Origin of the sequence: Stenotrophomonas sp. LMG 10879, from assembly GCF_002750935.1 — a bacterium.
Classification (GTDB): Bacteria; Pseudomonadota; Gammaproteobacteria; order Xanthomonadales; family Xanthomonadaceae; genus Stenotrophomonas; species Stenotrophomonas lactitubi_B.
In genome coordinates this window covers 1-56,514 of the sequence record NZ_PEJT01000009.1, presented here as the reverse complement: position 1 = coordinate 56,514, position 56,514 = coordinate 1, and the positions used below count along the sequence as shown (strand labels likewise).

55 protein-coding genes and 2 pseudogenes (1 of these 57 only partly in view) are annotated in these 56,514 nt (G+C 63.0%); 33 read left to right on the top strand and 24 right to left on the bottom strand.

Features of this window, described 5'->3' with window-relative positions:
* A protein-coding gene (locus tag CR919_RS14970; RefSeq protein ID WP_099820689.1) for a hypothetical protein crosses the window boundary here: on the bottom strand, window positions 1-519 show its 5' portion. 93 nt of this gene lie to the left of the window's left edge; only the first 519 of its 612 coding nucleotides appear in the window; it begins with the start codon at window positions 517-519; its stop codon lies off the left edge, out of view.
* A 104-nt stretch (window positions 520-623) separates the two neighbouring features.
* Here CR919_RS14970 and CR919_RS21370 point away from each other — a divergent pair.
* Both CR919_RS21370 and CR919_RS14960 read left to right on the top strand, forming a co-directional pair.
* Window positions 624-1,003, top strand: a pseudogene (locus tag CR919_RS21370) (hypothetical protein); the annotation flags it as partial.
* A 324-nt stretch (window positions 1,004-1,327) separates the two neighbouring features.
* Window positions 1,328-2,539, top strand: coding sequence for a hypothetical protein (locus CR919_RS14960; protein ID WP_133119622.1), 1,212 nt, complete (start codon window positions 1,328-1,330; stop codon window positions 2,537-2,539).
* 53 nt (window positions 2,540-2,592) lie between these two features.
* On the opposite strand, the gene CR919_RS14955 is transcribed toward CR919_RS14960, so the two are convergent.
* Window positions 2,593-3,771 carry a site-specific integrase gene (locus CR919_RS14955; RefSeq protein ID WP_099820686.1) on the bottom strand — a complete coding sequence of 393 codons (1,179 nt, stop codon included), beginning with the start codon at window positions 3,769-3,771 and terminating at the stop codon, window positions 2,593-2,595.
* Between the two features lie 219 nt (window positions 3,772-3,990).
* Complete coding sequence (locus tag CR919_RS14950; protein WP_243380219.1) at window positions 3,991-4,461, bottom strand: hypothetical protein; 471 nt, start codon at window positions 4,459-4,461, stop codon at window positions 3,991-3,993.
* 496 nt (window positions 4,462-4,957) lie between these two features.
* Between CR919_RS14950 and CR919_RS14945 the strand changes: the two genes are divergently transcribed.
* Entirely contained in the window at window positions 4,958-5,365 is a 408-nt protein-coding gene (locus CR919_RS14945; protein WP_099820684.1) for a hypothetical protein, read from the top strand.
* Between the two features lie 73 nt (window positions 5,366-5,438).
* Here CR919_RS14945 and CR919_RS14940 read toward each other — a convergent pair whose 3' ends face one another.
* Window positions 5,439-5,798 carry a helix-turn-helix transcriptional regulator gene (locus CR919_RS14940; protein ID WP_099820683.1) on the bottom strand — a complete coding sequence of 120 codons (360 nt, stop codon included), beginning with the start codon at window positions 5,796-5,798 and terminating at the stop codon, window positions 5,439-5,441.
* Between the two features lie 175 nt (window positions 5,799-5,973).
* On the opposite strand from CR919_RS14940, the gene CR919_RS21080 reads away from it, so the two are divergent.
* From CR919_RS21080 to CR919_RS14930, 3 genes are all read left to right on the top strand, one after another.
* Window positions 5,974-6,189 carry a hypothetical protein gene (locus CR919_RS21080; protein WP_133119621.1) on the top strand — a complete coding sequence of 72 codons (216 nt, stop codon included), beginning with the start codon at window positions 5,974-5,976 and terminating at the stop codon, window positions 6,187-6,189.
* A 129-nt stretch (window positions 6,190-6,318) separates the two neighbouring features.
* Window positions 6,319-7,182 carry a hypothetical protein gene (locus CR919_RS14935; protein ID WP_099820682.1) on the top strand — a complete coding sequence of 288 codons (864 nt, stop codon included), beginning with the start codon at window positions 6,319-6,321 and terminating at the stop codon, window positions 7,180-7,182.
* Window positions 7,183-7,208: 26 nt separating this feature from the next.
* Window positions 7,209-8,534 carry an XVIPCD domain-containing protein gene (locus tag CR919_RS14930; protein ID WP_099820681.1) on the top strand — a complete coding sequence of 442 codons (1,326 nt, stop codon included), beginning with the start codon at window positions 7,209-7,211 and terminating at the stop codon, window positions 8,532-8,534.
* Window positions 8,535-8,581: 47 nt separating this feature from the next.
* On the opposite strand, the gene CR919_RS14925 is transcribed toward CR919_RS14930, so the two are convergent.
* The 7 genes from CR919_RS14925 to CR919_RS14895 form a co-directional block, all read right to left on the bottom strand.
* Complete coding sequence (locus CR919_RS14925) at window positions 8,582-8,959, bottom strand: EF-hand domain-containing protein (RefSeq protein WP_099820680.1); 378 nt, start codon at window positions 8,957-8,959, stop codon at window positions 8,582-8,584.
* A gap of 33 nt (window positions 8,960-8,992) precedes the next feature.
* Window positions 8,993-9,391 (bottom strand): hypothetical protein, encoded by a 399-nt coding sequence (locus CR919_RS14920; RefSeq protein ID WP_099820679.1) that lies wholly within the window; start codon window positions 9,389-9,391, stop codon window positions 8,993-8,995.
* Window positions 9,392-9,481: 90 nt separating this feature from the next.
* Complete coding sequence (locus CR919_RS14915) at window positions 9,482-11,446, bottom strand: MacB family efflux pump subunit (RefSeq protein ID WP_099820678.1); 1,965 nt, start codon at window positions 11,444-11,446, stop codon at window positions 9,482-9,484.
* Window positions 11,443-12,633 (bottom strand): efflux RND transporter periplasmic adaptor subunit, encoded by a 1,191-nt coding sequence (locus CR919_RS14910; RefSeq protein WP_099820677.1) that lies wholly within the window; start codon window positions 12,631-12,633, stop codon window positions 11,443-11,445. The genes CR919_RS14915 and CR919_RS14910 overlap by 4 nt, the downstream gene beginning before the upstream one ends.
* A gap of 136 nt (window positions 12,634-12,769) precedes the next feature.
* Window positions 12,770-13,369, bottom strand: a complete 600-nt coding sequence (locus tag CR919_RS14905; protein WP_243380214.1) for a hypothetical protein — start codon at window positions 13,367-13,369, stop codon at window positions 12,770-12,772.
* A gap of 152 nt (window positions 13,370-13,521) precedes the next feature.
* Entirely contained in the window at window positions 13,522-14,862 is a 1,341-nt protein-coding gene (locus CR919_RS14900; RefSeq protein WP_099820676.1) for a HAMP domain-containing sensor histidine kinase, read from the bottom strand.
* On the bottom strand, window positions 14,862-15,536 hold the full coding sequence (locus tag CR919_RS14895; protein ID WP_099820675.1) for a response regulator transcription factor: 675 nt from the start codon (window positions 15,534-15,536) through the stop codon (window positions 14,862-14,864). Before CR919_RS14895 ends, CR919_RS14900 begins: the two co-directional genes overlap by 1 nt.
* A gap of 212 nt (window positions 15,537-15,748) precedes the next feature.
* Between CR919_RS14895 and CR919_RS14890 the strand changes: the two genes are divergently transcribed.
* Window positions 15,749-16,030 carry a hypothetical protein gene (locus CR919_RS14890; RefSeq protein ID WP_033831436.1) on the top strand — a complete coding sequence of 94 codons (282 nt, stop codon included), beginning with the start codon at window positions 15,749-15,751 and terminating at the stop codon, window positions 16,028-16,030.
* A gap of 63 nt (window positions 16,031-16,093) precedes the next feature.
* Here CR919_RS14890 and CR919_RS14885 read toward each other — a convergent pair whose 3' ends face one another.
* A complete protein-coding gene (locus CR919_RS14885) occupies window positions 16,094-18,187 on the bottom strand; it encodes a TonB-dependent receptor (RefSeq protein ID WP_343124861.1) in 2,094 nt (697 codons plus the stop codon).
* 121 nt (window positions 18,188-18,308) lie between these two features.
* The gene (locus CR919_RS14880; RefSeq protein ID WP_099820673.1) at window positions 18,309-18,953 is read right to left on the bottom strand and encodes a TetR/AcrR family transcriptional regulator; all 645 of its coding nucleotides are present in this window, start codon (window positions 18,951-18,953) and stop codon (window positions 18,309-18,311) included.
* Between the two features lie 82 nt (window positions 18,954-19,035).
* On the opposite strand from CR919_RS14880, the gene CR919_RS14875 reads away from it, so the two are divergent.
* Window positions 19,036-20,571, top strand: a complete 1,536-nt coding sequence (locus CR919_RS14875) for an FAD-dependent monooxygenase (protein WP_099820672.1) — start codon at window positions 19,036-19,038, stop codon at window positions 20,569-20,571.
* A 38-nt stretch (window positions 20,572-20,609) separates the two neighbouring features.
* On the opposite strand, the gene CR919_RS14870 is transcribed toward CR919_RS14875, so the two are convergent.
* The 5 genes from CR919_RS14870 to CR919_RS14850 all read right to left on the bottom strand — a co-directional run bounded on the left by CR919_RS14870 (window position 20,610) and on the right by CR919_RS14850 (window position 23,674).
* Window positions 20,610-20,858 (bottom strand): hypothetical protein, encoded by a 249-nt coding sequence (locus CR919_RS14870; RefSeq protein ID WP_099820671.1) that lies wholly within the window; start codon window positions 20,856-20,858, stop codon window positions 20,610-20,612.
* Window positions 20,859-20,986: 128 nt separating this feature from the next.
* The gene (locus tag CR919_RS14865; protein WP_099820670.1) at window positions 20,987-21,256 is read right to left on the bottom strand and encodes a hypothetical protein; all 270 of its coding nucleotides are present in this window, start codon (window positions 21,254-21,256) and stop codon (window positions 20,987-20,989) included.
* Window positions 21,257-21,368: 112 nt separating this feature from the next.
* Window positions 21,369-21,842, bottom strand: a complete 474-nt coding sequence (locus CR919_RS14860) for a hypothetical protein (protein WP_099820669.1) — start codon at window positions 21,840-21,842, stop codon at window positions 21,369-21,371.
* A gap of 90 nt (window positions 21,843-21,932) precedes the next feature.
* A complete protein-coding gene (locus CR919_RS14855; protein ID WP_099820668.1) occupies window positions 21,933-23,144 on the bottom strand; it encodes an MFS transporter in 1,212 nt (403 codons plus the stop codon).
* 77 nt (window positions 23,145-23,221) lie between these two features.
* Window positions 23,222-23,674 carry a phosphohydrolase gene (locus CR919_RS14850; protein ID WP_099820667.1) on the bottom strand — a complete coding sequence of 151 codons (453 nt, stop codon included), beginning with the start codon at window positions 23,672-23,674 and terminating at the stop codon, window positions 23,222-23,224.
* Between the two features lie 122 nt (window positions 23,675-23,796).
* On the opposite strand from CR919_RS14850, the gene CR919_RS14845 reads away from it, so the two are divergent.
* The 19 genes and pseudogenes from CR919_RS14845 to CR919_RS14750 all read left to right on the top strand — a co-directional run bounded on the left by CR919_RS14845 (window position 23,797) and on the right by CR919_RS14750 (window position 43,862).
* Window positions 23,797-24,054 (top strand): hypothetical protein, encoded by a 258-nt coding sequence (locus CR919_RS14845; RefSeq protein ID WP_099820666.1) that lies wholly within the window; start codon window positions 23,797-23,799, stop codon window positions 24,052-24,054.
* 37 nt (window positions 24,055-24,091) lie between these two features.
* On the top strand, window positions 24,092-25,771 hold the full coding sequence (locus tag CR919_RS14840; RefSeq protein ID WP_099820665.1) for a type IV secretory system conjugative DNA transfer family protein: 1,680 nt from the start codon (window positions 24,092-24,094) through the stop codon (window positions 25,769-25,771).
* Between the two features lie 416 nt (window positions 25,772-26,187).
* A complete protein-coding gene (locus tag CR919_RS14835) occupies window positions 26,188-26,634 on the top strand; it encodes a hypothetical protein (protein WP_099820664.1) in 447 nt (148 codons plus the stop codon).
* Window positions 26,635-26,723: 89 nt separating this feature from the next.
* Entirely contained in the window at window positions 26,724-27,770 is a 1,047-nt protein-coding gene (locus CR919_RS14830) for a type IV secretion system protein (RefSeq protein WP_099820663.1), read from the top strand.
* Complete coding sequence (locus CR919_RS14825; protein WP_099820662.1) at window positions 27,767-28,546, top strand: TrbG/VirB9 family P-type conjugative transfer protein; 780 nt, start codon at window positions 27,767-27,769, stop codon at window positions 28,544-28,546. Before CR919_RS14830 ends, CR919_RS14825 begins: the two co-directional genes overlap by 4 nt.
* On the top strand, window positions 28,543-29,796 hold the full coding sequence (locus tag CR919_RS14820) for a TrbI/VirB10 family protein (protein WP_099820661.1): 1,254 nt from the start codon (window positions 28,543-28,545) through the stop codon (window positions 29,794-29,796). Before CR919_RS14825 ends, CR919_RS14820 begins: the two co-directional genes overlap by 4 nt.
* A gap of 13 nt (window positions 29,797-29,809) precedes the next feature.
* A complete protein-coding gene (gene virB11, locus CR919_RS14815) occupies window positions 29,810-30,853 on the top strand; it encodes a P-type DNA transfer ATPase VirB11 (protein WP_099820660.1) in 1,044 nt (347 codons plus the stop codon).
* A 15-nt stretch (window positions 30,854-30,868) separates the two neighbouring features.
* Window positions 30,869-31,396, top strand: a pseudogene (locus CR919_RS21475) (lytic transglycosylase domain-containing protein); the annotation flags it as partial.
* 505 nt (window positions 31,397-31,901) lie between these two features.
* Entirely contained in the window at window positions 31,902-32,318 is a 417-nt protein-coding gene (locus CR919_RS14805; protein ID WP_099820658.1) for a TrbC/VirB2 family protein, read from the top strand.
* Complete coding sequence (locus tag CR919_RS14800; RefSeq protein ID WP_099820657.1) at window positions 32,311-32,619, top strand: VirB3 family type IV secretion system protein; 309 nt, start codon at window positions 32,311-32,313, stop codon at window positions 32,617-32,619. Before CR919_RS14805 ends, CR919_RS14800 begins: the two co-directional genes overlap by 8 nt.
* An 84-nt stretch (window positions 32,620-32,703) precedes the next feature.
* Window positions 32,704-35,151: a VirB4 family type IV secretion/conjugal transfer ATPase gene (locus CR919_RS14795; protein ID WP_099820656.1), complete on the top strand. Its 2,448-nt coding sequence runs from the start codon at window positions 32,704-32,706 to the stop codon at window positions 35,149-35,151.
* A 49-nt stretch (window positions 35,152-35,200) separates the two neighbouring features.
* Window positions 35,201-36,001, top strand: coding sequence for a hypothetical protein (locus tag CR919_RS14790; protein WP_133119620.1), 801 nt, complete (start codon window positions 35,201-35,203; stop codon window positions 35,999-36,001).
* Between the two features lie 74 nt (window positions 36,002-36,075).
* A complete protein-coding gene (locus CR919_RS14785) occupies window positions 36,076-37,218 on the top strand; it encodes a type IV secretion system protein (protein ID WP_099820654.1) in 1,143 nt (380 codons plus the stop codon).
* On the top strand, window positions 37,157-37,795 hold the full coding sequence (locus CR919_RS14780; RefSeq protein ID WP_343124860.1) for a DUF4189 domain-containing protein: 639 nt from the start codon (window positions 37,157-37,159) through the stop codon (window positions 37,793-37,795). The genes CR919_RS14785 and CR919_RS14780 overlap by 62 nt, the downstream gene beginning before the upstream one ends.
* Window positions 37,796-38,458: 663 nt before the next feature.
* Window positions 38,459-38,977 (top strand): DUF4189 domain-containing protein, encoded by a 519-nt coding sequence (locus CR919_RS14775; protein ID WP_099820652.1) that lies wholly within the window; start codon window positions 38,459-38,461, stop codon window positions 38,975-38,977.
* An 890-nt stretch (window positions 38,978-39,867) separates the two neighbouring features.
* The gene (locus CR919_RS14765) at window positions 39,868-40,395 is read left to right on the top strand and encodes a DUF4189 domain-containing protein (RefSeq protein WP_099820650.1); all 528 of its coding nucleotides are present in this window, start codon (window positions 39,868-39,870) and stop codon (window positions 40,393-40,395) included.
* 321 nt (window positions 40,396-40,716) lie between these two features.
* Entirely contained in the window at window positions 40,717-41,253 is a 537-nt protein-coding gene (locus CR919_RS14760; protein WP_099820649.1) for a hypothetical protein, read from the top strand.
* Window positions 41,254-41,310: 57 nt separating this feature from the next.
* Window positions 41,311-42,327, top strand: a complete 1,017-nt coding sequence (locus tag CR919_RS14755; protein ID WP_099820648.1) for an XVIPCD domain-containing protein — start codon at window positions 41,311-41,313, stop codon at window positions 42,325-42,327.
* A gap of 836 nt (window positions 42,328-43,163) precedes the next feature.
* On the top strand, window positions 43,164-43,862 hold the full coding sequence (locus CR919_RS14750; protein ID WP_243380208.1) for a hypothetical protein: 699 nt from the start codon (window positions 43,164-43,166) through the stop codon (window positions 43,860-43,862).
* 62 nt (window positions 43,863-43,924) lie between these two features.
* Here CR919_RS14750 and CR919_RS14745 read toward each other — a convergent pair whose 3' ends face one another.
* Together CR919_RS14745 and CR919_RS14740 are read right to left on the bottom strand one after the other, a co-directional pair.
* Window positions 43,925-45,247, bottom strand: a complete 1,323-nt coding sequence (locus CR919_RS14745) for an XVIPCD domain-containing protein (protein WP_099820647.1) — start codon at window positions 45,245-45,247, stop codon at window positions 43,925-43,927.
* On the bottom strand, window positions 45,244-45,897 hold the full coding sequence (locus tag CR919_RS14740) for a hypothetical protein (protein WP_099820646.1): 654 nt from the start codon (window positions 45,895-45,897) through the stop codon (window positions 45,244-45,246). Before CR919_RS14740 ends, CR919_RS14745 begins: the two co-directional genes overlap by 4 nt.
* A 483-nt stretch (window positions 45,898-46,380) precedes the next feature.
* Here CR919_RS14740 and CR919_RS14735 point away from each other — a divergent pair, with 483 nt between their 5' ends.
* Window positions 46,381-46,887, top strand: coding sequence for an N-acetyltransferase (locus tag CR919_RS14735; RefSeq protein WP_099820645.1), 507 nt, complete (start codon window positions 46,381-46,383; stop codon window positions 46,885-46,887).
* A gap of 30 nt (window positions 46,888-46,917) precedes the next feature.
* Here CR919_RS14735 and CR919_RS14730 read toward each other — a convergent pair whose 3' ends face one another.
* Both CR919_RS14730 and CR919_RS14725 read right to left on the bottom strand, forming a co-directional pair.
* Window positions 46,918-47,355, bottom strand: a complete 438-nt coding sequence (locus CR919_RS14730) for an acetyltransferase (RefSeq protein WP_099820644.1) — start codon at window positions 47,353-47,355, stop codon at window positions 46,918-46,920.
* Window positions 47,356-47,462: 107 nt separating this feature from the next.
* Entirely contained in the window at window positions 47,463-48,185 is a 723-nt protein-coding gene (locus CR919_RS14725; protein ID WP_207761044.1) for a hypothetical protein, read from the bottom strand.
* A gap of 224 nt (window positions 48,186-48,409) precedes the next feature.
* Between CR919_RS14725 and tadA the strand changes: the two genes are divergently transcribed.
* From tadA to CR919_RS14705, 4 genes are all read left to right on the top strand, one after another.
* Window positions 48,410-48,934, top strand: coding sequence for a tRNA adenosine(34) deaminase TadA (gene tadA, locus CR919_RS14720; protein ID WP_099820643.1), 525 nt, complete (start codon window positions 48,410-48,412; stop codon window positions 48,932-48,934).
* 75 nt (window positions 48,935-49,009) lie between these two features.
* A complete protein-coding gene (gene orn / locus CR919_RS14715) occupies window positions 49,010-49,582 on the top strand; it encodes an oligoribonuclease (RefSeq protein ID WP_099820642.1) in 573 nt (190 codons plus the stop codon).
* A gap of 94 nt (window positions 49,583-49,676) precedes the next feature.
* Complete coding sequence (locus CR919_RS14710) at window positions 49,677-50,549, top strand: EcsC family protein (RefSeq protein ID WP_099820641.1); 873 nt, start codon at window positions 49,677-49,679, stop codon at window positions 50,547-50,549.
* Between the two features lie 124 nt (window positions 50,550-50,673).
* On the top strand, window positions 50,674-51,789 hold the full coding sequence (locus CR919_RS14705) for an alkene reductase (protein ID WP_099820640.1): 1,116 nt from the start codon (window positions 50,674-50,676) through the stop codon (window positions 51,787-51,789).
* A gap of 81 nt (window positions 51,790-51,870) precedes the next feature.
* Here CR919_RS14705 and CR919_RS14700 read toward each other — a convergent pair whose 3' ends face one another.
* Complete coding sequence (locus tag CR919_RS14700; RefSeq protein ID WP_099820639.1) at window positions 51,871-52,764, bottom strand: mechanosensitive ion channel domain-containing protein; 894 nt, start codon at window positions 52,762-52,764, stop codon at window positions 51,871-51,873.
* Between the two features lie 150 nt (window positions 52,765-52,914).
* Window positions 52,915-55,293, bottom strand: a complete 2,379-nt coding sequence (gene ppsA, locus CR919_RS14695) for a phosphoenolpyruvate synthase (protein ID WP_089236005.1) — start codon at window positions 55,291-55,293, stop codon at window positions 52,915-52,917.
* Window positions 55,294-55,437: 144 nt separating this feature from the next.
* Between ppsA and CR919_RS14690 the strand changes: the two genes are divergently transcribed.
* The gene (locus CR919_RS14690) at window positions 55,438-56,259 is read left to right on the top strand and encodes a pyruvate, water dikinase regulatory protein (RefSeq protein WP_089236004.1); all 822 of its coding nucleotides are present in this window, start codon (window positions 55,438-55,440) and stop codon (window positions 56,257-56,259) included.
* Window positions 56,260-56,514 lie beyond the last annotated feature (255 nt).

The following is a 56,514-nucleotide window of genomic DNA, read 5'->3' as shown; positions in this document are numbered from 1 at the left end:
GACGTGACCCTTCAGTTTTTCAAGTTCTTGCTCTAGGTGAGATGCTGGCATCAGTCCATACTGCATGTTCGCTTCCTCATGTTGCTCAAATTTTGAAGCGCCATCTGGAATCTTTTGGCCAGCTAGATTTGCTGTGAAAAAAATATAGGCGTCGTGCCCGATTATTCGTCGGCCGGACCAATGGGCAAACATGTGCCTTATCGTTCGGTGCATACCTAAGATCTCAGCTACTTTGCTCAGCCCTTCCGATACATCTTTGTTCCACGCGCAGTCCGCCGCATGGCGCTTAAGGTGTTCGATAGTGTCTTTGTCGTTGAGCTTCGAAGCGTATGAGGTCGGTTCTCCTGACTGAATTTGTTCAAGTAGGTTGATAATACGCCGTGCCTCTAAATCCGCAAAGCAGTAGGTCTGGATGAATAGGCCTATTTTGAAATAATCATCTCTTTCAAGAGGGCCTGTGTCATTGAGGACATGCCGCAGCGACTTCCTTGCTTGTTCCAGTTTTCTCATTTCATCCATTGTTATCTCCTTGCCTGAGTTCAGATGTGGACGCGCTGCTCTGCGACTGAGTGCCCGGAGGGCGAGCATACCTTGGTCCGTATAGACGGTTTGTGTCTGCATCTGATGCCAAGAGGATGGGGCAGACTAAAATCGCACCGGCAGCCAGCATCCGGCAGGGCAAACGGTACGCCGAGCGGTGGTGCGCGGCCAGGCGCTACCCCGAGTTCGGGCTGCGAGCAGCTGTGGCTCGGATGGTGGCCGACGCCCCGAGCGGCCTCTACCGCCGCTGCCCGGCCTACCGCCGACGCCCGAGCAGCTGCAGCAGGCCCGGCGCTTGGCCGAGGCGGGGGCGAAGGAGCTGGAGCGGGTCAAGGATGCGTTAGAGGCGCGCCTGGCGCCGCCAGCGAAGAGGGGTTGGGCTAAGGGATGCGACAGGCGCTCGGGTGGGGCTCCGGTGGCAGTACAGCCGTTCATAGAAATTGAATGGCGCGCAGGAGCTTGAAGCCCTTGCCGAGACCAATTGCCCGGTGCGATGCTACGGCCACCAACTGATGGCTACATAGCAGGCGGTTGGCGGCGCTACAGGAGCATTGGATTTTGAAGGATCAACAGGGGGATTTAAGTGCTTACATTTAAGACACAGTTTCCACTTCGCTCTAACGTGGAAATGGCTGAATTTATGGAATGCTGTAGGGAGTGGATCACTGGTAGTCCGTACACCCTGCTTAGTGGATTGACGGACGCTAGGCCAGAGGGTGTCCACGAGGTCGACGGTGAAAGGGCAGAATTTCTTGCCTCTGACGGTGCCGATTGTCAGCTTGGGGGGGTGAAGTACGAAAAGGCTGATAATGAAGGGATCCATTGGACGACTGAAGTGGTCGGATGTAAATCTACTTCTGGCGAGTTCATTGTTTCAGTTCAGCTTAGTGTCGACGCGGAAGTTCCTGTCGAAAAGCTGGATAAGGGCCGCCGGCCATATATTCTTAAGCTCTTAATGCAGAAGTTCTCGGGCGGGGAGGATGGAGGCCTTGTCGTCGATGATCTGCCTCTCTTCTTGTCTGAGGAGCAGCAGGATCTGGCGGCGGACATCATTTGTGCGCGCGCTGGAAGTGCGATGCCGGTTGTGTATGTCAGTCGACGTGGGGATGGCAGCCTTTCCGTCGATCCCAAGCGCCTGGCGGAGTGGATATCGGCGATGGCTCATGTGGTGGTTGAGCCCTCGCGTTCCTTTTCAACCGCACTCTCCAGGGAGGTTTTCGGTGAGAACCCATATGGTGGGGCGGTCGCTATCTATTGGCCGGATGGCATTGGGCGCTGGCTTTATCTTCCCGATCGGTGGAAGGAGCCTGGCGAACTCCAGTCTGCGATTGCTCGCAAAGTGAGGAGTTCCCTGCTTTACCACCGCATTCGTCAGGAGTGCACTTGGATTCACCTTCAGCAGTGTGCAGCAAACGACAGATTTGAAGAGGTGCGCAAATCTGGCGCTGGCAGCCTTGACGAGTACATGGCACATTTCGATAGTGAAATTGCCGAGCAGCGCAAGAAAATGGCTGAGCAGGGCGAGGAAATACGGCGCTTGCAGGCTCGGCTGAGTTTGGGGAAGTTCTCGGGCTGGACTACAGAATCAGTAGCAGGCGATGCTGCGTCCACGATAGAGCTCGCTTCGTCTGAGCGCGATCTCTATCAGGGGGAGCAGCTCTCGGCAGTGTTAGATGCTCTCCAGCACGCTGCCGATTCGGCGGAAGCCAACTCCCGCAGGCGCCATATATTGGCTGCGATCATTGAATCAAATCGCAATGAAGGTGAGCGGGATATCATCACTGCGAAGCTCAAGGATATTTTGAGTCAGTATGAGTCAATGAGTCCGGTTGTGCGCAGAGAGCTTGAGTCGCTCGGTTTTGCAATTGATCAGGAAGGTAAGCACTGCAAGATTACATTTAGAGGTGAAGAGCGTTTTCCGTTCATTCTCTCGAAGACGAGCAGTGATCATCGCACCGGCAAAAATGCATTTGCCCAGATTAGAAAGAAATTGTTCTAGTTCTTAGCTGTCTATGAAAGATTTTTCCGCTTGCGGGAGCTTGGCCTCGCCCTTCATCGGGCGAGGCTAATGGCATAGGTTGCCCACTTTTCCATCAGAATTCGCCGTTTCTCAAGCATAGTTCCGCGCTTGTAAGCGGCCTTTGCCTTGTCTCGGATCCTGTGTGCGAGGGCGGCTTCTGAAAGATCGTCTGGGAAGTCTGTTGTTTCGCTAGCCCAGTCCTTGAAGGTCGATCTGAACCCATGAACCGTGATGTGCCCATAGCCCATACGTTTCAGTAAGGCGAGCATGGAGTTCTCGCTGAGTGGCTCATTGCTGAGGTCGTTGGGGAACAGGAGGTCCCGCTTCATGCGCGTTCGCGCGATCGCCAGCGCTGGCTTAGAAAGCGGAACCGTATGCTCCACCTTGGCCTTCATCCGGCCACCTGATACGGTCCACGTGCCGGCGGCAAGATCAACCTCCCCTGGCGTAGCTCCCAGCGTCATTCCCGTCCGGGCCCCTGTGAGGATCGTGAATTCGAGGGCGCGCGCTGCTTCGCCGTGTCTGGACCGTAGAGAAGCCATGAAGGCTGGAAGTTCCGCGTAGGGGAGGGCGGCGAAGTTCTCGACCTTGGTCACCGCAGTGGGTTTCGGTAAGATCACGGCCAAATGCCCGCGCCATCGCGCTGGGTTTTCCCCGCTGCGCTTCTTCTGCACGGTCATGGCATCAAGCACGGCCTCCAAGCGTTGCCGGACCCGGCTGGCAGTCTCCGTTTTGGTGGTCCAGATTGGCCGCAGCACGGCCAAGACATGCTCGGTCTCGATACGATCCACCCGCAGATCTCCCAGCACCGGCTTTGCATACGTCTCTAGGGTGCTGGTCCACTGGCCCGCGTGCTTCGGGTTTGTCCATCCTGCTTCGCGCTCTGCGATGTATGCCGTGGCGGCCTCCCAGAATGTTGGGATGCTGGCAGTGGCGACAGCCGCCGCTCGCCTACCCGCAAGTGGATCCTGACCCGCCTGTACCATCTTCCTCGCGGCTCCTGCCGCCTCCCGCGCCTCGGCCAAGCCGATCACGTGCAGCGGGCCTAAGCCCATTTCCGGGCGCTTCCCCTCAAATCGATACCTGAACACCCAGCTCTTGGCACCGGACGCGGTCACCTGCAGATATAGACCGCCACCGTCAGCGTGGTAGCCCGGATCAGTGACCGTGGCCACCCGTCTCGCCGTCAAGCGATTGATCTTCAATCCCATTTCCTACCCATCCATGTACCCACCCAGCAGGTGCGACTTCCCGCGAAAGCCTGCGAACGAACTCGGATGGTGAAACGTAGCTAGCGCAAGGGCTGAGACTGGTTTCACGAAGGCGCACGGAAGCTAGGGAACGCCCTAAATTCAGACACTCTCTCCGCCAAGAATGCAAAAACGCCCCGAAAGGGGCGTTTGCATTTGTGAAGGAACGAGACCGTGTTGTCAGAACGCAGGTTCGATCACAGGCGGTGATTCCACTGCGGGGAACGATAGCCGGTACTTCCGCGTCGTATCGGCATCTACAAAGATCTCGGTCGAACGGCGTCTGGCCAGCGCGGATTTGGTGGCATTGAATGAACACAGGCCAGGGCCGTCAATTCCGGTTGCCGTCAGCAAGTGCCGGCCTGGCTTCAATGCGAAGGTGACCGATTCGGCTGTGTTGAGATGGGCGGCCATCTGCTCATCGACCATAACGCCTATTGCACACTTGCTACCAACAGCGCCGATGTCGCGGGTTACCACCACATTCCCGGTGGAAGCGCCTTGGTCGGGGAGTGCAAATACCCGATCTTCAGGTGCCGGCTTGACCATTGCTGCGTCGGGTTGTTTGGTGGGCATGAAACAACCTGCGGCCAGCAGCGGAACAGTGACCATCGCCGCTCGCATTGTGATCTTTGCAGCTGTGGAATGCATATTCTTTCCCCGAGAAAATCGCCATTGACCGGCGGGTTGCACCTATCGGCGTGACTTTACACGAATCCGGCGAAGGTAAGCTGCGATCAATGGCTGTCGGAATCTACTCGTAATGAGTAGCAGGAGCGACAGCCGCGGAGCATCATGCGGCCTATGGCGTTGACGAAATCTTCCGGGCCGCACAATGCATTGGTGTTGATGTTCACGTTTTGGGATCAATGCGCTCTCATCCCAGTCTTGATAGCACTTTCCGACGCATTTCCCCCTCGATCTGCTGAAAGGACGCGTGGACGATGGTTGCGCCAAGGCACTCGCCTTGGCCGGGATTGGCGTCTCGAACTTACATGATGCGCGACAATGCACGCCCTGCCAGTTCATGGCGGACGGTGCGTGGGGATCTTTGATCCGTCGGCTTCTTGCGTCATGTATCCGGCACGCCAACCCGCACCGTCCGCCACCTTGCATCTGCAGGTGGCCACACCGCGAGGTTGCTGCCATGCCTGACCTGCTTCCCGACTATCCCCGTCTGCACGCGCTGCTCGGCGATGCCGTGCGCGATCTTCCCAATGCTCTCGCCGAAAAGATGGAGGATGCGCTCAGTGATGCCGTTGAGTCCGTGCCGCCCTCGGCTTTCTTCACGTTCCTACAAGGCCACGGCAAAGGCCGCCGTGCTGATGGCGCGCCCTGGACCGAATTCCGCCTAACACCCGGCCGCGCATTCGATCTGGCCTTGGCGACCCGTAGCGCCTCGGGCATCACCGCGCTCACTGCCATGTTGCACGCCGCACATGTGGCCCGGGAGAACGACGAGCCGGGCTTCTATCCGTCGGCGGCGCTGGTCGATGGGCTGTTTGATGCCTGCGAAGCGCTGTCGCTGCAGGTGGAGCGCTGTCTCGACCCTTGATTCACAGGTGCGCCGCAACGGGAAGGGTGGGGACTTCCAACGTGGTCCCCATGCCTGGGGTTCAAGCCCCGTGCTACTCGTTGTCGCTTTCTGCTTGCTCTGCGCCGCACGACCGCTTCGCGCGCTCTTTCAATTCAGTCGCCAATCGTCGCTGTTCTGCGTGCGGCATCCTGGCGGCGGCGAGAATGACATTGGCCAGTACATCGCTATCGGCCAATAGATAGGCGAGAGGAACGCCCAGTTCGGCAGCCATCTTGCCGGCAGTTGCAAAGTCCGGCTCCGACGTGCCCTGTTCGTAGCGTGTCACCCGGCTGGACACCACATCCTCAGACAAGCCAATGCGCCGGCCCAGCTCGCGCTGGGAAATGCCCATCGCCAAGCGCGCTTCTTTGAGGCGCTTGGTGAACTGGTCGCGGAGAGGTGTGGGGGACATTACCCGCCTGGGCGCATCCTGTAACGGTCTACAGGATGGCAATCGACCCACACTTCGTATGCTACATTATTTGTAGCATCATAGGGCGAGGTGGGGCATGAAGCCGTCTTCGCGGCCAGCGCCGCCTGGCAGCACAACATCGACAATCTGCCTTGCCTGCGGATACCGCGGCCCGATGGCCATCCGCAATGGCCGCGGGCATTGGTCTGGCTCCGGGTGGACATTCACGCTTCTCGCGCTGCTTGGCGGTGCAGTTGGTTTCGTATTGATGGGCGTCACCGGGATGCTGGCCATGTCGATACTGATCGGCATTGTGGGTGCACTCGCGGTCCGCCCGGCATCTGCCTACCACTCCTGCCCGCAGTGCCACGTCGAACTGCAGTGGCGTTGAATGCACCATCCGGCACGACGATGGAGGTGCGTAGGAAAAATCTGATCGTGGGCAGGTAGTGATGACGTTCCTGTCCCGTTGATCGGCCTTTGCCTATAGTGGGTCCAAACCCCGCAATGGAATGGCCCGATGCCCTCGATGTCCTCCGGCCGGTGCCTGGCACTCGCAATCGCCGTCGCTGTGAGCGCCAGTGCCTGCGCACGACCGCCATCCACCGAACACGAAAGGAATCACGCCATGCCTGGCGCAACGCAGACCGGCCGCACCCTAAACGGCCACACCTACACCGACGCGCCCGTGGATGTGAAGTTGGGGCCAAATACCTTCCGTATCCCCGCCAACTATCTGGACAGCCAGATTGCGCCATGGCCGGGTGAAGGAGTTTCGCTGGTCATTGAATGGCCGGACATGACGCCAACCGCACCGGGGGCCCGGGCCAATCCCCGTACGAATGATTTCCGCAAGGAGATCGCGGTGGCGGTGAACTATATCGACAGGATTCCAATCGAAACTTCGCTTGCCCGACTGTCGTCCAACGAGGCCCTCACCGAGGAGGGATCGGTGGAGCGAGGTGATCCACGGGCACGCCTGGACCTGCGTATTGCCCGGTCACCGACACTGGGACTGATCCCGTATGCCATCGATGAAGAGAAGATGGCACGCTACTCGAAGGACTACGAAGCACGCTACGGCAAGCCTCCTGTTCGCAACCCGGCCTATGAGGATGACTGGTACGTTGCGCGTGATGACGCTGGTCAGCTCACAACGTTCCTGAAGTGCGAAACCACCCGATTCCGGGGTGATGGCGTGCGCCTGGAAGGCGATCAGGTCGTCGACCTGGAAGACCCGGTCGCGGCGGGGTGTACGCACTATTTCGTGGATGTCGAGAACAAGCTTTCGATCACCTTGAACTACAAGCGGGTGTTCTTGAAGGACTGGAAGCGCATGGAAGATGCGGTACGTGATGTCCTGGTACGCACCAAGGCCAGGTGATCTGAAGACACGTCAAGGAGTAAGTCATGGGTGGACTGACCCAGAAGGACATCAGGATCCTCACTGCCTATGCGGATTCGGGCAATCGGGAGCTCTACTGGAACTATCTATCGCAACTGCCAGGTGCAGACGGGTATGGAACGCTGGCGTTGGGCGTTGTGCGCAACGACAGCCTGCCTGGGCGGGTGGCAAACAGCTACGCACAGGAACATGCACGGACGCAGCACGACGATGGTTCACGCTTCCCCAATGCGGTGTTGAGTGAACGGCAATGGGAGGCGTTCGGACAGAGTCTGCTCAAGCAGGACCTCGTGTTGCGGCAATACTGGTCGCAGCAGCAGCGCCCGGAACTTGCCTTGAACCTGCCCGGCAAGGATGTGATGACCGCGCACGACCGTGCGTTCGAGCAGCATCGTCTCGATCCCAACTGCTGGACACCCCGCGTGCTCCTCCAGGCCGCTCTGGAAAAGAGTGGCCCGCAGAAGCTGGAGCAGATCTGGACCAACATGCTCGACAACGATGGCGTAGGGCTTCCGCGGGTGGGAAGTACCAGCCGCGATGCGTTCACCCAGATGGGGTTGAGCAAGGGAAGCCAGTACCTCGGCACGCTGGCGTTCCATGAAGTCACCCAGGCACTGGGCGGCCGCTCTTCGGTCGATCCCAACGTCATCGGCGGCCTCAACGACTACGCGCTGTACTTTGAAAAGGACGGCAAGTGGGCCAGTGTCACCTCCGGCGGCGGCCACAGTTCGCTGCGCGAGATCACTGATCCTGGCCGCATCGCTGAACTCAACGACGCGCGTGAAGTCCGCCTGGAGCGGCAGCAGAAGGCCACCCAGTTCCACCCGGAAGATCCGTACCGAACCATCACACGCAGCCCGCTCACTGCATCGGTTGACGACGTGCCCGACCTCCAGCGCGGCGCGACGCGTCTGGCAGATATCGGACCGGGCCACGTCGATTACGGTCTGTTGCAGCAGGTCAGCGGGCATGTCGCCGGCATCGACGCAAAAGCAGGCCGGACTCCGGATGAAAGCAGTGAGCGACTGACCGCCAGCGTGATGGCCCTTGCCCGTCAGAACAACCTGGACCGTGCCGACCATGTGCTGCTCAGCGCGCAGACGGCGGACAACCCTGCTGGCCGCAACGTGTTCGTGGTGCAGGGTGATATCAACGACCCGGCGCACCTGAGGGCTTCCATGCCCACCGATGTGGCGGTGCAGACGCCGGTGGAGCAGTCGTTGCAGCGACTGGAGCTGGCCAGCGCGGAACGGCAGCAGGCCGTGGCGCAACGCCAGCAGCAGGAACTGGACAACCAGGTGCGCGAGCATCCGCAGATGCGCATGGCGTAGTGCGCAGCAGGGCGGAGCAATGGGGGGGTCCCATTGCCCCGCACCGGTCACTTGCCGGGTGCGTCCGCTGTCTGCGCCGCCACCATCGCCTGCTGCATCTCCTTCAGTGACAGATAGCCGTCACCATCGGTATCCAGCCCCGTGAAGTACTTCGCGATCTCCGGCACCACGGTCGCTTCTTCCTTGCTGATCTTCCCGTCCTTGTTCTTGTCCATCGCAGCGAACGCGGCATCGATCGAGTCAGCCTGCTTGCTGAAGCGCGCCTGCTGATAGGCGTTGAATTCGGCCTTGTCGACGCGACCGTCCTTGTTGCTGTCCATCGCGGTGAAGGTCGAATCGATATAGGCCTGTTTCGGGACGGCAGGCGCGGCCTGTGCAAGCAGCGGGATGGCGCACAGCGCGATCAGCAGGGCGGTCTTGTTCATACGCATTGCGTGTAATCCTTCAATGAGGGGAGATCAGCGGCAGGGGTAGGTGTAGCCATTACGATCGCGATAGCTGTCGGTACGGCGGTCGTAGTTGCCGTAGCGGTTCATGCAGTAGTCGGCACGCTCGCGGGTTTCGCGTTCGCGTTTGGCGGCAGCAGCGATCACGCCAGCCACCACGGCCGCACCCACTACGCCCACCACTACGCCTGTGGTCTTGGCGTCGTGGCGCCGCTCACGTTCGCGATCACGCTCCCGCTCACGTTCGCGGCGCTGCCAGTCATCGCGTTCGCGGTCGCGATAGTCCTGGTTCCACTGCGGGTTGTAGCGGTCGCCACGCTGGGCATGGGCGTCGCCGGAGTAGGGCATCAGCACCAGCAGTTGTGCGGCGGCTGCAAGCAGCAGCGCAGTCCTTCCTGTTTTCAGAAACATCGTCCAGCTCCTGTGCGGACATCGTCGGTAGCTGCAGTACACACCGCAGACATTGCGCGAACCTGCCGTCATCGCAGGCAATTGCCACGACTACCGGACCAGCGCTTCCACCGGGTCCAGCTGCGCCGCGCGACGTGCAGGAAGGAAGCCGAATCCGATACCGATCAGGCTGGAGCACGCGAATGCCGCAATGATCGAGCCCGCCGAGAACACCAGGCTGAAGCCTACGTCGGCCAGTGCCAGCACCGCGCCCAGCAGCAAGGCCACAGCAATGCCCAGCATGCCGCCGAGCAGGCACACCAGCACCGACTCGATCAGGAACTGCTGCAGGATGTCGCTGCGACGCGCGCCCACGGCCATGCGCACGCCGATCTCGCGGGTGCGCTCGGTCACCGATACCAGCATGATGTTCATCACCCCTATACCGCCCACCACCAGCGCGATGGCGGCAATGGAGCTGATCATCATAGTGAGGATGCCGGTGGTCTGTTCGATCGACTGGCGGATCTGCGCGTTGTTGCTCATGTAAAAATCGGCGCTGCCATGACGGCGCGTCAGCAACCGCGCAATGGCCTCCTCGGCCGCGTCCATACTGATCGCATCGGATACGCGCACGGTGATGCTGGACACATGGCTCTGCCCCAGCATCCGCGCCATCGCCGTGGTGTAGGGCATCCACACCCGTAGCAGCGATGTGTCGCCGGCCGCACCGGCATCCTTCTTCACTACACCCACCACGCGCACCGGTACGTTGCCCAGCAGCAGGGTCTGTCCGATGGGGTTCTCGGCTGCGGCGAAGAAGCGCGCGCGCGTGTTGGCATCGATGATCGCCACCTGCTGGTAGCCCGCCACGCCCGGTGCGCCGAAGAAGATGCCTTCACCCAGCTTCAATCCGTGCACGCGGAAGTACTGCTCGCTGACACCCTGCACCTGCACGCTGGCCGAGCGGTTCCCGCGCAGGGCGGTAGCCGAGGTGGCGACGCCCGGGGTGGCACTGTCCACGAACGGTTGCCCGGCCAGGGCCACGCTGTCACCAGGAGTGAGGGTCTCCACCCGTGCCGCGTGCAGATCGCCAAAGCCGGAGCCGGGATAGATCTCGATGGTGCTGGTGCCCAGTGAGGAGATGTTGGACAGGATGGCCTGGCGCGCACCCGTACCCAGCGCGACCACCGACACCACCGAGGCAATGCCGATGATGATGCCGAGCATGGTCAGGAAGGTACGCATGCGATGTGCGTTCATGGCGCGCAGGGCCATGCGGAGGGCTTCGGCGAAGCGATCACGCACGGCCTGCCAGCCGCCGCCATCGCTGCGTTGCGGCAGCGCGGTCGGCGCCGCACCCGCTGCCGACGCAGTAGCCGTGGCACGATCATCGACAATCCGCCCATCGCGTATCTCGATGATGCGCTGGGCGTGCTCGGCCACGGCCATGTCGTGGGTCACCAGCACCACCGTGTGGCCTTCGGCATGCAGCTCATCGAGGATCTTCATCACTTCCTTGCCCGACTGTGTATCCAGCGCACCGGTAGGTTCGTCGGCAAAGATCACCGCACCGCCATTCATCAGTGCGCGGGCAATCGACACGCGCTGCTGCTGGCCACCGGACAGCTCGCCGGGCAGATGCTGCATGCGTCCACCCAGGCCCAGCCGCGCCAGCAGTCCAGCGGCCCGTGCGTGGCGCTCAGCGGCGGCCATGCCGGCATAGATCGCGGGCACTTCGACATTGGACAGCGCGGTCAGGTCGGTCAGCAGATGGTAGCGCTGGAAGATGAAGCCGAAGTGCTCGCGGCGCAGTTCGGCCAGCTCGTCGGGCGACATCTGCGCGGTTTCGCGCCCGTCGATCTGGTAGGTACCGGCAGAGGGCCGATCCAGGCAGCCGAGGATGTTCATCAGCGTGGACTTGCCCGAGCCCGACTGGCCCACGATGGCGACCAGTTCACCGGCGCGGATGTCCAGGTCCACGCCGTCCAGTACCACCAGGGTCTGTTCACCGGCGGCGAATTCACGGCGCACCCCGCGTACGCTCAGCAGTGGCTCGCTCTTCGTTGCACTCATCGGGGCTGCGCGGGCGCGGTGGCCGCCTCGTCGCTGGCCTGCGCCAGCACCACCTGCTCGCCTTCCTTCAAGCCGCTGCGCACCTGCGCCTGGATCTGGTCATCCAGCCCGATGGTGATACGCCGCGCCACGGCGCGCCCGTCTGCAGCACGCACCTGCACGGTGTAGCTGCCGTCGCCCGCCCGCGCGCCCAGCGCAGCGGAGGGGATGGTCAGCACGTTGTGGGCGCGGCCCAGCACGATGCGCACCTGTGCGGTCATGTAGCTGCGCAGGCGTCCGTCGGTGTTGTCCACGTCGAATTGGCCGTTGTAGTACATGGCGGTACGACTGCCAGCGGACAGTGCGGGTGACGCGAGGCTGGACGTATCTTCGTTGGTGATGGATTCGGGTGCCGGCGCGATGTCGCGCAGGGTGCTGCTGTAGCGGCGGCCCGCGTCGCCAAGGATGGTGAAGAAGGCTTCCTGGCCGACCGCCGTGTGCACAACATCGGCCTCGGAGATCTCGGCATAGACGGTCATCACGTCCTGGTTGCCCAGCATGACGATGGTCGGTGCGCTCTGCACCGCGTTCACCGTCTGGCCCTGGCGGGCGACGACCGCCAGCACTGTGCCGTCGGTCGGAGCGGTGATGCGGGTGTACTCCAGGTTGGTCTGCGCGATGTCCACGTCGGTCTGCCGCTGCACGATCTCACCGTCCAGCGCGGTGATCTGTTCGCGGGTCGCGTCCACCTTTGCCTTCGCAGCATCGAAGTCGGCACGTGCCACCAGCTGCGATGCTACCAGTCGCTGTTGCCGCTGCAGGGTCAGTTCGTACTGGCGCAGATCGGTGGCCAGTGCGTCGCGGTTGGCGCGTGCGGTGCGTTGCGCCGCCTGCGCACTCAGCAGCGCATTGCGCTGGGTACGTGAATCGATGTCGGCAATCGGGTCACCGGCTTTCACCTTGTCGCCCAGCTTCACGTGCAGTGTTTCGATGCGACCGGAGACCTGCGCACCCACGCTCACCAGTCGCGAAGGCTTCAGGGTGCCGGTGGCTTCCACCACCTGTTCGATGTTCCCACGCACAACCGGCGCGAGCTGCAGCGCTGGCGGTGGCGTGGGTCGCAGCCCGAGCCACGCGGCAATGGCAGTGCACAGTACGGCACCAGCGATGATCAGCAGTCGGCGGTGCTTGCGCGGTGCGGTGCTCATCGGCACTGCATCCAGAGGGGATAGGTCATTGGTGGTCCTCGCGGCAGTAGGGATGCACGCGCCGGGTGCCGGGCGTGGATGGCCGTCGAGTCTCGATGCAATGGGTTGCGTGAACCTTGCGGTGCTGCCGTGGTTGTCAGCCCGCGGCCATGCTGCTGAGAAGCGCCACTGCGATGAACTGCAAGGCGCTACCCAGCACCAGCAGCACGTTGCGCAGGCGGTCTGCTGTCACGCGTACGCTGCAAAGCTGACATAGCCCGCCGATTACCAGCCCTGCGACAGCGAGCATGCTGATCGGCTGCGCGTGTACGCCTTGTATCAACGCAGGTGCCAACGCGCTTGCCAGCATCATCCAGGCCGTGTGCCTATCGACGTTGCGCAGAGGTGCCGGGATCAGTCGCGATATGGTTGATCGCCATGCGGACAGTGCATGCAGCGCGCCATGCGCGACGACGAAGAACAGCACTGCACTGGCCATGGCTGCGTACGCATGGCGTTGCGTCGAGATCACCAGCGCACTGCCCGGCAGCAGCAGGAACAGCACGGCAAATAAACGCATCAGCACGTCCGGGCGATTCGCTGCGGGTATCACGCGCAGCCAGCGCGGCCAATGCGGCAGCGCGCGCGTACGATCGGCACGCGAACGTCGATTCCACGCAGCCGCGGTCAAGCCGGATGTGGCCGGCGTCGCGCGGAATCGGGCAGAAGAGGAGGGGGGAGAAACTCCTTCGGTCACGCGCAGGCTTCCTGTCAGGGCGGAACGCGATGGCACCGCAGATGCCATCGGTTCGATGCTGCGCAGCAAACATTGCCGCAACCTTGCCTGCCATTGCCATCTGCTGCGCGTGGACAGGCGGCAGTCACGGATGTGGGGACGTCTTCAGTGTCCTACGGTGACGCAGCGGCGACGCCCGGATGCAGCGGGAATTCCACGCGGATCAATGCGCCACCGCCGGGAGCATCCAGAATCGTGACGTGGCCGCCGTGACGGTCGATGACCTGCCGCACCAGGTTCAGTCCCAGGCCCGCGCCGGTCTGACGTGGCCGCAGCCGCTGGAACGGCTCGAACACGCGTTCGCGCTGGTCCAGCGGAATGCCGGGGCCATCGTCTTCCACTTCCAGGCAACTGCCCTGCACGCGCACGATGATCTGGCGTCCGCCATGCTCGGCGGCATTCAACACAAGGTTGGAGATCACCCGCTCGACCGCACCGGCTTCGCCCAGCACCGGGAAGTGTGGCTCCACCGCCACTGCCACGGTCTTGTCCGATTGGATCAGCAGCGGCGCAAGATCGGCGGCCACCCGTTTGGCCACCCGGGCCAGGTTGAGGGTTTCCTTCGGACCGTCTTCTTCCATGCGGTGAAGGTCCAGAAGCTGCTCGGCCAGTGTCGCCAGACGCGCGACTTCTACCGCCAGGCTGCGCGACGTCGAATCATCAGCGGCGTCGATCTTTACCCGCAGGATCGCAATCGGCGTGCGCAGCTCATGCGCCGCTGCGGCGATGAAACGGTGTTGCCGTTCGTGCCCTTCATCCAGGCGGCCCAAGGCGTCGTTGACGGCGGTCACCAAGGGCGCGATCTCCACCGGCACGGCGGTCTCGGTCAGGCGGATGCCGCGACGGCTGGCCGAAATGTTGCCGGCTTCCTGCGCGATGCGTTCGACACCGGCGAGTGCCCGGCGCACGATGATCGGGGTCAGGATGATGGTGGCCAGCGCCAGCAGCAGGAAGATCGGCAGGGTGATGATGTGCGCGGCCAACGCCATCTGCATGGTCAGCGAATCGGTTTCGCCATGGGCCATGATGGTCAGCTTGCCGGCCGGCCCACTGTGCTGCCGTACCACCACCGCCAGGCCATCGCTGCGATCACGCCCGCGCAGGTCGCCATAGGGGATGCCATCGAGGGCGCCGACCAGCGAGGCATAGGCCGGTGGCACATGGCCGAAGGTGACATGGTGCCCATGCTCGTCCTCGGCGATGAACCACGCACCGGGGACGATCTTCAGCAGTTCGGCCAGCTCTGGCGTGTGCTGCACGTACAGTTCACCATTGCGGTCGCGGTGCACTGCCTCGGCGGCCACAGGTGCGAAGGTCTGGATGGTGTAGTAGCCACCGCTGTCGGCACGAACCAGCACCATCAGCAGGGCGAAGAACGCTACCAGCAGGGCCAGCAACTGGTAGATCAGCGTCTTGACGATCAGTGGGCGCTTCAACGACGGGCGACGCGCCATCACCTGCTTTCCCGCATCAGATAGCCAACCCCGCGAATGGCGTGGATCTCCACGCCGGCACCTGCATCAGCCAGCTTGCGGCGCAGGCGCGAGACGTGCGAATCCAGCGTGTTGGAATGGATGCCGTCGTCGAAGCCATACACCGCCATCTCGATGGATTCGCGCAGCACGGTGCGGCCCAGGCGCCGTGCGAGGGCGGCCAGCACCCGGATCTCGCGCCGCGGCAGCTCCAGCCGCTGGCCGCCCACACTGGTCTCGCCCGAGGTGGGGTCGAACACCAATCGGCCGATGCTGATGGACTCCACCTGCAATCCGCTTGGGCGACGGCCTGCCGCCCGGATCCGTGCGAACAGTTCCTCCAGCGCGAAGGGTTTGGCAAGGTAGTCATCGGCCCCTTCATCCAGACCGGCAATCCGGTCCGGCAACTGGCCCAGCGCGCTCAGCACGATGATCGGCACCCCGGGATTGTGCTCGCGCAGCAGGGAAATCAACGCCAGGCCATCGCCATCGGGCAGGGTCCGGTCCAACAGCACCAGATCGTGCAGCCCGCACAGAGCCGCCTCCCGGGCCAATGCCAGCGTGTTGGCCAGGTCCACTACGTAGCGCTCACGCTGCAGGGCAGACTTGAGGGTGGCGGCCAGTTCGGCTTCGTCTTCGATCAGCAGGATGTGCATCAGCAGGGCTTGGGGCAGGGAGGGGCCACAGAGGGCGGTTCGGCACGCGCCGGCACCGTATTACAGGAACATTGCGTGAACATGGCGTTCCTGCGCATCTGCCGGAAGGCCAATGGCGGGCGGCAAAGAAGACGAGGGCCCGGCGCAAGGTTCACGCAATCCAGGCGCTCCAGCCTTGGCGCCCTTCGCAGTTCCCATCCCCTGGAGTCACCATGAAGTTGTTTGTTCCGCTGCTGTTCCTCGCCACGCTCACCGGTTGCACGACCGCCAAGATGACCGTCACCCCCGACGGCCGCCGTGGCGTTTCCATCGACTGCAGTGGCTCCAGCTCCTGGAGCGGGTGCTACGAGAAGGCCGGGCAGATGTGCCCGGGTGGCTACGTGGTCTTCAGCAAGGATGGCGATGAGGGCAACGCCATTGCGGTGGGCAACAAGAACGGCTTCACCTCCACGCAGATGGCCACGCGTTCGATGCTGGTGTCCTGCTCGGGCTGATGCCGGCCGGGGAGGTGGCCATTGCACCTCCCTGGCGCGTTGCTCAAAGGCGCTGGCCTAGAACTAGAAGCTGTAGCCAGCCTGCACATACACCCGGCGCGGCTCGCCCGGGAAATGGCCGTTGCGCTCGATGAAGCCGCTGGCCGCGTACACCTTGTCGAACAGGTTCTTGATGTTGGCCTGGAACTGCCACTGCTTCCACGTGGTTTTCCAGCTCATATCGAACACCGTGTAGGGCTTCACCCGTTGGCCATCCAGGCTGATGCGCTCATCCACGTAGTCGGCACCAAAGCCGATGGCCGAACGGATCGCGGGCAGATCGTAGCGTGTCCACAGGCCCAGCTTGTTGCGCGGTGCATTGGCGAAGCGGTCGCCAGAGGCATTGCTGATGCCGTTGGGCCCCGCGTCTTTCACCCGCGCATCGTTGTAGGCGTAGGTCAGGTTCAGCACCCAGCGCTCGGTCACGTCGGCCAGAAGATCCAGTTCCATGCCGGTGCTGCGCACCAGGCCCAACGCCGCCAGCTGGTTCACGCCATTGATGACCTCGCCAGTAACCTGCACGATGTTGCTGCGGTCGATGCGGTAGGCCGCCAGGTTCAGGCTCACGCGTTCGGCCAGCAGCGATTTCATGCCCACTTCCCATTGCCTGCTGCGCTCTGCATCGAACGGTCCACCTGCCGCGGAGTTCTGGTTTGCTGCTGACTGCGGTACGAAGCCGCTGGCCACGTTGGCATACAGGTGCAGACCATCGCGCACGGTGAAGGTACTACCCAGCCGCCAGCTGATGTCGTTGCCGTCCACGCTGCTACCGGCGATGCGGTCGTCATCCTTGAACCCATCCCAGCGCAGGCCGGCCAGCACGTGCCAGCGCGGGGTCAAGGCAAGCTCATCCTGCAGATACCCGCCATAGCGCTTGCTGCGTGTGCTGGTGCTGCGCCAGGGCAGCGCAGACAGGTTGTAGTCGTGCCAGGTACTGGCGCCGTACACCGGGTTGAACAGATCGATGCCGCGCACCGGGCCGGCGCCGCGGGCGAGGTCGGCGCTGTTGGCCGTCTGCGCGGTGAAATCCGCATCCAGCTGGTATACGTCCGCGCCGAACAGCACCTTGTGTTTGATCGCACCGGTGCTTGCCCGCCACACCGCGTTGGCGTTGGCGGTGAACGCCTCGTTGTCGCGGATCTGGTTGCGCAGCTGGCGGGTCATCCATTCGGCCACGCCATCGCGGTCGCGGTCGATCAGGCCCATCGGCTCGTGATACATCTGGTGCTCGTTGTTGCTGAACCAGCGTGCGGCGACGTCCACGTCCAGGTCGTCGCGCGGCGCGAAGCGGTACTGCGCCAGCGCAACCTTGGCCCGCATGTCCAGGAAATCGCTGTCCTCGTTGTGGTTCCAGCGGCGGTCGGTCAGGAAATTGCCGTTGTCGTCGACCGGCACACCGCGCAGGCGGTTGCCGCCCAGATTCTGGGCAATGTCGGTGAACTGCAGCACCAGCTCGCCGGTGTCGCCCACATCGAAGGCCAGCGAGGCATCGCCGATCACGCTTTCACTGTCGGTGTTCCAGCGCACGCCCTGCTCGTTGTCGCCATACAGGCCGGCGCGGTAGCGCACCGTGCCGGCTGCGTTCAACGGCCCGGTACCTTCGATCGAGCCGGCGCGGAAATCCCTGTTTCCCACCTGCAGTTCAACGCGGCGTTCGGCAGTGGCCTTCGGCTTGCGGGTCACATAGTTGATGACGCCGCCAGCGTCGCCACCACCGTACAACGCGCCGGCCGGCCCCTTCAGCACCTCCACCCGCTCGATGTTGAACAACTGCGGTACCGAGAAGCCCGCATAGGGATCGCCGCGGAGGCCGTCATACAGCACGTTCTCCTGACGGAACCCACGCAGGGTCACCCCGGCATAGCTGAAGTAGCTGATGCCGCTGATGCTGCGATAGAGATCGGTCACCTGGCGTGCGGCCTGGTCGTCGATCAGCTCGCGCGGCAGCACCTGGATGGACTGCGGCACGAGTTCCAGCGGGGTATCGGTACGGGTGCCGACAGCGGCATCATCTACCCGGTACAGCGTCTGAGCGCGCCCGCGCACCTCCACCTTGTCCAGCTCCTGCACGCTCCTCCACGGAGCGTCGGCGGCATAGCCTGTAGCAGCGAAGGCCAGTGTCGTGGTGAGGCACAGAATGCTCTGGCGGGGCAGGAGGTGGGGCATGGGCGTTGTCGATGTGGCTGCAAATGAGAAAGATTAGCATTTGCGACGACCCGGTACCCATCCCCCGATTGCGCTATGGACACGAGGACGGGTCCGTATAGGGCGTACCGGCCAGTGCCACCAGCGTCCCCGTGGCGCCGCGCACGATCAGCGGCACCATCGCCTGCCGCGGATCGCCGCCGTCCGACAGCACGCGCAGTCCCTGTTCGTAGGCGGTCACCATCGACGCCATCAGCATCGATGCACCCAGTCGCGCGTCGGCATCCTCGACGGGTCGCCCCGCAGACTCAGCCATCAACTGTGCCAGGTCATCGGTCAGCAGCGCCTGCAGCTGCCGCGCATGGGCCACCAATACCGCGCTCTGCGCCACGGTTTTCCAGAACGACGCTGCACCGGCATTGATCCGCAGCAACGGATGGCCGGTGTCCAGCAGTTCCCGCACCAGCGCCTGGAAGGCGGCCAGCGGCGTCATGGATGCGCGCGCGGCCATGCCGTCACGCAGCAGCTGTCGCGCTTCCTCATCGCGGTCGAACACCAGCTGTTCCTTGCTGGCGAAGTAGTTGAACACCGTCTTGCGCGACACCCCGGCGGCGTCGGCGATCTCGCTCATCGACACTGCCTCGAAGCCGCGCTCGATGATCAGCCGGGTGGCGACGTCGGAAATCGCCTGTCGGGTCTCGGCTTTACGTTGTTCACGGCGGCCGGGCGGCGGGGTCATGGGTGGTTCACTTGTGGAAACGTACACCGAGTGTAACATTGTCACCGCCAGAGCGCCGACCCGGTGCTCACGAGGATTTCCAATGCGGTACGACGTCGTCATTGCCGGGGCTGGCCCGGTTGGGCTGTTGCTGGCCTGCGAACTGGGCCAGGCGGGATGCTCGGTGCTGGTGCTGGAGCAGGCGGCCTCGCCGGAGTCGCCGCTGAAGCGCCTGCCGTTCGGCCTGCGTGGATTGAATGCCCCCACACTGGAGGCGCTCGACCGGCGCGGCCTGCTGGATGTCGTCGCTGCGGGCCAGGTGCTGAAGCCGGAGAAAGGCCCGCCGCCGCCCGGCACCGCGCATTGGTTGTCGCAGCCGCGCAGGCTGGGAGGGCACTTCGCCGGCATTCCGTTCGCGCTGGACAACGTGGACAGCGGTCGCTGGCCCTGGCGCCTGCCCACCCCGGTCGGCACGCAGATGGCGGTGGAGCTGCAGGCGCTGGAGGCCGTGCTGGCCGAGCGCGCACAGGCGCTGGGCGTGCTGATCCTGCGTGGTGCGGGCGTGCAGGACGTGCGCTCGGGTACCGATCAGGTCCAGGTCGAGGCAGGCGGGCAATCCTTCCGCGGGCGCTGGCTGGTCGGCTGCGATGGTGGCCGCAGCACCGTGCGCAAGCAGTGCGGCTTTGCCTTCGCCGGCACCGATCCGGAGTTCACCGGCCACTCGCTCAGCGTTGAGCTGGAAGATCCGACGGTGCTCAGCCCGGGGCGTCACACCACCGCGCAGGGCATGTGCAATTTCAATCCGCCGGGCACCATCGCCCTGGCCGATTTCGACGGCGGCGCCGGCCATCGCCAGCCACTCGACCGCGATACGGCACAGGCGCTGCTGCGCCGTATCTCCGGCCGCGACGCAACGATCACCACACTGCACCTGGCCACCACCTGGACCGACGGCGCACGGCAAGCCACCGCCTATCGTCGTGGCCGCGTGCTGTTGGCCGGCGATGCCGCGCATGTGCATTCACCGCTGGGCGGGCAGGGGCTGAACCTGGGCCTGGGGGATGCGATGAATCTTGGCTGGAAGCTCGCCGCCGTCGTGCGCGGCGACGCAGATGAAGCGCTGTTGGATACCTATCAGGCCGAACGCCATCCGATCGGCGCCCGCGTGCTGGAGTGGTCGCGCGCGCAGGTCGCACTGATGCGCCCGGGCGCGGGCTCACGCGCATTGGCTGCCATCGTGGCCGATCTGGCAGAAGCACGTGATGGCGCCACGTATCTTGCCGAGCGCGTGTGGGGTGTGGGCCAGCAGTTGGATCTGGGTCAGGCCCATCCGCTGGTCGGCCGCAGCACACCGGATTTCCTGCTGGCCGATGGTCGTCGCATGGGAGAGCTGCTGCGGGCAGGGCAGGCGGTGCTGCTGGTGTTCGATGCTGCTGCCTCGTTGTCCGCGGCGGTTGATGTCGAACGAGCCCGCATCCTGTCCATCGCGCAGCCGGCTGTGGATTCGCTGGGCCTGTCCGCGCTGCTGGTTCGTCCGGACGGCATTGTCGCCTGGGCCAGTGATGGCGCCGATGCGACGGGACTGGCGCAGGCCGTACGGCAATGGGGGTGCCCCGTTGGCAGGGAAGCGATTGCCTGAGTCCCGGCGCAGCCCGCACAGGGCTGCGCCGCCCTCTTTCAGAGGTCCTTCTTCTTCCCGCTCAGGTCCAGCGGCTGGTCGCTGCCTTTGCGCTCGCTCGACCAGACCTCAACGCTCTTGCTGCATCGGCTTTCGCGGGCGGCAACCTCCGGCGGCAGGTCCTTCACATGCGGCGACTCCTGGCAGGCGGCATGCATGGCCGAATCATCATAGGTGGCACAGGCGCTGACCGACGCGAGTGCAAGAACACCGAGGGCGGAGCGGAACAGGGGCTGCAGGAGGCGCATGGGGGGGCTCGGGAAGGGGCCGGTCTGGCCATCGAATTCAATCCGTGACCCGGCGCACGCGCAATCCGACTGGCAGCACTTGTTATTGAATAACAAGTGTGGGAATGCTCGGAAGCTGCCGCTGCCGCTCAGGCAATGCAGATCAGGAACACCGTCGACAGCACGAGCATCAACACGAACACGCGCCGACTCAGGGCCAGGCAGGTCAGGCAAGCCGCCAGCGCCCAGGCCGCCAGCAGCACACATCCCAGCAACCACAGCCCGACCGTCATCATCGAGCCGGCCGCTGCGGTGGACAAGGCAAAGGCCTTGAACAGCGCCACGCCCAGCACACTGCCCAGCGCGCCGGCCCGCAGGGCAATCGCATCGTGGCAGGTGGGGGAAATCTGGCGGTGCATGAGGGTTGTGTCGCGCGTGGGGAGCTGGCGTGCGCAACTCTGCAGCAAGGCGGATCTACGCCGCGTGTTTGTCAGCCTGCAACGTGGTTACCGCGCGCGCAGCGCGGTCGCCTCAGTCGAACTCGCCGTCCGCCGCTTCCAGGCGACGCCGGTATTCGGCGCGGTGCTTGAACAGCCGCTGGCACTCCTCCGAGCGATGGATGCGACTGCCAGGCTCGTTCGCCACGGAGTCGCACATCTTGGCGATATGGTTGTTCCCGGCCAGTTCCATCACGAAGAACACCGCGGTGATGCCAGCACCCAGCAGCACCACATACAGCAGGCGGCTGAGCCAGCGTGAGCGCTTGCGTTCGAAATGCTGTTGCAGCGTCAGGTCGAAGCGGATGATGCTCAGCACGATCCAGACCACGCTGACGAGGAAACACAGCGTCGGCAGCAGCCCACGCCAGAGCCCAGCCTCGTAGACCGATTCGCTGTAGTGCACCGCCGCGCCGGCACCGGCGATGGCGATGGCCAACGCCCAGTTGCGGCCCAGCGAAAGCAGGTCATCGAGCAGCTTCTCGCGTCTATGGGGAGTGACTGCCACGGAGCATCCTTGAGCAAGACCCTCGGCCGCCGGTTGCGGCCGATCTGCGCAGATGGTGCGGCATCATCGAAGCGTTGAGAAGCTGGGCCTTCAACTGCTGCCGGCGACAGCGGCCTTGCGGTTCTTCTCCAGCATCACCGACACGCACCACAGCAGCAGGCCGCCGACCGCAGTCGCCGCACCCACGTAACCGGTGGTGGCCGGGCTGAAGCCGGCGCTGATCGCCATGCCGCCCAGCCACGGGCCGAGCGCATTGGCGGTGTTGAACGCCGCATGGTTGGACGCGGCGGCCAGGGTCTGCGCTTCACCGGCCACGTCCATCAGGCGGGTCTGCAGCACCGCAGCCAGGGCGCCCATCGTGCCCACGGTGATGATCATCGGGCCGATGGTCCACACCGATTCGGCAGCCAGCGGGTACAGCAGCAGCATCACGATCGACCACACCAGCACCACGGAGGCCGCCTTGAAGTGGAACTTGTCGACCAGCCAGCCGCCGGCGATGTTGCCGATGATCGCGCCGATGCCGAACACGCCCACCGCCAGCGGCATCCACGATTCGGCCACGCCGGTCACCTGCACCAGGGTCGGCGCCAGGTAGGTGAACACGCAGAACATGCCGGCAAAGCCCACCGCGCCGATCGACAGCGCCAGCCACACCTGGGTGGTGTTGAACGCGCGCAGCTCGCGCATCGGCGAGGTCCGCACCTCATCGGGGTCGGGCAGCAGGAAGCGCGCGATCATCGCCACCGTGGCGATGGCCAGCACGCTGACCAGGGCGAAGGCGGTGCGCCAGCTCAGCTGCTGGCCCAGCCAGGTGGTCAGCGGATTGCCGATCAGGATCGCCACGGACAGGCCGAGCAGCACGCGCGACATTGCTTGCCCGCGCTGGCCGGCCGGGCTGATCGCGGCCGCCACCAGCATCGCCACGCCGAAGTAGGCGCCATGCGGCAGGCCAGCGACGAAGCGTGCCACCAGCATCGTGCCGTAGTTCGGTGCCAACGCGCTGGCCAGATTGCCGATGGCGTAGAAGCCCATCAGCGCCAGCAGCAGCTTGCGGCGCGGGAAGCTGGCGCCGACGAAGGCCAGGATCGGTGCACCCACCACCACGCCGATGGCGTAAGCGCTGATCAGGTGGCCGACCTGTGTTTCGCTGATCGAAAGGCCGCGGCTGATCTCCAGCATCAGGCCCATGCTGGCGAATTCACTGGTGCCGATGGCGAAGCCGCCCAATGACAGGGCGAGGATGATCAGGGTGCGCTGGCGCGGCGTCAGCCGAGCGGCCAGAGGGGAATTGGGGCTCATGCGGGGGCGCAAAGGGGCGGGGAAGCGCCATATTGTACTGCTGCACCGCAGCAGGCATCAGCCAGGCTGGGGGTAAATCAGTGTTCGATGGGTGGTGCTGCCTGCGTGGCCTGCTGGCCAAGCGCCGCCAGCGCCTGTCGGTATTTGTCGCGCAGGCGCTCGGCGGTGGCAGCATCCAGTGACGCCAAACGCGTTTCATCGGCGTTGTCGGCGATATCGGCCAGTTTGACCTTCAGCGCCAGCGGATCTGCCGCTATCCGCGCGTAGTACGTGGCTGCATCCGTCGCAGACGTCCTGCTGAGCAACCGCACCGCGTGCTGCAACGGGTCTGGGAAGGCCTGCACCCGCTCAGCGAAGGCAGGGCAGTCCTCAAGCACATCATGCAGCCAGGCCACCACCTCGGCGTCATCATCGCCACGCACGGCAGCGGCCACCCGGCCGACGTGGCCGATGTAGGGCTGTCCTGCCTTGTCGACCTGGCCGGCATGGGCCTCCATCGCCAGCGTGCGTGCGCGTGCCACCCAGTCCATCGCGATCTCTCCGTCCCGAGCGTGTATTGTCGTACGGGTCGTGTGCATGCCGCCACCACGGCCGTGCAGGCATCATCGGACGCTGCAGGAATGGCATCTGGATTCCATCAGGGAGATGAGACATGCAGGAATACACCCATCAGCTGGAACTACGCGGCCGCTTCCGTCTGGTAGCGGTGACCCACGAGCCGGTGTACGCTCCCGGCGATGTGGTCGGCCATGCGGTCATCGTCGACGATGGGGAGCGTCTGACCGACCTGATGTCGTTGGCCGATGCGCGCCGGTACCTTGAGGAACTGGTGCGGGAAGAGGGCGTGGAGCCCGGGCTGGAGAATGAAGTCAACCTGCGGAAGAAGGCGTCGCAGCGACGCCGCCGCTAAGCCGTCGCGCCCATGGGGCGCATCATGGAGGATTCGGGTGTTGTCCAGTAAGAAGTATCTGCTCATCGCCATCATCACGCTGGCGACCCTGCTGCTCGGGTTCGTGCTTTCCGGTTACCTGACGCTGCTGCTGCTTGGTCTGGATACCAAGCTGCTCACCTGGAATACCTATTACCAGTATTTCCACGCCATCGGCCAGCCGCAGGTTGCCCCGTTCGTGGGCAAGATCAAATGGGCCGGTTACCTCGGCTTTGGCCTGCCGCTGCTGGTGCTGGCCGTCGTCGGCCTGGTCTTGCTGTTGAAGAAGGACAAGCGCTCGCTGCACGGTGACGCGCGCTTTGCCACCAGCGCCGATCTGGCCAAGCATGGCATGTTCAAGAAGAGCGGCCAGAGCATCGTGGTCGGCAGCCATGGCGGCAAGCTGGTGCGGCTGGACGGCCAGCAATTCGTCATTCTGGCCGCCCCGACCCGCTCGGGCAAGGGCGTCGGCGTGGTCATCCCGAACCTGCTGGAGTACGGCGAATCACTGGTGGTGCTGGACATCAAACAGGAGAACTTCGACCTGACCAGTGGTTGGCGCGCCAGCCAGGGCCAGGAAATCTACCTGTTCAATCCGTTCGCCGAAGATCGTCGTACCCATCGCTGGAACCCGCTCAGCTACGTCTCCGATGACCCGGCGTTCCGGGTGTCGGACCTGATGAGCATCGGTGCGATGCTCTATCCCGACGGTTCGGAAGACCAGAAGTTCTGGATCAGCCAGGCGCGCAATGCCTTCATCGCCTTCACCCTGTATCTGTTCGAGAACTGGGATGACGAGCGCAGCAGCGGCTTCCCAGGCGGGCAGGGCACGCCGACCCTGGGCGCGGTCTACCGCCTGTCCTCCGGCGATGGCAGCGATCTGAAGAAGTTCCTGAAGAGCCTGTCCGAGCGTCCATTCCTGAGCAGCAACGCGCGCTCGGCGTTCGCCAACATGCTGTCCCAGGCCGACGAGACCTTTGCCTCGATCCTGGGCACCTTCAAGGAACCGCTGAATCCCTGGATCAATCCGGTCCTGGACAAGGCCACCAGCACCAACGACTTCCTGCTCACCGACGTGCGCAAGAAGAAGATGACCATCTACATCGGCATCCAGCCCAACAAGCTGGCCGAGAGCCGATTGATCATCAACCTGTTCTTCAGCCAGCTGATCAACCTCAACACCAAGGAACTGCCCAAGTCCAATCCGGACCTGAAGTACCAGTGCCTGCTGTTGATGGACGAGTTCACCTCGATCGGCAAGGTCGAAATCATCGCCTCGGCGGTGTCCTACATGGCCGGTTACAACGTGCGTCTGCTGCCGATCATCCAGAGCATGTCGCAGCTTGATGCCACCTATGGCCGTGAAGTCTCGCGCACGATCATCACCAACCACGCGCTGCAGATCCTGTACGCCCCGCGTGAACAGCAGGACGCCAATGACTATTCGGACATGCTGGGCTACACCACCATCCGCAAGAAGAACGTCACCCACGCACGTGAGAAGACCCATAGCTTCACCGAGGAGCGCCGCGCGCTGATGCTGCCGCAGGAGCTCAAGGCGATGGGGCCGGACAAGGAAGTCTTCTTGTACGAAGGCATCCCGCATCCCGTCAAATGCGACAAGATTCGCTATTACAAGGATCGCTATTTCACGTCACGACTACTGCCAAAGGTTGACGTGCCGATGCTTGATGTCTAAGTTGCAGACTTGAAAGTGTGACGGATGCACGCATTCATGGAAGTGAATTAGTGAAACGCGTCAAAGAAGCGCCATACGTTGGTCAAAATTCAGATTTGTCTGACATCGAATTGACGCGTAGTTGTGCGACTCTATGCGTGGCTTGCGAATCTGTGTGATTCGTCATGCTTTCAGAGTGGCCAGGAGTTTCAGCCATGGGAACAGGGATGGTTCCGGCGTTGGTGAGGGTGCGTGAGAGGGGCCTCGGATGAGGTTGCTTCACGCGACTTGGTTGGCAGCTTTCGAGCTGCAGGGGAACCGTGCCCATGTGCTGTTAAGCAGTGCATTCGTTACGTTTCCGGCGTGCATCGCGCAGTGCCGGACGACCAAGGGACCAACATCGGGACTGCTTTTTCGTACGTCAAAGTGAAGCCCGTATGAATCAGGCGTTTATTGCAAAAATGTCCATCGCCGCAGTGGCGGCGTTGATGGTGGCAGGTTGTGCTACCAAGCCCGCACCCGACTTCGGAGGGCGCTGGAAGCCGGTCAACCGTTTCGCGACGGCTCCGACCGAGATTCCGCTGTACTCCAGCTACGTCTATCAGGCGTCGCCGATGGATCGCACGCTGAAGGCCATGCTCGAGCGCTGGGCCAAGGATTCCGGCCGCACGCTGGACTATCGCCTCAGTTCGGATTTCACCCTGTATGGCGCGGTGTCGGAGATCGATACCACCAACGCACAGCAGGCCGTGATCGATCTCACGGCGGCCTACGCGGCGCAGGGCGTTTCCGTCTCCATCGTCGGCAACCAGATCGTCGTGCAGAACGCTGGATCGACGCCGACTGCGTCGGCCCAGGATACTGAAGCCAGCAGCGGCAGCTGAGACCGCGTCGAAATCATCGAACGTGCCGCACCCCGCGCCTGGCGCAGGGGCGTCGCGCCCATTGATGTTTCAGCAGTACGGAAGAACCCATGTTCCGCAAGAAGGATGCAGGCAACAGTCCCAAGGTCGAGCAGTCGGTCGCCAAGGCGGTCAGCTACGAGATCACCGTGGCCGACATGGCCCGGCGCAGCGAGCGTCGTGCCTGGTGGGTCGCCACCGGTTCGTTGCTGATGTCGTTGGCGCTGGCCGGTGGCTACTACTACATGCTGCCGTTGAAGGAGAAGGTGCCGTTCCTGGTGATGGCCGATGCCTATACGGGTACGGCGACGGTTGCGCGGCTGCGTGGCACGTTCCAGGGTGAGACGATCACCACCAACGAAGCGGTCAATCGCAGCAACGTCGCCCAGTATGTGCTGGCGCGTGAGTCGTATGACTCGGCGGTGATGGGCCTGCGCGACTGGGAGCTGGTGTTTGTGATGTCCAGCGATCCGGTGGCGCAGAGCATGAAGCTCCGTTATGCCGGCAACAATCCGCAGAACCCGTTCGTGATGTACGGGCGCGGCAAGGCGATCCGAGTCAAGATCCTCAGCATCACCCCGCTCGGCGCGCAGGCGAATGGCAGCTTCCGTGGCGCCTCTGTGCGTATCCAGCGCAGTCTGCTCGACAAGCGCACGGGGGCCGCGACCTATCTGGACAACCAGCTGGTGACGATGCGCTTCGAGTACAACCAGAACCTCGCGCTGTCCGAGCAGGATCGCGTGCTCAATCCGCTGGCCTTCCAGGTCACCGAGTATCGCGTCGACAACGATTACGCCCGTGGCGTGCCGGTGCCGGACGACAGCGCCATGCAGGACCAGGCACAGCAGGCCGCGCAGCAGGCGCAGTTGGCCGCGCAGCAGGCGCAAGGGATCTACGACCCGAACAACCCGGCCGCTGCGACCATGATCGATCCGGCGACCGGGCAGCCCGTGGCGGCACCGGTCAATGGCCAGATGCAACAGATGCAGGGGCAGCCGGTGCAAGGCCAGCCGATGCAGGGTCAAGCGATGCCAGGGCAGGCCATGCCCGGGCAGCCGGCGATGCCGCCGGCACCGAACAATTCCACCGGAAATGCTGATGGAGCAAGCAACCGATGAGTAGTCGAAAAGTCAGGGGAAGCGCATTGGCGCTGCTGTCGTTGCTGTCGCTGGTGTTTTCCACCGCAGCGATGGCACAGGCGGTAGACCATTACGAGTATGAGAAGGATCGCATCTATCCGGTTCGCACCGGCCTGGGTCTGACCACCCAGATCGAACTGAGCCCGAACGAAAAGATCCTCGACTACAGCACCGGTTTCAGCAGTGGCTGGGAGCTGACCCGTCGCGAGAACGTGTTCTATATCAAGCCGAAGAACGTCGACGTCGACACCAACATGATGGTGCGCACCGAGACCCATTCGTACATCTTCGAACTGAAGGTGGTGGCGACCGATTGGCGCCAGCTTGAGCAGGCCCGTCGCGCCGGCGTGCAGTACAAGATTGCCTTCAGCTACCCGAGTGACACCGAATTCGGGTTGGCACAGGAGGCGGTCGAGGAAGAAGCCAAGCCGCTGCTCAGCACCGAGCTCGCCAAGGATCGCCAGTACAACTTCAACTACTCCTATTCGACCAGCAAGGCGAAGAAGATGGGGTGGCTGATTCCGGTCAATGCCTACGACGATGGAAGTTTCACCTACCTGAAACTGCCGAATTCGCCCGAATACAAGACGGGCATCTTCCCGGCCGTGTTTGGGCGCGAGAAGGAGTACGGTGAGGACTTCGTGGTCAATACCACCGTTGAAGGCAACACCTTGATCGTCCACGGGACCTACCCGTACCTGGTCATCCGCCACGGCGATTACGTCGTTGGTCTGCGAAGGAACGTGAAGAAATGAGCCAGCAGAATACTCCGGACAACGATCCAAATTCGTCCCAATACGGCAAGGGCCCTACGGGTCATGAACCGTCGACGAATCCTTACTACGGGGCCCCTCAGTCTGAGGCAGCGCCTGATCTGGATGCCAGCGCTCCGCAGCTCCGCTCGTCTGAAGAGCAGCGCCTGAACCGTAAGGCACTATTGTTCTTGGGCGGCATTTTGGTGCTGCTGTTGGCCATGGGTTTCCTTTTGCTGCGTAAGGGTAAGGATGACGGGGCCGACGCCAAGGCACCACCGCAGGTGGCGCGCTCGAGCACTCCTGATCTGCCGAACGTGACGCCGCCGGTCGTGCCATCTGTCGCAGGGGAGAGCGCTGAACCGATTCCCATGCTGCCGCCGCCACCGCAGGAGGTCATTGGCCCCACCTACATTCCGCGTGCTGAACCCGAGCGCGATATCCAGCGAGGCCCGAGTCTGCTGGACCGTCGGATCGCCGGTAGTGGTGGTGCAGGTGTCGGTACCAGTGACGCAGCGGGCCAAGGCGCCGCCGCAGGCAATGACGATCCCTACCTGCAGGCAACGTTGGCTGCATTGCAGGCGCAGAACGGCAATTCATCGCCGGCCAAAGTGCGTCGCGGTCCGGATGTGGAGAACATATCCATAGCTTCTTACATCCGCAGCCCCGATGCGTTGCTGGTGCGCGGCACGTATCTGCGTTGCGTGCTTGAGACCCGCATCATCACGGACCTGGCTGGTTATACCTCCTGCCTGCTTACCGAGCCGGTCTATTCCATCAATGGTCGTACCCTGCTGTTGCCCAAGGGTTCCAAGATCTACGGTGCCTATGGTGGCGGCCCGGCCGGAAAGCGCGTGGAAGTCATCTGGGACCGGATCACGACTCCGAATGGTTTGGACGTCGCTATGTCCAGCCCGGGCGTTGATGGCCTGGGTGGCGCGGGTCACCCGGGTCAGTACAGCGCGCACTGGGGTGCACGTATCGCTTCGGCTCTGATGATCAGCCTGATCGCGGATGCGTTCAAGTACGCTGCTGCCGAACATGGTCCGGAAACCACCACCGTGGCCAACAATGGCATGACCATCCAGTCTCCGTACGAGAGCGCTACCGCACGCACCATGGAGCGGCTGGCCAACGAGGCGCTTACCAGCGGCCGTCGTCCGCCGACTGTCACTATCAATCAAGGCACGATCGTGAACGTCTACGTCGCAAAGGACGTCGACTTCACCAGTGTGCTGAACGCCCGCAGGTAATCCAAGAACGACCATGGACGCCGAAGTGTCACCCCTCGCCCTCGTCTCCAGCGATTTCCTGCGCTATCAGTACGAAGTGCTGGGCATCGCCGACTACATGACTTCGCCCGAAGTGACGGAAATCTGCATCAATCGTCCGGGCGAGCTGTACCTGGAGACGCGGGCAGGGTGGCAGCGCGTGGACGTGCCTAGCCTGACGTTCGAACGGGCCAGGCAGTTCTGCACTGCAGTGGTCAACGAGAGCAACACCGGCCAGCGCATCACCGATGCCGACCCGGTGGTGTCCTTGACTTTCCCGACCGGTCAGCGTGCGCAGTTCGTGATCCCGCCGGCGTGCGACGCCGGCAAGGTGTCGATCACCATCCGTCTGCCGTCCAAGCACACCAAGTCGCTTACGCAGTATCACGAGGATGGGTTCTTCAACCAGATCCTCGAGCAGGATGGCAGCCTGAGTGAGCAGGATCGTGAGCTGATGGAGCTGCGGCAGCAGCGTGAGTACGCCGAATTTTTCCGGCGTGCGGTGATGTACCGCAAGAATATCGTCGTATCCGGCGCCACCGGTAGCGGCAAGACGACTTTCATGAAGGCGCTGGTCAACCATATTCCGGACAGTGAGCGGCTGGTCACCATTGAAGATGCGCGCGAGCTGTTCCTGACCCAACCCAACGTGGTGCACCTTCTGTACTCCAAGGGCGGGCAGAGCGCGAGCAACGTGACGGCCAAGAGCTGCATGGAAGCCTGCCTGCGCATGAAGCCAGAGCGCATCATCCTGGCCGAGCTGCGTGGCGATGAGGCGTTCTACTTCATCCGCAACTGCGCGTCTGGTCACCCTGGCTCGATCACCAGCTGCCATGCAGGCAGCCCGGAACAGACGTGGGACCAGTTGGCGCTGATGGTGAAGGCATCAACCGAAGGATCGGGGCTGGAATTCAACGTCATCAAGCGTCTGTTGATGATGACCATCGATATCGTCGTGCATATCAAGGCGCATGCGGGTTCGCGCTATATCACCGGCATCGATTTCAATCCTGGGCGTGCCCAGGGGCAGGAGGGTTGAGCAATGTTGCCAGGACTGGAAATGATGGCGTGCCCGGAGATGGCCGTCTCGATGGATGTGATGCAACACGTCATCAACGTCGAATCCTCTCGTAATCCGTACGCCATCGGCGTGGTCGGTGGAGCACTGGTGCGCCAGCCCAAGGCACTGGACGAAGCACTGGCCACCGTGCGCATGCTGGAGGAAAAGGGTTACAACTTCTCCATCGGCCTGGCCCAGGTAAACCGTTACAACTTGGCCAAATATGGTCTGGACTCTTACGAGAAAGCCTTCCAGCAGTGCCCGAACCTGCAGGCCGGGTCGCGCATCCTCGCCGAATGCTATAAGCGTTCCGGAAAGGACTGGGGAAAGTCTTTCAGCTGCTATTACTCGGGCAATTTCGAGACCGGCTTCCGCCATGGTTACGTGCAGAAGGTCTATGACTCGATGCGGCGAGGGCAGCAGGTGGCCAGTAATGGCGTCGCGCCGATCGATGTGGTGAGCCGCGGCGAACGCCGTACCGTCAAGGTCGAGCACCATCCGCAGTTGGCCTCGCCAGCGCAGGCGCGCATCGTCGCCCAGGCCAATGGGCCGGTCTATGTGCCCTCCAATGATCCGGCGCGTGCTTACACCGTCTATCCGTCCACCGGAGCGATGGCGCGCGGCAGTCTGGTCAACCTCGCCGACCAAGCGCTGTCGCGGGTTGTGCTCGGCTCGGTTGACCGCATGATGCAGCCGCAGGCGCAGCCGGAGAGCGGCTACCCGCAGCAGCAGGGCTATCCGCAACAGGCTGGAGCACGACAGGCGGGTCAGCGGCTGATGATGCCGCAGCAGTTGCCCGGCGCGACAGCTGGCGGCGGCGAAAGCCCGGTGATGCTGCAGCCGTGGGGCGAGCAGAACATGCCCGCCGCGGCGGCCAACAACATGTACAACGCGCCGGCGCAACAGATGCCGGCGCAACAGATTCCCCCTGGGGATGCGGCCTTCGTGTTCTGACGAAGTCGTGGTACGACCGGTCCCCCGGCTGGTCGATTCAGTTGTGTTAGTCCATCAACAAGGAAATCAATCCATGAAGCGTTCCAATATTGACCTCGTCCAGGCCCAGCGTACGCTGAAAACGATGCTGATGGCCGCAGTATTCGTGGGGGCCGTCTTCGCCCCGCAAGTGTTCGCAACAAACTTCGGTGGCACCGATAAGAAGGTCTGCGGCTTCTTCGATAACATCAATGGTCTGCTGAATATGGCGTCCATCGCCGTGGTAACGATCGCGGTGATCTTCGCTGGCTACCAGATTGCCTTCGCCCATAAGCGTATTGGCGACGTCGCACCGATCCTGATTGGTGGCGTGCTGATCGGCGCCGCAGGCCAGATCGCCAAGATGCTGCTGGGTGATGATTTCGGCGATTGCAGCAAGGCCGGCGGTGGTGGTGAAGGCGGTATGGCCTTCGAAATGATCAAGCACGCTGTCCAGTACTACAGTGCATAAGAACGTACTGTTTCGTGGCTGCACTCGCCCCGCGATGTTCCTGGGCGTGCCCTACCTGCCATTTTTCATGGTGGCAGGTGGCTTGTTACTCCTGAGTATGTACACCAATTTCTGGTACCTGCTGACCATTCCGGTTGCAATCTTCATCATGCGGCAAATGGCCAAGCGTGACGAAATGATCTTCCGGCTGTTGGGCTTGCGACTTTTGTTCAAGCTCAAGGTGCGCAACATACGGGAACACGATGGCATGTGGGTGTTCAACCCGAATCACTACCGCAACAAGCCGGCCCGAATGGATTGAGGGCTGGATACGGCCAGGCGGGCGCACTACGCCCGCCTGGCCCACTCCGAATTTTCGTCGGCAGTACCCTTTGGAAGCAGTCGTATGTTCAGCCCAGACACATCCATCAGCGAGTTCATTCCCCTGTCGTCGCATGTAGCCCCTAACGTGGTGAAGACCACGGGCGGCGACTATCTGTTGACCTGGCACCTGGAAGGGTTGCCGTTCGTGGGGCGCGAAGAATGGGAGCTGGAGCATCGGCACAACACCTTCAATCGGTTGCTGCAGACGTTGCGCGCACCGGATTTCGTCAATGTTGCCTTCTGGGTTCATGACATCCGTCGCCGTCGCACGCTGAAGGGCAAGAGCCACTACAAGCAGCGCTTCAACCAGGACGTGTCCGACCAGTACATGGGCATGTTGTCCTCGCAGCGCATCATGCAGAACGAGCTGTACCTCACGATGATCTATCGCCCGGTCGTGGCAGGTAAGCGCTTCGTGGAAAAGTCCGCAAATGTTGACAGGCTGCGTGCCGAGCAGGAGCAGGCGGTCGAAAAACTCATGGAACTGGCTGGCAACGTCGAGGCAGTCATCCGCGACTATGCGCCATACCGCTTGGGCATGTACGAGGCCAAGAACGGCGTGGTGTTCTCTGAGACGCTGGAACTGTTCGGCTACCTGATCAATCGCATCGATGAGCCAGTGCCGGTGCTGTCGGCGCCCGTGAAGGACTATCTGCCGGTCAGCCGGCATATGTTCTCGGCCAAAACAGGCGACTTCGTGATCAATACACCCAACGGTGCCAATCACTTCGGCGCGATCCTCAATATCAAGGAATACGCTGAGGGGACCTACCCGGGCATCCTCAACGGTCTGAAGTACCTCGATTACGAGTACGTCATCACCCATTCGTTCAGCCCGATGGGGCGCCAGGATGCACTTAAGGTGCTCGACCGCACCAAGGGCATGATGATTTCCTCCGGCGACAAGGCTGTCAGCCAGATCGTCGAACTCGACCAGGCGATGGATCAGTTGTCCTCAGGTAATTTCGTGCTGGGGGAGTACCACTTCATCATGGCGGTCTACGGCGACAGTCAGGCCAAGCTGTCGCAGAACGTGGCAACGACCCGCGCTGAACTGTCCAATGCCGGCTTCGTCTCCACCAAGGAAGACCTTGCGGTGACATCGTCGTTCTACTCTCAGATCCCGGCCAACTGGCGCTTCCGTACGCGAATTGCCAATGTCAGCTCCCTGAATTTCCTCGGCTTGTCGCCGCTGCACAACTTCGCCACCGGTAAGCAGCACAACAACCCTTGGGGCGATTGCGTTACTACGCTGCAGACCACTAATGGCCAGCCGTATTACTTCAACTTCCACGCGACCCATCCGTCCGAAAACTCGCTGGGTGAAAAGGCGATTGCCAACACCATGGTGATCGGTAAGTCGGGTACCGGTAAGACCGCGCTGATCAACTTCCTTCTCAGTCAGGTGCAGAAGTACGAGCCGTCGCCGACTATCTTCTTCTTCGACAAAGATCGCGGTGCCGAGATTTTCGTGCGCGCGTGCGGCGGCAACTACTTGGCCCTCGAGAACGGCGCACCGACTGGGTTCAACCCGTTCCAGTGCGAGAACAACGAAGGCAATGTGCAGTTCCTGGCAGACCTGATCAAGGTGCTGGCAGGCAAGCGTGAGTACAGCTCCCGCGAAGAAGAGGATATCTACCGCGCGGTCGAGAGCATGCTCGATACGCCGATGCACCTGCGCAGCATGACCAATTTCCAGAAGAGCCTGCCCAACATGGGTGATGACGGCTTGTATGCACGCATGCGTCGCTGGACATCAGGCAACTCGCTGGGCTGGGTGTTCGACAACCCGGTCGATACCGTGGACCTCAGCAAGGCCAACATCATTGGTTTCGATTACACCGACATCATCGACAACCCTGAAGTGCGCGTGCCGGTCATCAACTATCTGCTGCATCGCCTGGAGTCGCTGATCGACGGTCGTCCATTGATCTACGTGATGGACGAATTCTGGAAGATTCTGGACGGTGAGGGTGGACTGAAGGAGTTCGCCAAGAACAAGCAGAAGACCATCCGTAAGCAGAACGGCATGGGCATCTTCGCGACACAGAGTCCGGAAGATGCTCTGAAGAGCGATATCTCTGCTGCGTTGATCGAACAGACCGCTACGTTGATCCTGCTGCCGAACCCGAATGCGAGCAAGAGCGACTACATGGACGGGCTGAAGCTGACCGAAGCCGAGTTCAAGGTGGTCACTGCCCTGGATGAGCGTTCGCGCTGCTTCCTGGTGAAGCAGGGTCACGCGTCCAGCGTATGCCAGCTCAACCTGCGCGGCATGGATGACATCTTGTCGGTAATCTCGGCGTCGACCGACAACATCGACATCATGCATCGCGTGCTGCAGACCGCGGCAGTGCGCGCGCGGCTCACGGTGGATGAACTGACGCCGGAGCAGTGGCTGGAAGATTTTTACAAGAATCGAAAGGGTTCGGGCAAAGCCAAAATGGCGACCGAAACCGATGCGGCCTGATGGTCGAAGGACAAGGATGACAATGACTTCCATTTCCGTGGAGAACGACATGAGCAAGGCGATCCACACCCGAAAGTTTGGTCGTAACCTGCGCCAGAAGCGCTTGGCGGCGATTCTACTTGGCAGCATGGCGGTGTTCTCGAGCACTCCGGTCGGCGCCAGCGGCTGGCCGGTATTCGACCTGAGCAGCCTGATCCAGGCACTCAAGGAATTCGCGCAGAACAGGGAGCAGCTCGCTGCCGACGCGCTGGAGTACGGCGAGCAGGTGTCGCGATGGAATCGCACCTTGCAGGAGTACCGTGACGCCTTGGTCAAGATCCAGGGCTTGATCAATAATTTCGGTTTGCCGCCAGGAGCAACGCTCGAGCGAGTGCCGGATGACTACATGGTTGCTGAGGTCTGCCGCACTTCGGCAAGCTTCAGCGCAGGAAGCCTGCTGAAGAAGTTCGTTCTCGATACCTCTGGTGATCTGTATGCGCAGCAGCAGCAGCTCTGCGTGAACATCCAGATGATGGAAAACCGCAAGCGCAACGAGACGGTAGAGTTCCTCGAGAAGACCATCCCCAGCATCAATTCAACACTGGGCGAGATCATGGGCTGGCGCTTCGGTGGCGCCGGCAATGAGGCAGGCACGGTGTCTGCGGTGAACAGCGACTCGCTGCGTACGGCGAACGACATCGCAAAACTGCAACAGGAATGGGAGGCCCGTATGCGGTCCTACGACGCCTATGAGGAATCAATGAAGGCAAATCAGCGCGTGTTGGCGCGGGTGGCTTTGAAGGGCAAGCCGGGCGTGATATCGCAGCTGGTCAAGACGGCTGCATTGAAGGGCGCGCTGAGCGTCGACTGACGCGACTCGGAGCAAGTGCACATGCGCGTGCTCCATGAAGTTGTCCGGTAGGGATACATCAAGGGATTGCGGAAATGATCAGGTCGATAGCCAATTTTGACTTCAATGGCGGATTCCAGGATTTGATGGGACACGTTGCACGTGTCCAGTCGATCGGCGATTTCGTGTTCTTCAAGTTCATCTTCGACTTCCTGCGAAGCAAGATAAACAAGTTCGGCATCGACATGATGGGGCACATGATGCAGTGGGTTGGCGGCATCGCCCTCACACTCATGACCCTTTGGGTCCTGGTGCAAGGGTTCCGCATCGTGACCGGCCGTAGCCGCGATTCCATGATGGTGTTGGTGACCAATATGGCCCGTGCGGCATTGATCGTCAGCGTGGCTACCACGATGGGAATGTTCGGCACCGACCTGCATCGCTTCCTCACCCACGACGTCAAGGAAGAGATTACCCAGGTCGTTACTGGCTCCAACGAGTCGCCCGAAGAACAGATCGACAAGAGTCTGGCGTGGATGCAGGTCGCGCTGTCCAGCATCGACGCAATCCAGATCATGAATGACGGGGAGCTGCTGGAGGACAAGAAGCGGGCGTTGTTCTTCATCGGCATGGGCACCGCCGGCCCAGCCATCACTGCCGGCGCGATGCTGATGCTGTACGAAATCGCCATGGCGCTGTTCATCGGCTTCGGTCCGTTGTTCATCCTCTGCCTGCTGTTCGAGCAGACCAAGCAACTGTTCCAGCGCTGGCTGTTCTACGGAATCGGCACGATGTTCTCCATGGCCGTACTTGCTGCGATGGTTTCCATCGCACTGGACATGGTGGTGCGTGTGGCCGCGACATTCTGGACGACCGCATTGGTACAGGAGTTCATCCTCAAGGAAAGCATGTCCGACGGCATGACCAGCCAGGCCATGCAGCAGGGCGGCATGGGTCTGATCCTCACCGCGCTGATCCTGACTACACCCCCAATGGCTGCGATGTTCTTCCAAGGCACCTTGGGCACCTTCATGGCATATTCTCAGATAGGTGGTGGCGCCAGCGCCTCGCCGAGTGCCGATGGTCGTCCGCCGGGTATGTCGGCACCGCCGCCGGCCCCTTCCGGAGATAGCAGTCACGGTCAAACACAGCACAACGCAACAATGCCGCGGCTCGATGGCAGCCGTGGGGCGCCGGTTCAGACCCCTGGTACACGGGGGAATGCCTCAGGTGACTAAAGAGGCGTCGCTGGTATCTATTGAATTTGAGGAGCGTATGGGCTTTTCCGCATTGCACGCCGTGGGTCAGCTTGGATTGGGTCTTGTTCTCTTTTTGGGTATTGCCTATCCCCACAACGCAAGGGCGGAAGGCAGATGTCCCCCGGGACAGTATCCGATAGGCGATCAGGGCGTGGGCGGCTGCGCACCAATTCCAGGTGCTGGTGGTGGTGCTCGCGAGCCCGAGCCCGCGGGTCAGTGGCATAAGACGTGGGGCGCGATTGCGTCATCCGATGCGACAGCAGATGCCGGTGTTGCAACGGGCAGGTCAAGCAAGGAAAACGCGGAGAAGATGGCCCTGGCAGACTGCGGCAGGCGCGGTGCATCCGATTGTCGGGTGATTTATTCGTATAGGAACCAGTGCGTTGCGTGGTTGGTTCCCAATAGTCAGGACGGTGCCTCCCGCGCCGGTATTGCCAGCGCCAAGAATTCTACCGAGGCACGTAAGTTTGCCCAGCAGTCGTGCGTCGACACTGGTGGGAGGGCCTGCCAGGTTGTGTACGAGGACTGTACGAAGCCGGTCTATGAGTCATTCTGACCCGGTGGTTGGATTGACGGTCTGGTGGTCAGTTCAATTCACTACGGCAAAAAGCTCTGTGCTTCCTGGGGCCGCTCGGCTTCTTCTATGGGCTCCAGTATTGGCTGCGGCCGAAGCTTGCTGACATTCTGACCACTATGCGATTGGGCTCGGGATGTAGGCGCTGCACTCCAGCCCTGGTGCAGGGCCGAGCGCGCCGCGGAAGAATTCCGGGTGTCGAGTAGTGACATCCGACGCTGTTGCAACCTCCCTTTCCGGAGATGCATGCTCAGCCGCCAGCAGCCAGGCCAGGGCATCTGCTGAGGGGCGTGTACTTGAGCTGTGTGCCCAGAGTGGTGCCATCGATTGCAGAGTCGTCTTCAGCTACCACAACCAGCGATATGCCGCAGTTGACGCTTGACCTCCACACTATGGTTTGATCGCAACCAGGCGCAGGAGCGACAGATCAAGAATTGCGAGGGTACAGGATGCCTAGAGCGCACGGTCAGTCACTCTGACTGCACCGAGCCCTTCTTCCGTCAAGGCTGATAGCGATTTCCGCCCAAGGAAGATGCGGCGTCGTTGCAGTCAGTTTGTGAGGCTAGCGTTGCGAGAGGTCTGCCCTGAGGTCTTTGGGTATCGCTTGAAGCACGGCAGATGAATTCAGGGGGCAGCGGAGTAGAAATGAGCAAAGGAAATCTATTTGGAAGTCTGTGGCTTTTCCTTCTGCTGTTGGGTATTGCGCCCATCGATTCTGCCGTGGCCGAGGGCCGCTGCCCGCCGGGTCAGTATCCGATCGGCGATCAGGGAGTCGGCGGCTGCGCTCCCATCCCCGGTGCAGGCCAGAGCGCACCTGAGGAGAATCCCGGGCACTGGGTAAAAACGTGGGGAGCCGTTGCGGGGTCCATGAATGGCGATGCGGGTGCATCCACTGGCCATCAGGCCAAGGCCTCGGCCGAGCGTCAGGCGATCGAGCGGTGCGGTCACTGGGGGGCGACTGACTGCAAGGTGTTGTACACCTATTACAATCAGTGCTATGCGTCCATCAGGACTGGCCGCCCTGACAACGGAACGATGTTCAATGCGGGCGCTACTAAGGAACAAGCTCTAGAGAGGGCGACGCAGGATTGTCGGAAGTCGGGAAGCCAGGAGTGTACGTTTGTACACTCGGACTGCACCAAGCCCTTCTTTCAGGAGGGCTGATCTGGCGAATCGTCTTGCCTTCGGTTCTTTCGGTGTCGCTTGAAGCACTGCGGCGGGCTTCAAGGAGGATGGCGGACGCGGAGCATCAGGCCAGACAGTGATCAACAGCGATGTTGCGAGAGTCTTGGCAATGGCGACTTCAAGCCTCTGAGCGGGACTTCAATCTTTTTGGTGTAACGATGGTGTTTGCCGTGCTCGGGGTTATCGGTAATGCCAATGCCGAGGGCCGATGCCCCGCGGGCCAGTATCCAATCGGCGATCAAGGGGGGGGCGGATGTCCTCCATTCCAGGGAGCTGGTGGTGCTGCCCGCGAGCCGGAGCCCGCTGGACAATGGCATAAGACGTGGGGGGGATTGCCTCTTCCAATGCAACTGCAGACGCGGGCGTTGCAAGTGGTCGACCAAGCAAGGAGAGCGCCGAGCAGATGGCCTTGGCGGATTGCAGCAGGCGCGGAGCTTCAGACTGCAGGGTAATCTTTATGTATCGGAATCAGTGCGTCGCATGGTTGGTTCCCAATAGTCAGGGTGGCGCTTCTCGCGCCGGTCTACCCAGCGCCAAAGAGCCGGTCGAGGCTCGGAAACTGGCTCAGCAGTCGTGCGTTGATACCGATGGAAAGTCCTGTCAGGTGGCATACGAGGACTGTACCAAGCCAGTGTATGAGTCATTTCAGGCCGTCCAACGCAACACAGGCTTCCGGGCACTGCGTTTCTTTTGGAGAGTGCCAAGCTATTCTTCCAGCAGCGCCGGCGTCGTTTTGCGATCTACGGGTACGTCGGACACTTGCTCCGGGGCGAATGCTTAGGAGCACGGCTCAGTCAACGCAAGATCTCTCGCCATAGACATTGCGCTGATCGTGGCTACAGGCCAAGCCGCCGGGAATCAGGGAAGCCATGAAGCGAATCCACCAAGTTATCTTGCTGTGCCTGCTGATGGTTGCAGGCCTGCTGCCTTTCACTGCCTTGGCTGAAGGCAATTGCCCGCCGGGCATGTATCCCATCGGCGGCCAAGGTGTGCAGGGGTGCGCGCCCATCCCCGTTAGCAGCACAGGTTCGCCCTACAGCAATCGCCCCAACTGGGCGCAGACCGTGCGCGGCGTGGCGATGGATGCCCGCGGCGACACTTTCATCAGCAACTCGATGCGTTCGCGGGGCAAGGCCAAGCGCGCGTCCATGAAAGAGTGCAGGGAATTCGGCAAGGGCGAATGCACGTTGGCGACCCTGTTCCAGGCGCAGTGCGTGGCGGTCGCCCACGCGGGGCTGGGTACCGAAACCACCAGTGTCGCCGCCGCCATGTCCGAACAGGGGGCGGTCATTGTCGCTATGCAGCAATGCAACGCGAAGGCTGCATGGAGGCAGATGCCACAGGATCAATGCAGGATCGCCAACACGGCCTGCACGGCGGATCTGTTCATTAGGTAGGGCACCATTCACGTTAAGCCCAGTTTTTATGTGATCAATTCCGCTTTTCGCTTCTCCCGACCTTCGACGCGGCGAAGCTCCTCGCGGTAAGCTCCCCGCGCGTCATAAAAATGACGCGCCAGTGCCACCGATTGCAGGAGCTTTTCCGTCCAATGAGGACTCTGTCCGCCCGTCCGACGGGTGACGCTTGCCACTATCGCGGCCACGCCGTGCGCGGGGCTATGATCCGCATCTGCGCAGGCACGGGCGAGCCGGGACACCGCGTTCCGACCGGCCAGGGAGGCGGGCATCGGCAAGACGACATTGAAGGAGTGGGAGGGGATGGAAGACAGGTTTGGCGCACACATGGACGATGCCCTGGCATTTGTTCCATCCGGTGCGAACCTGCTGGAAGCCGTCAGGGGCGAGCTCAACGGCGATGGCATCGAGTACCAGTTGCTGGTCATCGACCAGCCGACGCCGGAAGGGCTGATGCCCGGCCAGCACGGACCAAACCGGGTGCTGCTGTTGCTGCGCGGTGACGGGCGCGGGCGCTGGCAGCTGGCCGCGCGCAACGACAAGCTGGTGCCGTGTTCCACCCGCGGTGGCCTGGCCGGCGACCCTTTTGCGTATGCAATGGTTGAGGAAGACACCTTCAGCGTGATCACCAACGGCGGCAGCCGCGAGCGCTGGAGCAGCACATACCGGTTCCGCTATGCATCGGCGGACAAGGCGTGCTGGGTGGATGGGGTGAGACGCAAGGTCGTGGATATCGAGACCGAGGCGACCAACATCCGGGATTTCTCGGTGGCGGAACTGGGCAGGGTGCGGTTCGAGGACTTCGACCCGTCCAGTGTCGCCGAGGTGTCGCTTCCATGAGCCAAGCTCCAACCGGCGGAAAGGAATCCGCGCTGATGAACATCCAGGAGTTGCACTGTGTCGACCGATAGAGAGTCGCAACTGCTGCGGCAGGCGACGAAAGCCGGCATCGACTCCCCCCTCGAACTGGCCAATTTCATGGCCCAGGCAGGGCACGAGTCGCGTGGCCTGAGCCGGCTCAACGAGAGTTTCAACTATACCCGGGGCATCTCGCAGATCCCGGTCGAAGCGGCGTGGCGCAATGGCACCGAGGCGCTGGAGTCTGCGCGCCAAGAAGCCCTGCGAGGGCGTCCGGAGGATCTGGCCGAGCTGATGTATGGCGGCCGGATGGGCAACGACGCGCCCGGTGATGCGCTGAAGTACCACGGGCGCGGTTATCTGTCGCTGACCGGCAAGGAAAGCTACGAGCGCGCCGGCAGCGCGCTGGATCTGGATCTGGTCAACCATCCCGAGCTGGCATCGCAGCCGGAACACGCAGGGCGCATCGCGGTGTGGCAATGGCAGAACCGTGTGCCGGAACACGCGCGCGAGGACGTGCGCGAGGCAACCTACGCCATCAACGGCGCCATCAACGGGGTAGAGGACCGGCTTAAGCGTTTCGAGGCGTGGCAGCAGAAGCTGACCCCGGACGTGATGGACCGGCTTGCCCGCGGCGAAGTGGGCGAGCCTGCACAGTTGCCTGAGCGCGCGCGCGATATGTCCGATCCGGCCCATGCCGGCAACCGGCTGTTCAGCGACGCTCGCGGCCATCTGCAGCAGATGGGGCCGCAGAGTGGCATGCGCAGCCAGCAGGAACTGGACAATACGGCCGGAGCCTTGGCGTTGAGCGCACAGAAGGCCGGCATGAGCCGCATCGACCACGTGGTGGCGGGCACCGATGGCAGGGCGCTGTTCGCGGTGCAGGGCGCCATGGGGGACCCGGCGATGCAGCGCTCGATGGTGCAGCGTGAGGCCGCCGCCCAGCTGCCGCTCGAGCAGAGCAGCCAGCAGTTGGCGGCTGAAGCCTCTTCCCGCCAGGAACAGGCTGCTTCGGTTACTCGCGAACAGGAGCAGAACCGCCCGCGATCGCTGTAATCTGGGCACCGCCTGCAGGTCGGAGACCGGCGGGCCCATCGCACGACACCGAGCACCCTCGGGTGCCTACATGGATCTCTTTGTAAGGACACAACATGCGAAACACTTTCCTGCATTCCAACGTGGCCCAGCGTGGTCGTGCTTCGGCATTGTGGTTGCTGCCGCTGGGACTGGCTGCTGTCGTTGCCAACGCACAACAGGCGCCAGATGCTCCGGTGGCGCCCGCAGTCGATGACGTTGCGTCAACACCGGTAGTGGCAGCGGCGGACGCACAGGCGTCGGCTGGCACCGCAACGGATGCTGTTCCTGCACCGGCTCCCGTCGCAGCGCCCGAGCCGATGCCGGCCGAAGTTGCTGCACCTGCACCTGCACCCGAACCAGAGGCGGAGCCGTCCATACCGCCCGCACCCGCACCGCAGCCAGCACCGCAGCCAGCACCGACGAAGGACGTCGCTGCGGAAACCGTCGCCGTACAACCCGCGATTGCACCAGCGCCCCCAGCAGCACCGGCAGCACCAGCGTCCGACGTTGCCTCCACCAGTGCTGCGCCTGTCGCAACAGTCCCTGTCGCAGCCCCACCGGCTCCCAGGCAGGTGCCGGCCCCCGTTGCCGCCGCTGCACAGGTGCCCGACACCGCACAGGCCCCGGCACCCGTCCCGCCGTCAGCCCCAGCCCCTGTCGCACCACCGATCATCCCGCTCGCACCCGACCAGGCCGCAGAGCGCCAGCTCGGTGCGCGCTGCCCGGTCGATCTGGCCGGTCGGCTGGCACCGCAGGGCGATCTGATGATCGGCGCCTGCCAGGGCACGCTGCCGCCGCATCTGGCGGCGCTGCTGGTGGCATTGCCCGAGCAGGACATCCACCTGCCGCGCGGCTGGCGCGAGCGTGAAGTGCGCCAGAAGGCATGGTTCAAGGCCGTGGCCGGCATGGGCCAGCGTCCGGACTTCATCGGGCGCCTGGGCGATATCTGGGTGCGCTCGTTTGAAGGCGCAGATGCTTCCACGACCACCTATCTTGTCTCGGCGCCGTTCGACTGTGCCGACGGCGCACTGCCAAACGAGAACACCGCAGAGCCTGTCCGGCTCGCAGCCGGCAGTTGCGGACAGGCCTACGTCCGCCAACGCGTGTACCAGGTGGGCAGCGATGGCGTGCCGCAGAACATCACCGCAAAGCTGATGCCGGCGGCACCGTCGATCGCCGAGGCCGATCGTGCCCGTCACCGCGCCCGCGAAGGCAAGGTCATCCTGGATCACAGCAAGTTGCAGTACGGGCCGGCCATGCGCTGGTTCGTGCAGTATCCGGAATCACCGCAGAAGACCGGTCCGCATAGCTTCAGCGACTGGAACCGGGAGCATCTAGCCTTTGTTGTCTGGAACGGCACGGGCTTCGAGCTGCGCGATACGGTGACGCGCGCACAGTGGCCGTGTGATCCCGTGGCGCCGGGAGACAAGCCCTGTGGCGGTTTCCCGGACTCGGGCCCAGATGCGTACGTGCTGGCAGGGCCGGCTGCGAACTCAGCGGTTTCCAGCCCCTGATCGACCGCAGAAAACGACGGGAGCCGGCGGTGCCGGCTCCCGTTTTCATTCCCGCGAGCGTGTCAGGCGTGCAGGCTGCGCTGGGTCGCCTGGGTCTGTTCCAGCTGCTGCTCGCGCGCCAAGGCCTGACCGGCAGATTGCTGCTCGATGCGCTGGCTGCTCTGCTCCAGCGGCGTGTTCATCGCAACGGCCGTGTCCACCGATACACGCAGATGGGCAGGGTCACCCCCCTGGCCCTGCACCGCGAAGCTGCGGGAGGCATCGGCATTCATCACCACGTCGTCGATGCGCTTGCCGCCTGCAGCGTGCATCTCGGCGGCGAGGCTGCCGGCCAGCTGCGTGCTCATCACGTCCGGCGCGCGCCCGGCTCGCACGTCCTGGGCATGCACGCCACGGATCGCGTCGTTGAACAACGGATTGCCCAGATGGTTTGCATCGTCCATGCGCAGCATGCTGGTGTGATGGCCGTTCTTCTCCGCTTCGCGGCGTGCCGGTTCACCCGGCTGCAACGGGCCGCGGATGTGGTCGTACAGGTCGATCGCTCCGCCAGGGATGCCGCGTGCAGTACGGGTGACGCCACGGCGCAGTGATTCCACGTCGTCGCGGTACTCCTCGATCATCTTGGCGTTGTCTTTCGCCAGTTGCTGCGTTTCCGGATGCTTCAGTACCGAGCCGTCGCCGAGGAAGTTGCCCAGCTTGTGCGCGCCGAACGAGCTGCCTGCTGCAAGGATTGGACGATCCGGGATCAGGTCGCGCAGTGGGTGGTTGCTGAAGCCGGCCGCTGACAGCCTCTTGATCTCATCCGGGTTGGCGTAGATGCGTACCTGGCCGAAGTGGGGCGAAGCAGCGCTGACCGGATCGGACGCCATGACGTGGTTGATCATGGTGTTGCCGCCTTCGGGGATGCGGTAGCTGAGGCTGACCGCGCCATAGGCGTTGAAGGTCTCACCCTTGACGTTGAAGTGGTGCGAGGTGATCTGGGCAAGGGCGCCGCCGAGGGAGTGGCCGGTGACGGTGACCTGGGGAGTATGTCCACCATTCAAGCGGGACTGGAGTGCGGCAGATTCAAGCGTTCTCTGGGTCAATGCGATCGCGTCAGGTGCCTGCACATTGGTGCGCGCTACCACCATGCCGCCATCGGTCAGGATCGCATCGCGGGCAATATCCTCCGTGCCACGATGGGCAATGACGATCTCTTTGCTGTCTACGCGCTGATAGACGGTGCCCTGATAGCCGTTGAGCCGGTTGTCGACATGCTCGAGTATTTTGTACTCATGGCCGTTGAGTGTGACCTTTTCTTCCTGGCCGGGTGCACGTCGGCCGACGGCGCGGTCCTTGTAGGCGTCATCGGATAGCGCAGCGTAGTCCTGGGAGGTGATGGTCACGGTGCCACCTCACTGGCAGAAAGGCTGATCGTGAACAGCTTGTCCTGCAGGTCGGCGGAATAGCCGCTGCGATCAGGCTCACCACTGGCCGGGAAATTGGGAACGCGATCTGCCCGAGGATAGACCAGATCCGGATAGTAGAGCGTATGCGCGCTGCCGTCGGTCAGCGGCTTGGCATCGACGAAGGTCAGGAAGCGAGTTTCGTCTTCGGCGCCGGTTGCTTTCAGCATGGCACCGGCTCCGCTGAATTCCCATTTGCAGACGCCGCGGCCGTAGTAGTCCTCATCCAGCATACGGTCCACATACAACGTGCCGCGATACTCGCCATCGGCCACCTTGCGCAGCTGCACCGGTTCCTGGCTGGTGATGCGCGCTGCGGTGCCTGTGGCGGGCTCGATGTGACCGCACTGGTCTTCGTTGATGACGTCGTACTGCGCAACGCCCTCGACCACCGCGAACTCTCCGGGGGCATCCTTCAGGCGCAGCACCAGTTCATAGGCCTTGCGCGGGCTGGGGTTGAGCTTTGCGAGGCCACGCCCGCCCTGGGCGACATCGGCTTCGGCAGCGGCACGTTCCTGGTTCATGGCGGACTCCGGGTTGCAGGCGGTCAATAGAAGCAGAGCAAGGCACGGAAGCATCTTGGGGCGCAATGTCGGCCTCCCTGGGGCATAGAGGGATATATGGAGCAGGCCACTCTCCGCGCGAGATTCTGCGCAGTGATCATGGTTGAGAGTAACGCGTCATGCAGATCGACCCGGTAGCGCGTCGGGTTTTCCTCGTCGCTTGCGCCATATCCGGCAATCTCTTCGATGCGCGGGGGACATGCATCAGGAGCGATTCGACGTTCATGCGCTCCCTTTGGCGTGATACGGCGTGGTACATCCATGTCCATGCATCCTTCCTTGGTGACAGGTCCGGCGATTATGGAGTTCCCGGGAAAGCTGGCGCCAGCCGTCTTTGGACAAGGGTGGCGATTTATTGACGCATTCGGCGAAGGGTGATGCCAGTGAATCGACTGCGGCACAGGCGATTCGATAGCGCCAAGGCGTTTCAATGTCGCGATCGGCTCTCACTATCAATTTGTGACTTGAATCATGAATTCACACCTTCCTTACCCTGACAAAGTGCCTGCCATGAACCTTGCAATCCGCCCAGAATCCATCGACGACCATGTCGCCATTCACAAGCTCACCGAAATGGCGTTCCGCGACGCTGTCCACAGCAGCCGTACCGAACACCACATCGTCGACGCATTGCGTGAGCGTGGCGAGCTGAGCATGTCGCTGGTGGCAGAGGATGCGGGCCTTCTGGTGGGTCATGTCGCGCTGTCCCCGGTCAGCGTGCAGGACGGCAGCCAGGGCTGGTTCGGGCTCGGGCCGATTTCGGTGCTGCCGCAGCAGCAGGGGCGCGGCGTGGGCACGGCCTTGATGCGGACCGCGATCGAGGCTCTGCGCAGGAAGGGCGCGCGGGGCTGCGTGCTGTTGGGCGAGCCGGCCTACTACGGGCGCTTCGGCTTCCGTGCCGTGCCGGGTCTGGTCCTACCCGGCGTGCCGGCGGCGTATTTCCAGGCCCTGTGCCTGCAGCCGCCGATGGCGCAGGGCGAGGTGCGCTACTCGCCGGCGTTCGACGCGGTTGCCTGATCGGGGAATGGCCGGCGCTCCGGGCGCCAGTCAGCCTGGGTGGCGCAGGTGGATGAGGGGATATGGACGACCCTGCGAATCCAGCGGCGAGCGGCCGGTTTCGGTGAAGCCCATGCGCCGATAGAAGCCCACGGCCTGCGCATTCTGCGCATTGACGTCGGTGCTCAGTTGCGGATGCAGGGCCAGCGCATGCTGGAGCAACTGGCGGCCGATACCGGTTCCGCGCACGTCGGGATCAATGAACAACGCTTCCATGTGCGAGCCGTCGATCAGCATGAAACCCTGCGGCCGGTCCTGGTCGTCGGCTGCAACCACCAGCGGCGCCTGTGGCAGGAAGCCGGCAACTTCAGCATCGATCGCCTGGCGGTCAGCGGCACTGAGGAAGTCATGGGTAGCGTCGACGGCGCGACGCCAGAGATCGACGAGCGCGTCACCATCAGTGGCGCGGGAAGGGCGCAGGGTGGTCATGGTATCGGCCAAGGTGCTTCGGAGTGCCCAGATTGTACTGGTGTTATAGCCGCCAACAGAAAGCCCCGCCGAAGCGGGGCTCTGAGCATCAGCGTTCGCTGTGTGCCTTACTGCACGGTGCAGCCGGACACGGCCGGGAAGCCGATGACTTCGCCATTGCCGGTGCAGGCCAGCGTGATCTTCTGGCCCTTCTTCAGGCTGGCAGCCACGTCCTTCGGCAGGTCGCTGGCCTGTACGAAGCCGAACGGCTTGGCGCTCAGCTGTACGACCGGCTTGTCCATGAAGTCCGAGCTGATCGAATCGACCGTGCCGGAAACCAGCAGCGCCTTGCCCTTGTACTTGCCGTCAGCAGCGATCTCGTTGTCCTGGTAATCGCTGAACAACGTGGTGGCAGTCACTTCCAGCGCCGAGGCGGGTGCCATCGCGGCATCGCTGGCGACTGCGGGGGCTGCGGTTTCCGTGGCCTTGGCGGCAGCATCTGCCTCCGCGGCGGCGGACGAGACGCTGGCTTCAGCGACGGCCGCATCGTACTGGCCCTTGCTCTGCGCGCTGATGCCGCTCACGGTGCCGGCAAAGATCGCCAGGCCGACGAAGTACACGATCGGCGAAACGATGATCGAGCCCAGCAGCTGGAACAGACCCTTCATGGCACCGCCCTTGGCCATCGCGACGATGGCGAGGATGAAGGCCACCAGGTTCAGTGGCCAGCCCAGGAACAGGCCCAGGCCGGGGAACGGTACGAGGAAGCACAACCAAGCGATCGCCAGCGTGATCCATGCGGCTTTTCCGGCAGGGCTGGCCTGCACGGTGGTATCTGCAACTGCGTTCAAAACTACCCCCTGTAGAGATCGAAAGGTGAAATCGTCGCCGGCAAGCGGCAGTGCTCGATCGTCAGATGACGAAAGCGCGGTCGTAGCGTGAAGGAGTCTTCACGGCAGATCAAGCGGCGCTGCACCGTTGGCCGGGCCAAGGCTCATCGCATCCAGTCGGCGGAAGCTCCAAAAGCCCTGCGTTACACTAGCCACGCGCTCACTCCTTGAATCCGAGAAACGCCATGACTGATACCTTGGGCGTGCCGGTGCACGACGTCGACGAGAGCTGGATGCGTCACGCATTGGCATTGGCCGAACGTGCGCAACGCGAGTTTGACGAGATCCCGGTCGGTGCGGTGCTGGTGGGTGCCGACGGTCAGCTGCTGGGCGAGGGCTGGAACCTCAACATTGCCTCGCACGATCCCAGCGCGCATGCCGAGATCGTGGCCATGCGCGAGGGCGGGCGGATGCTGGCCAATCACCGCCTGATCGGCAGCACCCTGTATGTCACCCTGGAGCCGTGCGCGATGTGCGCGATGGCGATCGTGCATGCCCGTGTGGCGCGCCTGGTCTACGGCGCCAGCGATCCGAAGACCGGCGCCTGTGGCAGCGTGTTCGATCTGGTCGGTGATGCCCGCCATAACCACCGGGTCGAGGTCCATGCCGGCGTGCTGGCCAAGGAGGCGGGCAACCGCCTGACCAACTATTTCCGGGCCAAGCGCGGCAAGCCGCCGCTGCTGCTGGAGGACCACGCTGGCGAGGGCTGAGTGGCGAAAGGGTATGATGGCCGCCACTTTCCTTTACCGGCCGGCCTCGTGCCTGCCCAGCAACGAGGCGACACGATGGCAGAGAACGGCGCGGCCAACGAGCGACTGATCTGGATCGACCTGGAAATGACCGGGTTGGATACCGACAACGATTCGATCATCGAGATCGCCACCGTGGTCACCGATGCCCAGCTCAACGTGCTGGCCGAGGGCCCGGAGTTCGCCATCCACCATCCGCTGGAAACACTGGAAGCGATGGACGAGTGGAACCGCAACCAGCATCGTCGTTCGGGCCTGTGGCAGCGTGTCATCGACAGCACCACGACGCTTGGCCAGGCCGAGGCGCAGACCGTGGCCTTCCTAGCACAGTGGATTCCGGCCGGCGTGTCGCCGATGTCGGGCAACTCCATCTGCCAGGACCGGCGCTTCCTGCACCGGCAGATGCCGCGGCTGGAGAAGTATTTCCACTACCGAAACCTGGACGTGTCCACGGTGAAGGAGCTGGCCAAGCGCTGGGCGCCGACCGTGGCCGCCGGCGTGGGCAAGAACAGCAACCACACCGCGCTGAGCGATGTGCACGATTCGATCAACGAACTGCGCCACTACCGCCAGTTCATGGGCGCGCTGTCGGGGCTGCCCACTGCCTGAGACGGTCACCCGGTGGCGTCGGCTCCCTTTCCAGCGGAAAGGGCTCTGACCCCCGCGACGATCCGTTCAACTTCCTGGCGCTAAGATCGGCCGTATGAACGAGCCCATCCTGCTGCCCCGTGATATCGCCCACGACGCTGGCGACTGGTCTGACCTGCAGCGGGCGGTAGCCCTGCTGGAAGCGCCCACGATCACCGCGCGCATGGCCAACCTGGTCGGGACGCCGCTGGAGTTCGCGGTGAAGGCGCTTCCCACCTCGGTATCCAACCGCATCCACGGTGCGGTGCAGGCGGCGTTGTCAAAATCGGTGCAGGCCGCGCTGTGGAGCATGGACAACACCCCGGGCAAGGGAGCCTCGACACGCTGGCACAAGCTGGCGGCAGCGACATCCGGTGCGGTCGGTGGTGCGTTCGGCTTCGCCGCGCTGTTCATCGAGCTGCCGGTGTCGACCACGATCATGATGCGCGCGGTGGCCGATGTCGCCCGCAGCGAAGGCTTCGATCTATCGCAGTTCAGTACCCGCCAGGCCTGCCTGGAGGTGTTCGCACTGGGCGGCAATTCGCCGCGCGACGATGCCAGCGAGACCGGCTACTACCTGGCCCGTGGCTTCACCACTGATGTGATGCGTCACCTGTCGGCCGAACTGGCCGGGCGCGTGGTCACGGGGCGCGACCTGACCCTGGGCGTGGCGCCGAAGGAAGCCGGCAAGCTGTTGGCCAAGCTGGTGGAAAAGGTCGCCGCGCGCTTCGGCGTGGTGATCACCGAGAAGTTTGCCGCGCAGGCGGTGCCGATCGTTGGTGCGGCAGCCGGCGCAACGCTCAATACCATGTTCACCGACTACTACCAGGACATGGCCCGCGGCCATTTCATCGTGCGCCGGCTGGAGCTGAAATACGGCGAGGAAGTGGTTCGCAGCTGCTATGACCGCATCGCGCACGGTGGAGTGTTGATCGAGCCGACGTTGTAATCCACGCCATGCGTGGAGGCGGCATCGTTGCCTCGGCGGCACAACTGTTTTGCACGAACGCGCCTGTTGCGCGCGCAGCGCCATCCCCATCCTTGCCGGCAATCCCCCGCAAGAGAATGCCGCCATGTTGTTCACCCCCCACCGCCTGGGAGCGCTGACGCTGCCCAACCGCATCGTGATGCCGCCGATGACCCGCTCGCGTGCGGCTGCCGGCAATGTCGCCACCGCAGAGATGGCCGAGTACTACGCCCAGCGTGCCGGTGCCGGCCTGATCGTCAGCGAAGGCACCCAGATCAGCCCGCAGGGCCAGGGCTATGCCTGGACCCCCGGCATCCACAGCGAAGCGCAGGTGCAGGGCTGGCGCAGGGTCACCGATGCCGTGCACGTGGCCGGTGGTCGCATCTACGCCCAGCTCTGGCATGTAGGGCGGGTGTCCCATGTCGCCCTGCAGCCGGACGGCGCGGCCCCGGTCTCTTCCTCGGCACTGCTGGCCGAAGGGGTGAAGGTCTTCGTCGACCCCACCGGCGCCGGTCCGGAATCCGGCGTGGGCGAGATGATCCAGCACTCGATGCCGCGCGCGCTGGCCGAAGGGGAGATTCCGGGCATCGTCGCCGACTATGCGCAGGCCACCCGCAATGCACTGGCCGCCGGCTTTGATGGCGTCGAGCTGCACGGCGCCAACGGTTATCTGATCAACCAGTTCATCGACTCGCAGGCCAATCAGCGTACCGATGGCTACGGCGGCGCGCTGCAGAATCGCCTGCGCTTTCTGCGCGAGGTGGTGCAGGCGGTGGTCGATGTCGCTGGCGGCGAGCGTGTCGGCGTGCGTCTGGCGCCGTTGACCACGCTGCAGGGGGCGGTGGACGACACCCCGCAGGCGACCTATCTGGCTGCCGCGCACCTGCTGGGCGAGCTGGGTGTGGGCTACCTGCACATCGCCGAGGCCGACTGGGAGGATGCGCCGTTGATGCCGGTGGCGTTCAAGCAGGCACTGCGGATGATCTATCCGGGCACGCTGATCTACGCCGGCAAGTACACCGCCGAGCGTGCCGGGCAGGCGCTGGCGGAAGGCTGGGCCGACCTGATCGGCTTCGGCCGGCCGTTCATCGCCAACCCGGATCTGCCTGAGCGCCTTCGCGTGGGCGCGGAGCTGAATCTTCCTGATCGCGCGACGTACTTCGGCGGTGGCGCGGTCGGGTTCACCGACTATCCGGTGCTGGAGGAGGCCGTGGAGGCCTGATTCCGCGTCCGCCGGGCATGGCCCGGCGCTACCGATGCTGGTGGGTGGGTGCCGACCGTTGGTCGGCACTACCAGGATGGATCACGGCTTGTCGCGCACCAGCGCGTCTGCCTCGACCACGCCGCCATCCTTGCCATGCAGGTACAGGTGCATGTCCTGCTGCGGATACGGGATGTTGATGCCGGCCTTGTCGTAGCCCAGCTTGATCTGCTCCAGCAGGGTGACCTTGGTGCCGAAGTGATCGGCCGATTTCACGTAGCAGCGGATGCCCAGATTGATCGCGTGCGCACCCAACTCGTACACCACCACGTCCGGTGCGGGCGTCTGCAGCACGCGCGGGTCGGCCTTCATCAGCGCCAGTGCGGTATCGCGGGCCAGCTGGATGTTGTCTTCATAGCCGATGCCCACCACCAGTTCGATGCGGCGGGTGGGCTCTGCCGTAAGGTTGATGATCGGTGCGGCGGTGATCAGCGTGTTCGGAATGGTGGTGTGCTGGTTGTCGGCACCGGTGATCACGGTCTGGAAAATGCGCACTTCGCGCACGGTGCCGGTCTGTCCTGCGATGGTCACCACGTCGCCCACGCGGAACGGACGCAGGGTCACCAGCATCACGCCCGAGGCGATGTTCGACAGCGAATCCTTCAGTGCCAGGCCAACGGCCAGGCCGGCGGTGCCGAGCACGGCCAGCAGCGGCGTGATCTGCACGCCCAGCGTGCCGATGGCCAGGATCACCACGATCACCAGCGAGGCCGCGTAGACCACGTTGCGCAGGAAGCTGCCCAGCATCGGGTCCACGCCCATGCGCGAGGTGGCGCGCGGCATGGCATTGGACAGCCGTCGTGCCAGCCACATGCCGACCAGCAGCACCACGATCGCGGCCAGCAACGGCACGCCGTAGGTCTCCAGCAGGCGTTCCCAGTCGAGTGAGCGGAACCAGGAGGTCGTGGCGGGGGAGGGTGGGGCAGCGGCGATCATGCGGACTCCTTTGCAACGGCAACAGGTGCGACGGAAACATGGCGTACGCGGACGCCAGAAACAGCAAGCCCCGCAGAGGCGGGGCTTGCGTGCAGCTTCAGTATGGGCAGGCGTCGATGAAAGCGACGTCAGCCATCACACGTCAACAGGTCAGCCCTTGGCCTTCAACTTGGCCAGGCGCAGCCAGGTATCGACCACGGTGTCCGGATTCAACGACACCGACTCGATGCCTTCCTGCATCAGCCATTCGGCCAGATCCGGATGATCGGACGGGCCCTGGCCGCAGATGCCGACGTACTTGCCCTTGGCACGTGCCGACTTGATCGCCATCGACAGCAGCTTTTTCACCGCCGGGTTACGTTCGTCGAACAGGTGCGCGACGATCGACGAGTCGCGATCCAGGCCCAGGGTCAGCTGGGTCAGGTCGTTGGAGCCGATCGAGAAGCCGTCGAAGATCTCCAGGAACTCATCGGCGAGCAGTGCGTTGGACGGCACTTCGCACATCATGATGATCTTCAGGCCGTTCTCGCCCTGCTTGAGGCCATTCTGTTCAAGCACCTCGACGACCTTGCGGCCTTCTTCCAGGGTACGCACGAACGGGATCATGACCCACAGGTTGTCCAGGCCCATCTCGTTGCGCACGCGCAGCACGGCCTTGCACTCGAGTGCGAAGGCGGCCGAGAAGCTCGGGTCGACGTAACGGCTGGCGCCGCGGAAGCCGATCATCGGGTTCTCTTCGTGCGGCTCGTAGCCGCTGCCGCCGATCAGGTTCGCGTACTCGTTGGACTTGAAGTCCGACAGGCGCACGATCACCGGATTCGGTGCGACCGAGGCGGTCAGGGTGGCGATGCCTTCGGCCAGACGGTCCACGTAGAAGCCGACCGGATCGGAATAACCGGCGATCTTCTCGTCGATCTTCTTCTTCGTCGCGGCGTCCTGGCGGTCGTACTCCAGCAGCGCGTTGGGGTGGATGCCGATGTGGCTGGCGATGATCATTTCCAGGCGTGCCAGGCCGATGCCGGCGTTCGGCAGCTGGCCGAAGTCGAAGGCACGTTCCGGGTTGGCCACGTTCATCATGATCTTCAACGGTGCCGGCGGCATGTTGCCCAGATCGGTGGTGGTGCGCTCGAAACCGAGCTTGCCTTCGTAGATGAAGCCGGTATCACCTTCAGCGCAGCTGACGGTGACCAGCTGGCCATCTTCAATGACCTTGGTCGCGTTGCCCGAACCGACCACGGCCGGCACGCCCAGCTCGCGGGCGATGATCGCTGCATGGCAGGTACGGCCACCGCGGTTGGTGACGATCGCCGAGGCGCGCTTCATCACCGGCTCCCAATCGGGATCGGTCATGTCGGCGATCAGCACGTCGCCCGGCTGCACGCGGTTCATGTCTTCCAGCGTCTTCACCACGCGGGCCACGCCGGCACCGATCTTGGCGCCGACGGCGCGGCCTTCGGCGAGAACGTTGCCCCCCTTTTCGGTGAGCGCGAAACGCTCGATCTGGGTGGCATGGCTGCGCGACTTCACGGTTTCCGGGCGCGCCTGCACGATGAACAGCTTGCCGCTGACACCGTCCTTGGCCCACTCGATGTCCATCGGGCGGCCGTAGTGCTTTTCGATGGTCAGCGCTTGGCGCGACAGTTCGGCCACGTCTTCATCGTTGATCGAGAAGGTGGTGCGCAGTTCGGCCGGGGTGTCCTCGATCCTGACGCGCTCGCCGGGGACATCCGAATACACCATGCGGATCGCCTTGCTGCCGAGCGAACGGCGCAGGATCGCCGGCTTGCCGGCCTGCAGGGTGGGCTTGTAGACGTAGAACTCGTCAGGGTTGACCGCGCCCTGCACGACCATTTCGCCCAGACCGAACGAGGAGGTGACAAACACCACGTCGCGGAAGCCGGACTCGGTGTCCAGGGTGAACAGCACGCCGGAGGAACCGACGCCGGAACGCACCATCAGCTGCACGCCCGCCGACAGGAACACGTCTTCGTGCTTGAAGCCGTGGTGCACGCGGTAGGCGATGGCGCGGTCGTTGTACAGCGAGGCGAACACTTCCTTGACCTTGTGCACGACATCGTCGGCACCGGTGACGTTGAGGAAGGTTTCCTGCTGACCGGCGAAGGAGGCATCGGGCAGATCTTCGGCGGTGGCCGACGAACGCACGGCTACAGCCACGTCGCCGCCACCGTTGTCGGCGCTCAGCTTGGCGTAAGCGCTGCGGATGTCCTGGTCCAGCTGCGGCTGCAGCGGCGCATCGATCACCCAGCTGCGGATTTCCTTGCCGGCCGCGGTCAGCGCGGTGACGTCCTCGACGTCCAGCGTGGCCAGCTTGTCGAAGATGCGCTTGGACAGGTCGTTGTGCGCGATGAAGTCCTTGAAGGCTTCAGACGTGGTCGCATAACCTCCAGGAACGGAGACGCCCAGACCGGCCAGGTTGCCGATCATCTCGCCCAGCGAGGAATTCTTGCCGCCTACGCGGGCCAGGTCGGCCAGACGCAGTTCGTGCAACCACAGGATGTTCTCGTTCAAGCGCGATGCTCCGTTTGGCCATCGCCCGAGGCGGGCTGAATGGCCGCGTCCGTAGGAAGAAGTCGATATGATGCCGGGCAGACCACCGTCGGCACAAGCTTGTGTTGGCGGCCCTTTTAGGCTTCGTAGGGGGTAAATGCGCGCATGTCGACCATCCGTCCGGTGTTCTACGTTTCCGATGGAACCGGTATCACCGCTGAAACCATTGGGCATAGCCTGTTGACCCAGTTCTCCGGGTTCAGCTTCATTACCGACCGGATGTCATTTGTCGATGACCCCGAAAAAGCCCGGGAAGCGTGTGCCCGGATCCAGGCGGCGGGGGAGCGGTACCAGGTCCGGCCGATCGTGGTGAACTCCTGCGTGGACCAGAGCCTGAGCGTGATCCTGTCCGAGAGCGGGGCGCTGATGCTGGATGTGTTCGCCCCGTTCATCGAGCCGCTGGAGCGCGAACTGTCCAGCTCGCGCCTGAACCGGGTCGGCCAGGCCCACGGCATGGTCGACTTCGACACCTACCACCGGCGCATCAACGCGATGAACTTCGCGCTGACCCATGACGACGGCATCGCGGTGAACTACGACGATGCCGACGTGATCCTGGTGGCGGTGTCGCGGGCCGGCAAAACGCCCACCTGCATCTACCTGGCGCTGCACTACGGGGTGCGCGCGGCCAACTACCCGTTGACCGACGAGGACCTGGAGAGCGACCGTCTGCCGCCACGGCTGCGCAACTACCGACGCAAGCTGTTCGGCCTGACCATCGACCCCGACCGTCTGCAGCAGATCCGCCAGGAGCGCCGGCCCAATTCGCGCTACGCCAACCTGGACACCTGCAAGCGCGAGGTGGCCGCGGCGGAGGTCATGTTCCAGATGGAGCGCATCCCGACCCTCAGCACCACCCATACCTCGATCGAAGAGATCTCCAGCAAGGTGCTGGGCACGCTGGGGCTGCAGCGCGAGCTGTATTGATCCTTTCCCTCGCGCCGCGCTGCCGGCCAGCGGTCGGCACTGCCAATGGGCGCTTCAACTGCGCCCTGTAGAGCCGAGCCGACGCTCGGCTGGGCCACCGGGTTCTGGCCGAAGAGCAGCCGAGCATGGGCTTGTATGTTCCTCCCGTCTCCTACGAGGTATGTAGGAGCCAGGGTGGAGGGACCGTCAACATGATATCTGCGGGTAGCAGCCGACAGACGAGCCGAGCGATCCCCATCCCGCACCTTAACGTCG

Bases quoted from the DNA above. Each gene is read 5' to 3' on its own strand.
- CR919_RS14790 (WP_133119620.1), top strand. From the start codon at position 35,201: ATGAGCAAGGCGATCCACACCCGAAAGTTTGGTCGTAACCTGCGCCAG.
- CR919_RS14900 (WP_099820676.1), bottom strand. From the start codon at position 14,862: ATGGCGCGTCGCCCGTCGTTGAAGCGCCCACTGATCGTCAAGACGCTG.
- CR919_RS14705 (WP_099820640.1), top strand. From the start codon at position 50,674: ATGTTGTTCACCCCCCACCGCCTGGGAGCGCTGACGCTGCCCAACCGC.
- CR919_RS14945 (WP_099820684.1), top strand. From the start codon at position 4,958: ATGCCTGACCTGCTTCCCGACTATCCCCGTCTGCACGCGCTGCTCGGC.
- CR919_RS14700 (WP_099820639.1), bottom strand. From the start codon at position 52,764: ATGATCGCCGCTGCCCCACCCTCCCCCGCCACGACCTCCTGGTTCCGC.
- CR919_RS14910 (WP_099820677.1), bottom strand. From the start codon at position 12,633: ATGAGCACCGCACCGCGCAAGCACCGCCGACTGCTGATCATCGCTGGT.
- CR919_RS14930 (WP_099820681.1), top strand. From the start codon at position 7,209: ATGGGTGGACTGACCCAGAAGGACATCAGGATCCTCACTGCCTATGCG.
- CR919_RS14785 (WP_099820654.1), top strand. From the start codon at position 36,076: ATGATCAGGTCGATAGCCAATTTTGACTTCAATGGCGGATTCCAGGAT.
- CR919_RS14875 (WP_099820672.1), top strand. From the start codon at position 19,036: ATGCGGTACGACGTCGTCATTGCCGGGGCTGGCCCGGTTGGGCTGTTG.
- CR919_RS14935 (WP_099820682.1), top strand. From the start codon at position 6,319: ATGCCCTCGATGTCCTCCGGCCGGTGCCTGGCACTCGCAATCGCCGTC.
- CR919_RS14690 (WP_089236004.1), top strand. From the start codon at position 55,438: ATGTCGACCATCCGTCCGGTGTTCTACGTTTCCGATGGAACCGGTATC.
- CR919_RS14845 (WP_099820666.1), top strand. From the start codon at position 23,797: ATGCAGGAATACACCCATCAGCTGGAACTACGCGGCCGCTTCCGTCTG.
- CR919_RS14830 (WP_099820663.1), top strand. From the start codon at position 26,724: ATGTTCCGCAAGAAGGATGCAGGCAACAGTCCCAAGGTCGAGCAGTCG.
- CR919_RS14780 (WP_343124860.1), top strand. From the start codon at position 37,157: ATGGCAGCCGTGGGGCGCCGGTTCAGACCCCTGGTACACGGGGGAATG.
- CR919_RS14940 (WP_099820683.1), bottom strand. From the start codon at position 5,798: ATGTCCCCCACACCTCTCCGCGACCAGTTCACCAAGCGCCTCAAAGAA.
- CR919_RS14870 (WP_099820671.1), bottom strand. From the start codon at position 20,858: ATGCGCCTCCTGCAGCCCCTGTTCCGCTCCGCCCTCGGTGTTCTTGCA.
- CR919_RS14890 (WP_033831436.1), top strand. From the start codon at position 15,749: ATGAAGTTGTTTGTTCCGCTGCTGTTCCTCGCCACGCTCACCGGTTGC.
- CR919_RS14950 (WP_243380219.1), bottom strand. From the start codon at position 4,461: ATGCATTCCACAGCTGCAAAGATCACAATGCGAGCGGCGATGGTCACT.
- CR919_RS14760 (WP_099820649.1), top strand. From the start codon at position 40,717: ATGGAAGACAGGTTTGGCGCACACATGGACGATGCCCTGGCATTTGTT.
- CR919_RS21080 (WP_133119621.1), top strand. From the start codon at position 5,974: ATGGCCATCCGCAATGGCCGCGGGCATTGGTCTGGCTCCGGGTGGACA.
- virB11 (WP_099820660.1), top strand. From the start codon at position 29,810: ATGGACGCCGAAGTGTCACCCCTCGCCCTCGTCTCCAGCGATTTCCTG.
- CR919_RS14915 (WP_099820678.1), bottom strand. From the start codon at position 11,446: ATGAGTGCAACGAAGAGCGAGCCACTGCTGAGCGTACGCGGGGTGCGC.
- CR919_RS14865 (WP_099820670.1), bottom strand. From the start codon at position 21,256: ATGCACCGCCAGATTTCCCCCACCTGCCACGATGCGATTGCCCTGCGG.
- CR919_RS14925 (WP_099820680.1), bottom strand. From the start codon at position 8,959: ATGAACAAGACCGCCCTGCTGATCGCGCTGTGCGCCATCCCGCTGCTT.
- CR919_RS14735 (WP_099820645.1), top strand. From the start codon at position 46,381: ATGAACCTTGCAATCCGCCCAGAATCCATCGACGACCATGTCGCCATT.
- CR919_RS14920 (WP_099820679.1), bottom strand. From the start codon at position 9,391: ATGTTTCTGAAAACAGGAAGGACTGCGCTGCTGCTTGCAGCCGCCGCA.
- CR919_RS14805 (WP_099820658.1), top strand. From the start codon at position 31,902: ATGAAGCGTTCCAATATTGACCTCGTCCAGGCCCAGCGTACGCTGAAA.
- CR919_RS14895 (WP_099820675.1), bottom strand. From the start codon at position 15,536: ATGCACATCCTGCTGATCGAAGACGAAGCCGAACTGGCCGCCACCCTC.
- CR919_RS14775 (WP_099820652.1), top strand. From the start codon at position 38,459: ATGAGCAAAGGAAATCTATTTGGAAGTCTGTGGCTTTTCCTTCTGCTG.
- CR919_RS14955 (WP_099820686.1), bottom strand. From the start codon at position 3,771: ATGGGATTGAAGATCAATCGCTTGACGGCGAGACGGGTGGCCACGGTC.
- CR919_RS14795 (WP_099820656.1), top strand. From the start codon at position 32,704: ATGTTCAGCCCAGACACATCCATCAGCGAGTTCATTCCCCTGTCGTCG.
- CR919_RS14880 (WP_099820673.1), bottom strand. From the start codon at position 18,953: ATGACCCCGCCGCCCGGCCGCCGTGAACAACGTAAAGCCGAGACCCGA.
- tadA (WP_099820643.1), top strand. From the start codon at position 48,410: ATGACTGATACCTTGGGCGTGCCGGTGCACGACGTCGACGAGAGCTGG.
- CR919_RS14855 (WP_099820668.1), bottom strand. From the start codon at position 23,144: ATGAGCCCCAATTCCCCTCTGGCCGCTCGGCTGACGCCGCGCCAGCGC.
- CR919_RS14850 (WP_099820667.1), bottom strand. From the start codon at position 23,674: ATGGACTGGGTGGCACGCGCACGCACGCTGGCGATGGAGGCCCATGCC.
- CR919_RS14835 (WP_099820664.1), top strand. From the start codon at position 26,188: ATGAATCAGGCGTTTATTGCAAAAATGTCCATCGCCGCAGTGGCGGCG.
- orn (WP_099820642.1), top strand. From the start codon at position 49,010: ATGGCAGAGAACGGCGCGGCCAACGAGCGACTGATCTGGATCGACCTG.
- CR919_RS14825 (WP_099820662.1), top strand. From the start codon at position 27,767: ATGAGTAGTCGAAAAGTCAGGGGAAGCGCATTGGCGCTGCTGTCGTTG.
- CR919_RS14820 (WP_099820661.1), top strand. From the start codon at position 28,543: ATGAGCCAGCAGAATACTCCGGACAACGATCCAAATTCGTCCCAATAC.
- CR919_RS14765 (WP_099820650.1), top strand. From the start codon at position 39,868: ATGAAGCGAATCCACCAAGTTATCTTGCTGTGCCTGCTGATGGTTGCA.
- CR919_RS14730 (WP_099820644.1), bottom strand. From the start codon at position 47,355: ATGACCACCCTGCGCCCTTCCCGCGCCACTGATGGTGACGCGCTCGTC.
- CR919_RS14710 (WP_099820641.1), top strand. From the start codon at position 49,677: ATGAACGAGCCCATCCTGCTGCCCCGTGATATCGCCCACGACGCTGGC.